The following is a 57,671-nucleotide window of genomic DNA, read 5'->3' as shown; positions in this document are numbered from 1 at the left end:
TAAGTGAAATTCGCAATGAACGTCGCCCAGGCAGCCACTATGCATCGCTGGAAAACTGCAAAAAGGAAGTGAAAGCGGCGGAATTCATGATGCGTCGGGAAGGCATTTCGTGGCTCAGCTCAACCAGCAAGTCCATCGAAGAAATTTCCACCACCATCTTGCAACAACTCAACCTGGGGTCACCCATCTACTGAGGTTTCAGAACAGGGACTGCTGCGCCGTGTCGCTGGCGTTGTTGGCGGTTGAGTCCTCGGGTTGACGAAGTTTGGCTCGCCTGGGACGGCCATTTCGGTCCGGGTTTCTCGAACCATGTTTTTCATACACGCGCCTGGCTTCCTCGACAAAGCCTTGTTGATGGCGAAAGGCGGTGATTTTTCCACGCGCATCCGAAATCGCGGTGTCTGGGTTCACGATGGGTTTCGGATAATGCTGGCCAATGACGCAGCCGCAATCGTGCTGAATAATGAGGGGTGTGTTCCAGGGTTCCGCCAACCATTCGGTGGGCAAGGCAGCCAATTCCGGAATCCACTGCCGAATGAACAAGCCCTCGGGGTCATGGTCACGGGCCTGTTTCACCGGGTTGTAAATTCGAAGGGTGTTGATGCCCGTTACACCACTTTGCATCTGGAATTGCGGGTAATGGATACCGGGCTCATAATCCAAAAACTCACAGGCCAACAAGGGCGCTGTGTGCCGCCAGTCCAACCACAATTGGTAGGATGCAAATGCCACCAGCATGGCACGCATCCGGAAGTTGACCCAGCCAGTGGCAATCAGCATGCGCATGCAGGCATCGACCATGGGGAAACCGGTTTGACCGGTAATCCACGCCTTCAGTCGCACCTGCTCTATCGGCGTCAGTGGGCCTGCGTTTCGCATGGGGTCCAGGCCACGGTGCGCAGCGCGAAACTCAAGCTCGGGCTCGCTCTCTAGTTTTTGAATGAAATGGCAGTGCCAGTGCAGGCGGGATTCAAACGATTTAAGTGACTGTTGCCAAGCCTTTTTTTCAAAAGGTGTTGCGGCCGTACTGCTCAACCAATGGCCACGGGCTTCTTGAAGCCGACTCAACACTTCCCGAATCGACAACACCCCCAACGCCAAATACGGAGAAATGCGGGAGCAAGCGGACTCTGCACTCAAAGGGCTGGACATTTCGGAGCGGTAATGTTGTCCGCGTTGCTTAAAAAACTGTTCCAGCAGGCTCAGGGCATGAGCCCGACCGCCACGTTGACGGATTGGTTTGTCCTGAAGACCAGGGCGACAAAGTGCGCGTGGCTCGCTCCATTGAGGCCAATAAAATGGATTGGATTGATTCGGCTCAACCACTTGCTGCTGCGGGAGAACGCAGCCATCAAGACCTTCGAACACAGTGTCGAGCAACCCCAACAGTTGAGCCTGCGAAATGCTGGACAGGCGTTTGGTGTTGGGCGGCGGTAGCAGGGGTTGACTCATCCGGTCCAGCCATAGTTTGCTCCATGCATCGCGGGATTTCAAACGCCGCACCACGGCGTTGGCCGGATATTCATGCCACAGCGTGGCGTGTGCTTCACACAGTGCTTGAATGGCTTTGTCGCGCTGAAAACTGGCCCAGTTGCCAGTTTCCTCATGGCTGTAGAGCACACACGGCTGGCCTGCGCCAAACAAGCGGTCAAACGCCGTTTCTGCATCGGCTTTCAATACATACAAGGGCAACACACCTGGCAGTTGCTGGGCCAGGTCCAGCAAACACTCTTTGGTGAATTCCAAATGTTGGGGTGCGTAGTCTGGCTGTGTGGTTAAGGTTGGTTCAAACAGGTACAGCACCAACACGGCACCACCACCCTGACTGGCCTGTCGCACCGCCTCCACCAGCGGCGCATGGTCATGCTGACGGATGTCACGTTTTAACCAGACCACATGTAGTTTTTTGGCAGAATCCGCCATGCGCACACCAATCAAACTGCAATTCACACCAGTTTATCGGCGCTGCCGAATTTGTTCAAACAGGCAGATTGCACTGCTGCTGGCCACATTCAGGCTTTCAACGGCGTTGGACTGTGGAATGGTCACGGGTTGCGTTGCGCGGCTCATCCAGGCTGGGCTTACGCCCTGCCCTTCACTGCCAAACACCCAAATGCCTGGTGCTCGAAGGTCGGCTGCAAATACATCGATGGCGCCAGTTTGCAGACTGGTCACGCGCACGGGTGTGTGCGGTGCGTTGGCCAACGCTGCCAGCAAAGCCTCTTCATCATGAATGGTCAACTCAAACTGCGCACCCATGCCCGCGCGCAGCACCTTGTCATTCCAAACCCAGGCAGTGCCTTCGGTGCACACCACTTGACTGATGCCTGCGGCCGCGCAGTTGCGCAGCAAGGTGCCCACATTGCCCGGGTCTTGAACGCCGTCCAGCACCACCACATCACTGTCCATCTTCAACGGTTTTAACAACGACTGCGCAGCGCCCTTACCCGGAGTTTTAAACACCAGCAAAGGGCCGGTGGGTGTATTGAGTTTGCTCAACTTTTTAAACACCACCATCGGCATTTCAAACAGCGTCAAGGGCTTGCCTTTCACGTTGAACGGTTGCTGCGCCTGCAAGGCACCCAGCATGTCCAGCCAAACAGGGTCTTCCATGCGTTCATCGGGCACAAACACAGCGTCCAGCTTGAACTGGGGGCGCCCAACAAAACACGCTGCAAGGTGCAAACCCTCGGCCGCTGCAATGCCCTGCTCTTTCATGTTACCGCTGGTACCCAAAATCTTGATCAATGCTTTAAGGGTGTCGTTGTGCAGCGAGTCGATGCGCTTTCGTTCCCACACGGTCATGGTCTGTGCTCCCCGGCCACGGCATTCAACACTGCCCGAACGGGACCAAAACTTCGCCGGTGAATGGGGCTTGCACCATGAATTTTCAACCGCTCAAGGTGCATGGGTGTGGGGTAGCCCATGTGGACATCCAAACCATAATTCGGATACAACCGGGCCTGGGCTTCACACCACCGGTCACGGCTGACTTTTGCCAAGATGGAGCCTGCCGAAATGGCAGGTACTTTTTCATCGCCTTTGACGACGGCCACGCTTCGGTAAGGCCATTTCGGAAGCCGATTGCCATCGACCAACACCAAAACACGGTCTATGGGCAACTGCAATTGGGCAACCACCTGGTCCACGGCGCGGTGCATGGCCAACAAACTGGCTTGCAGTATATTGAGGCGATCGATTTCCTCAACAGTCCCCTCGGCCAGTGCCCAGGCCGGGGCCTGGGCCGTGATTTGCGAATACAAAGCCTCTCGACGCTTGGGTGACAGGGTTTTTGAACACGCCAGGCCTTCAATCGGATTGGGGTCTGCCAATGCAGCAGCGCCAGCCACCACAGGGCCGCACAATGGGCCTCGACCCGCTTCATCAACGCCGATGATCCAGCGGCTTTCCTCCCGCGCCATGTGCAAAAGCTGCGGCCAATCCCAGACCGGTGAAACGGAACGACGCACCGCTGGCTTCATGATTGCATCACCTGTTCAACCACCCGGGCTGCAATATCGCCAGAGGGCTGGAGCAACCGCTGGTGCTGCTCGAGAAACACACGCTCCAGTTGCTGGCGGTTGTGCTCATCGTCCAACTGAAACAACACGGCCTTGCACAAGTCGGCCGGGTTGGCAGCGTCTTGAATCAGTTCCGGTACCGCAAAACGGTCCAGCAAAATATTGGGCAAACCAACGTAAGGCAGGTAGCCCTTGTTTTTCATCCACTGGTAGCTAAGCCAAGGCATCTTGTAGGCAATCACCATGGGTTTTTTGAACATCATGGCTTCCAGCGTGGCGGTTCCACTGGCCAGCAACACGGCATTGGCAGCCGCCATGCATTCATGGGAGCGCCCCGCCACCACCATCCAGTGGGGTTTCAATGGCGCCGGAATGGATTGCTTGAAGCCCTCCAGCAATGGCCCGGGCGGCAATGGTGTGATGAACTTCAACGCAGGTTTATGGCGCAGCAGTTCGAGTGCGGTTTGAATAAACACCTGGCCCAGGTACTTCACCTCTGAGCCCCGGCTGCCCGGCAGTACAGCCAAATACTCCGCCTGTTGCTCCAGCCCCAAAGCAACTCGATAGGATGGAACATCAATGATTTCAGGCACCAAAGGCGCCATGGGGTGCCCCATGTAGGTGGCCGGTATTCCCGCTTCCTGCAACAGGGCTGGCTCAAACGGAAAAATGCACAACACGTGGCTGCACGCCTGTTTCAAGGTGTGAATGCGTTCCCGGCGCCAGGCCCATATGGACGGGCAAACCACTTGAACGGTGGGTACCCCAGCGGCGCGCACCACCAGCTCCAATTTCAAATTGAAGTCGGGCGCATCCACCCCCACCAACACGCGCGGGCGTTGAGTCATAGACCAACGCTGCATCAAGCCTTTGCGCATGCGCAGCAAGCGGGGCAAATGGCGCAACACCTCCACATAACCGCGAACAGACAGCTCTTCCGACTGGTGCAGCGCTTTCACACCGGCTTCACGCAGCTTTGGGCCTGCAATGCCTTCCACGGTCCAGTCTGGGTGCTGCTTGAGGAGCGTGTCGATCGCCAGCGCGCCGATCCAGTCGCCGGATGCCTCGCCAACCGCAATGGCCACATCTGCCGACGAGCGCACGGCCAGCAGCGCATTCGGAGAAACAGTCATCGAATGATGCCGCGGGTGGCTTGGTCCAGAAAGGTTTTCATGTGGACCAGGTGGGGCTTTGCATCGTCGGGTGCTGCGGCGGTCAGGTCATCAATTGCAGACTTGGCTTCGTCAACGCTCAAGCCTTGGCGGTAAATGGCCTTGTAGGCACGCTTGATGTTAAGAATGGCCTCCGGCGAAAAACCACGGCGCTTCAAGCCTTCCGCATTGATGCCCGCTGGACCAGCCGGGTAGCCAGCGGCCATCACAAACGGCGGCACGTCCTGCGTCAATTTGGTCTGGAAGGCTGTCATGGCGTGGTCACCCACCCGAATAAACTGGTGAATGCCGCTCAAGCCACCCAAAATCACCCAGTCACCAATGATGACGTGACCAGCCAACTGCACGCTGTTGGCGATGATGGTGTTGTTGCCCACCACGCAATCATGCGCCAGGTGAACGTAGGCCATGATCCAGTTGTCGTCACCCAGCTTGGTATAGCCCAAGTCTTGCACAGTGCCCGTGTTGAATGTGCAATATTCCCGAATGGTGTTCCGGTTACCGATCAGCAGTTGGGTGGGCTCACCCTTGTATTTCTTGTCCTGCGGGTCGCCGCCAATGGTGGCATTGCCGTGAAATACATTGTCTTCACCAATGGTGGTGTGCCCGCTGATGACCATGTGCGGTCCCACTTTGGTCCGGGCGCCGATGGTGACATGGGGCCCGATGATTGAAAATGGCCCAACCTCCACGGTTTCATGCAATTGCGCCTTGGGGTCGACAATTGCGGTGGGGTGAATCAGGGTCATGGTTCAGTCTCCAGTTGTTGTGTTGTTTGCATGGACACCCGCTACACCCGGACGGGCCTTCGTCAGACTTCCCGGGATGTACACATCAAGTCGGCTTCAGCCACTACTTTGCCATCCACCAGGGCCTTGGCCTCATACATCCAGATGCCTCGGGAAATTTTGCGAATGGACACATCCAGCATCAGCACGTCGCCTGGCACCACGGGCCGCTTGAAGCGGCAATTGTCGATGCCCACAAAGTAAAACACCGACTTGTCAGAGGGTTTGGCGTCCATGGAATTGAAGGACAACACGCCGGCTGCCTGGGCCAGTGCTTCCATGATCAATACACCCGGCATCACCGGGTGAATGGGAAAATGGCCCGGAAAAAACGGTTCGTTGTAGGTCACATTCTTCTGAGCCAAAATGCGTTTTCCGGGCTCCAGCTCCAGCACCTTGTCCACCAGAACGAAGGGGTAGCGGTGCGGCAATTGGGCGAGAATGTCCTTGATATCCAGTACAGGGGTTGTCATAGCTTCTGAGGTGAAAAAGGTTATTTTTTTTGAAGGTCGCGAAGCTCTCCGCGCAACTTCACCAACTGTTTGAGCGACACAGCGGTGCGCTCCCAGTTTTTGTGTTCTTCCATGGGGAAGATGCCGGTGTAAGCACCGGCTTCTTTGATACTGCTCATCACCGTGGTGGCCGCAGAAATGTGCGTGCCATCGGGAATGTTAAGGTGACCTAGAATCATGGCTGCTCCGCCCACAGTACAACGCGCACCAATTCGCGTGCTGCCCGCAATGCCCACACAACCGGCCATGGCAGTGCGCTCACCCACCTGCACATTGTGGGCAATCATGATCTGGTTATCAAGCTTGACCCCAAAGCCAATGATCGTGTCGTCCAACGCCCCTCGATCAATCGTGGTGTTGGCACCCACTTCCACGTCATCCCCTATCACGACTCGACCCACTTGGGGAATTTTCACCCAGTGGCCTTTGTTGGGCGCAAAACCAAAACCATCCGCACCAATCACACAACCGGCGTGAAGAATACAATTCGCCCCGATGACGCATTCGTCGTAAACGCTGACATTGGGATAAATTCGGGTATTGGCGCCGATGCTTACATCACGACCAATCACAACACCCGCCTCAAGCCGAACGCCTTCTCCAATCGCAGAATGTGCACCAACCACGACATTGGGCCCCACCCAAGCGGTGGGATGCACGGTGGCCAAGGGGTCCACCACGGCACTGGGGTGCACGCCTGGCTGGGGCTTGAATTCGCTTTGAGCAACCCACCACTGTTGAATATTGGCATAAGCCAAATAAGGGTCAGGCAGCAACCAAGCCAGGGGCATTGGCAAATCGGGAGCACGGTTGTCTCGAACGTACGCAGCCAGAGACTCAAACTGATCGGCCCGAACCATCACCACGCCGACACGTGTGGTGATCAATTGATCTTTGTATTTTGGATTGGCCAGAAAGCCAAGGTGATGTTCAGTGCCCTTCTCCAAGGTCTGAATGCCCTGTAGCGTCGGGTCTACTGACGATGGGGTACCGATGAACGATCGAATCTCCCCACCAAACTGGACCCGCAACTGGCTCAACGCTGTTTCAATGAATTTCATGCTTGGTGAATCTCAAAGTCAGGTTGGTGGTGCGAGTCCATTCATTGGGCGGGCACCTTCACGGTGCCCGAAGCCCATTACTTGCCGCCATCCAGGCTGGTCAACACTTGGTCCGTGATGTCAATGCGCTTGTTGGCATACACCGCTTCCTGGAAAATGATGTCGTAGCCATCTTTTTCGGCGATCTGGCGAATGATTCGGTTGGCACGTTCAATCAACTCACCCACCACCTGGTTTTTGCGCTGAGCCAGGTCTTCTTCAAACTCACGGCGTTTGCGCTGAAAATCACGGTCCATCTCAGCCAGATCACGCTGACGCTTCACTTTTTCCGCCTCAGGCAGGGTGATGCTGTCTTTGTCCAGCTTGGTGGCCTCGGCCTTCACTCGGCCAGCCATGTCTTCCAGTTCTTTTTGGCGTTTGGAAAAATCACGCTCAAGTTTCTTTTGAGACTCTACTGCAAACTTCGAATCGCGCAGGATCCGCTCGGTGTTGACGAAGCCAATCTTTGCTGCTTGGGCTTCGGACATGGCGGGCATCAAGGCAGCAAGGCTCAATGTTGCTGCCACCATCAAATGTTTAACGCTTTTCAAACCAGTTTCTCCAAATGTGTAAATTCATTCAATCAGAAGCCCGTACCAATCGTGAACTGGATACGCTGGACTTCATCCAGAGGTTCCTTGTTCAGCGGAATACCGAAACTGAACTTCAACGGGCCAACGGGTGACAACCACGAAATACCCAAGCCAGTGGCATAACGCAAACTGCCCAGATTGATTTTTTCGTCGGACTGGTAAACGTTGCCAGCATCCAGGAAGGTGAAGGCCCTGAAAGTGCGGTCTTTGTTCATGCCCGGTACCGGGAAGAAAAATTCCGCATTGCCGATCAGGCGCTTCGAGCCCCCAGTGGGCACGTTGTCTGTGTCCCGGGGCCCAAGGGTCGACGACCGATACCCACGCACCGTGCCAATACCACCCGCATAAACATTTCGGAAGATTGGATATTTCGAACTGCCCAGTCCGAAACCGGCCGTCACTTCACCGTTCAGGGCGAGCGTGTACTTTTTACCGAAAGGAAGGTAAACCTGCTCTTGGTAGGTGGTTCGGATAAATTCCTGATCTCCCAACGGGGTTGCATACTCAGCGCTCAAACGGGTCACACGGCCACGTGTTGGGGCAATGGCGGAGTCGCGGCTGTCAAAGGAATACCCTGCATTCAACAAGTAGGCATCCGCAGAACTTCCGAAATCACGCACATACTGCTGGAAACGCGCAGGGCTGAGTGGGCCAACATCCAGCTTGGTCGATTCATAACCTCCACCGAATGAAATCCGTTCAAATTCGCTGATCGGGAATCCAAAACGCAGACCTGCACCGGTGGTCTCGATGCGGTAGTCACCCAGGTTCAACGCACTGGGGTCCGTGCGGCGGTTGTAAAGTTCGATGCTGCGTGAAACACCATCCAACGTGTAATAAGGATCGGTCAACGAGAACGAGATGGTGCGGTTCACCTTGGAGGTGTTCAGCTCAAGCCCCACGGTTTTGCCGGTACCAAACAAGTTTTGCTGCTGAATGGCGGCAGACAAAATCAGGCTGTCTGTACTGGAAATACCCGCACCCAACAACAAGTTGCCTGTGGGCTTCTCTTCAACCTGCATATTCACGTCGACTTGGTCAGACGTGCCTGGCACTGGAACAGTTTCGATGTCGACCTTTGAGAAATAACCCAAGCGATCAACGCGCTCTTTGGAGAGCTGGATTTTGCGTGAATCGTACCAAGAGGATTCAAACTGACGGAATTCACGGCGAACAACTTCATCCTTGGTCCGCGTGTTTCCACCCACGTTCATTCTGCGCACATAAACACGTTTACCAGTGTCCACCGCGATGTTCACGTTGACGATGCGGTTTTCACGATCCAACTCTGGAATCACGTTGGCATTGGCAAATGCATACCCATAATTGCCCAGCCGATCCTGAATGGCCTTGGTGCTTTCATTCAGGGCTTCGCCATTGAAGGGATCGCCCTTTTTGACTTGAAGCAGCCCTTTCAACTCATTTTCACGGCCAATTAGTTCACCACTCAGCTCAATGTCCCCGAACTTAAACTTTTGCCCTTCTTTCACGGTCACCGTGATGTAGATGTCCTGCTTGTTCGGGTCGATCTGCACCTGCGTGTTTTCGATATTGAAATCGGCGTAACCGCGGTTCAAGTAAAAAGAACGCAGCTTTTCCAGATCACCACTCAGTTTCTGTCGGGAATACTGGTCGTTTTTGGTGTACCAACTGGTCCATGTGGTGGTACCCAGCTCGAATTCTTCAAGAAGGTCTTTCTCTTTGAACTCCTTGGCACCCAGAATCTTCAACTGCTTGATGGAGGCAGCCTCACCTTCATCGACGTTGAATGTAATCGCCACACGATTGCGGGCCAGTTGGTCGACACGCGTCTGAACCTGGGCACCATAGCGACTGCGAGACAAATACTGGCGCTTCAGTTCCTGTTCCGCCTTGTCCAGCAAAGCACGATCGAATATTTTGGATTCGCCGATTCCGATGCCTTTCAAGGCTTCTTTCAACGTGTCTTTGTCAAACTCTTTGGTTCCGTTGAACTCCACCGATGCAATCGCTGGACGCTCAACAACCGTCACAACCAGCACATCGTCTTTGGACGAAATTTTGACGTCATCAAAAAAACCCGTGGCAAACAACGCACGAATGGCTTGAAGCGCCTTTTCGTCATTGAATGTGTCACCAACGCGGATCGGCAAATAACTGAACACCGTACCCGCCTCGGTTCGGCGCAAACCTTCAACCTGAATATCCTTGACGACAAACTGGTTTCCCGCAGCCAAGGCCGCCGATGTCGACAGGGCACACAATGCAATCACTGGCGCTGCCAGCCGCGAAGGAAACAATAGACTTCGAATTGTCATTCAGATCATTCCTACCGGACCACATTGGCCGGAACTGTTGGGATATTTCTTTATTTACAGGAGTCGATGGATATCGTTGAACAGAGCAACCGACGTGAGCAGCGCGATGACTGTCATGCCGATTTTTTGACCCCACATCTGTACTTGTTCACTCACCGGTTTTCCACGAACAATTTCGGCCAAATAATACATCAAGTGCCCACCATCCAAGAGTGGAATGGGCAAAAGATTCAAAACGCCTAGGCTAACAGAAACCATGGCCAGAAAGGCGATGAAGGGCAAAATTCCAAGGCTGGAAGACTCGCCGGCCGCCGCCGCAATCGACACTGGCCCGCTGAGGTGTTCAACCGACAATTCACCAGTGATCATTTTGACCAACGCAGCCAATGAAAAAACGCTGACCTCGACCATCCGACCAAACCCGGTTTTAAGGGCAGCAGTTAGACTTTTTGGATGCTCAACCCAGTCGGGTTGACCGCCGATGCCCAAGCCCAATTTGCCGGTTATCGTCACTGAGCCGGGCGAAGTCGGATCATTCGCCTTCACAGCCTCTGGAACAGCAACAATCGACACGGTGTCCTGACCGCGAATAACCTCAATCTCCACCTGTTTGTCGGGTCTTGATTGAATCATTTGAGTGAATTGTGCAGCACTTTGGACCGGGAGTTTGTCAACGGTCAACAGTTGGTCTTTGACCTGAAAACCGGCGCGCTCAGCCGGTGAACCCGGCGCTACGGAGCCAACCAACACCTTGCGTTCAAATGGCAACAAGCCCAAGTCCCGGTTCAGTGTTGGTCCAATTTCACCGGGCAGCTTCGATGCGGATGAGGCTTGAAGCGACAATGCCGTACCCTGACGTTCGACGGTCATTGTCAAGTCTTGACCGAACAGCTTGGCCTTGAGCAACGCCCATGAGACATCGCTCCAGGTCAAGGTTGGCTGTCCGTTGACTGTCTGTATGCTGTCTTGCGCGTGCAAACCCATTTGCTCAGCCACGCTGCCTGGGGTGGGCTGGGCCACAACGGTGGCCATGCCACCCGGCTGGCTATAATTCAAAATGGCATACAAAAAACCAGCCAACAGCAAATTCGCCATGGGGCCTGCCAACACAATGGCAAATCGATGCCCCACCGGTTTGCGGTTAAAGGCCCGGTTCAAGTCGATGGGTTGTGCCCCGGACAAACTGTCAGGATCCCGTTCATCGAGCATCCGCACATATCCACCCAATGGAATCCACGAAACAACCCACTCTACGCCGGTTTTTCGACTCACCCAGCGGAACAATGGCCGCCCAAACCCAACCGAGAAGCGGATCACCTGCACACCAAAATGCCTTGCAACCGCGTAGTGGCCCCATTCATGGATGAAGACCAACAAACCCAGCGCTACAACAAATGAGACCAGTGAATTCAGCATGGCGCAGCGTTAAACCACCGAGGAATAAATAAGGGAATGCGCATGCAGTCGAACCTCGGCATCCAGGTTCAACGCATCGTCCAGGTTTTGGATGTTGGCCACGCCAAAACGTTCCAGACAGCGCTCGGTAATCCGGACAATGTCTGGATATTGAATCATTCCTTTCAAAAAGCGCTCCACTGAAACTTCGTTGGCCGCGTTGAACACGGGTGCTGCAGAGTCCGCTTTGTTTAACACATCAAATGCCAAACCCAACATGGGAAAGCGCCTTAGATCAGGCTCTTCAAAGTCCAGTTTTGCGATTTTTGCCAAATTCAAGCGGGCGGACCCGGAGGCAATTCGATCTGGCAGACCCAGAACATGGGCGATCGGCGTGCGCATGTCTGGACAACCCAACTGCGCCAACATGCTGCCATCCTTATACTCCACCAAAGAGTGCACGATGGATTGCGGGTGGATCAGCACAGAAAGCTGGGATGGCGGAAGACCAAACATCCACAAAGCCTCGATTAACTCCAACCCTTTGTTCGCCATGGTGGCGCTGTCCACGGAGATCTTGGGACCCATGACCCAGTTTGGATGTGCCACGGCCTGGGCAGGCGTCACGCGCTGAATGTCTTCAAGGCTTTTGGAACGAAATGGGCCGCCGCTGGCCGTGAGCACCAGGCGCTCAATGCCATAACTGGATGCCTTTCTTACGTCAAAATCGGCTGGCAAACACTGAAAAATCGCATTGTGTTCAGAGTCGACTGGCAACAATATGGCCCCCGAGGCTTGGGCAGCCTGAATCATGAACCGACCCGCCAGCACAAGTGACTCCTTGTTGGCCAACAGCACGCGCTTGCCAGCTTTCAAGGCGGCCAGCGTAGGCCGAAGGCCTGCTGCACCCACAATGGCTGCCACCACGGTGTCCACGTCGGGGCTGGCACACAGTTCCTCCAAAATACCCTGACCACCCACTTGAGGCCTGTATCCCAACTGGGCCGACAATTGATCGGTCAGCCCCTGTTGCTGCCAGTGGTTCAATGCGTTCTCATCACAGATGACCAGCACTTTGGGACGGTGATCCAATGCCTGTTGAAACAGGCGTTGCGTGTTTTTAGCTGCAACAAGACCGTGGACAGAAAAACGATCGGGATGGCGCTGAACAACGTCGAGCGTATTGACGCCGATGGTCCCCGTGGACCCCAACAAAAGAATGGAGCGTGGGCTGGTCATGCCACCTGGCCCAAACTTTGGGCGACCAACAGCAGTGCCAAGGGCATGACCGGCAACTGGGCATCAATGCGATCCAACACACCGCCGTGCCCTGGAAGCAGTTGACTGCTGTCTTTCATGCCAGCAGCACGTTTCAACATGGACTCAAACAAATCGCCGACGACGCTGAAGGCACTCAACACCAGCAGCCAAAACGAGAACAGTACCGGATGCCACTGCTGCAGCGCCTTCACTTGCCAAGTTTCGTTCAGCCATGGCCAAGTGGGTGACAAAGCAACAACCAGCCAACCCAAGGCCAAAACGCTCAAAGCACCACCAATGGCACCCTCCCAGCTTTTGCCGGGCGACACCCTGGGGGCCAGTTTGCGTTTGCCAAAGGCCTTGCCGAAAAAATAGGCAAATATGTCTGCTGCAAAACAGATGGCGATCATGCTCAACAGGAAAACAATGCCCTGGGCCTTCGCCAAAATCAATGCCACACACGCGGCCCCAATCAACACCACACCCAAGGGTAAAAAGACCGCCTGTCGACTCACCGGTCCAAGGGACACATTGCGCAAACACCACGGCGCCACCAGCACCCAAAACATGCCTGCCAGTGCCATGATTGGAAAGGACTGAACCGCCAGATTGAGGGCTTGATATGCAATCACAGACAGGCCGGTGGCCACTGCTGAATAAACCCATGCATTGTTGGCGGGCAATTGCCCCAAACGCCCCCACTCCCACAAGGCCGTTAGCAACACCACTGCGATAAAGGCATTCCAGCCAACACTGCCGCCATACACCAGGATGGCAATCAACAGAATGAGCAAAACCACAGCCGTGATGATGCGGGTTTTTAACATGCGTTTGTCTCGATCATGGAGGTCCGTTATTTGGCCACGGCACGTGCTGGAGTGGGCTGCTGCGTAGCCAACTGCTCAGACGTCCGGCCAAACCGTCGCTCTCGATTGTTATAAGACTGTATAGCCTCGGTCAGCATCTCTTTGCCAAAATCGGGCCAGTACTTGTCCGTGAAATAAAACTCGGTGTAAGCCAATTGCCACAACAGGAAATTGGAAATTCTCTGCTCTCCGCCCGTGCGAATGAACAGATCGGGCTCGGGGCTACAACTCAAGCACAGGTGGGGCGTTAAATCCGTCTCAACAATGTTTTCCGGATTTGCAGCCAAGGCTGGATTGGCGCTCAGCATGGCGCGCGTGGCTTGAAGTATGTCCCAGCGCCCACCGTAGTTGGCGGCCACATTGAGGCAGAAACGCGTGTTTTGAGCCGTCAGCGTTTGTGCATACTGGATGGCGTTTTGTAATTCAGCATCAAAGCGGGAGAGGTCGCCAATGATTTTCAGCCGGATACCTTCTTTGTGCATCTCGTGAAGGTCTTTGCGCAGCACACGAATAAACAGCCGCATCAACAAAGACACCTCGTCCTGTGGTCGACGCCAGTTTTCGGATGAAAACGCAAAAACAGTGAGATGCTCGACGCCCATCTCAACACAGGCCTGCACGGTCCGACGCAAGGCGTCAACGCCGCGCTTGTGCCCAGCCACCCTGGGTAGAAGACGACTCTTCGCCCATCGTCCGTTGCCATCCATCACGATGGCAATGTGCTTCGGGATACAGGTCGTCTCAGGAATTTCCAGGGTTGAACTGGTAAATAAGGCCATGTGCGTTTATACCGTCATGATTTCGGCTTCTTTTGTTTGAAGAATCTGCTCAACCTCGGCAACAGCCTTGTCGGTCAGTTTCTGAATGTCATCCTGAGCGCGGCGCTCATCGTCCTCGGAAATTTCTTTGTCTTTCACGAGTTTTTTGAATGCCTCGTTGGCATCACGACGCAGGTTTCGAATGGCCACCTTGGTTTGCTCGCCCTCGCCTTTGATGAATTTGGTCAACTCACGGCGACGTTCTTCAGTCAGCGCAGGCATGGGCACGCGAATGGTTTCGCCCATGGCAGCGGGGTTCAACCCCAGATCCGACTCACGAATGGCCTTTTCAACGGCGGCGATCATGTTTTTTTCCCACGGCTGAACCGTGATGGTCCGGGCGTCGGCCAACTGAAGGTTGGCCACCTGAGAAATCGGTACGGGCTGGCCGTAATAATCCACTTGAATATGGTCCAGAATGCCTGTGTGGGCGCGGCCGGTGCGAACTTTTTGAAGATCTGTTTTCAGCGACTCAATGGAGCGCTTCATTTTTTCTTCGGTGGATTTGCGGATATTTGCAATACTCATGTTGAACTCAACTCACCAGTAAATCACATGTGAACCAGGGTGCCTTCGTTCTCGCCCATGACGGCCCTGTAGAGCGCACCCGGCTTGTTGATCGAAAACACACGAATGGGAAGCTTTTGATCACGACACAGCGCAAAAGCTGTGGCATCCATGACTTCGAGGTTTTTGGAAATTGCCTCATTGAAGCTGATTTGGTCGTAACGGGTGGCATTGGGATCTTTCTTGGGATCGGCAGAATAAATGCCATCCACCTTGGTTGCCTTCAAGACCACTTGCGCGCCGATTTCAGAGCCACGCAAGGCCGCTGCCGTGTCTGTGGTGAAGAATGGGTTGCCGGTGCCTGCTGCGAATATCACCACTTTGCCCTCTTCCAGATACCGCATGGCCTTGGGACGGATGTAGGGCTCAACCACCTGCTCGATGTTCAAGGCCGACTGCACCCGGGCCGCAACGCCAGCTCTCCGGAATGCGTCCTGCAAGGCCAGGGAATTCATGACGGTGGCCATCATGCCCATGTAATCTGCAGTGGCTCGGTCCATACCCGCGGCACCCGGTGCGATACCCCGAAAGATATTCCCACCCCCAATCACCACGGCCAATTCAACGCCCATGCGAGACACTTCGGCGATTTCCGCCACCATTCGTTCAATCGTCTCGCGATTAATGCCGTACGCATCCTCTCCCATCAAGGCTTCGCCCGACAACTTCAATAACACACGCTTGTATGCCGCCATTCATGCACCTTTTCGGATCATTGTCAGGATTCTATAACGTAAAAGGGGATGACTACGTTTAACGCAAATAAAAAGGGGCTTCTCGCGTCCCGAGAAACCCCTTCTGGACCAGCAACGGATTAGTTGCCGGATGCTGCTGCAGCGGCGGCAGCTTGAGCAGCCACCTCAGCGGCGAAATCATTGACCTTCTTTTCAATGCCTTCACCCACAATGTACAGCTGGAAGCTGTTGATTGCGCTGCCTTTGGACTTCAACATGGCTTCAACAGTGTTGTCCGGGTCTTTCACAAACGGCTGGGACAACAACGCCACTTCCTTCAAGAACTTCTTGATGGAACCATCCACCATTTTCTGAATGATGTCGGCAGGCTTGCCAGACTCAGCCGCTTTGGCTTCAGCCACGGAACGCTCTTTGGCGATGTCTTCAGCAGACACGCCATTTTCGTTCAATGCCTTGGGCTTGGTTGCAGCAATGTGCATGGCCACGTCTTTGCCCACCTGCTCGTCAGCGCCGCTGAAGTCAACCAGCACGCCAATTTTCCCACCGTGAATGTAGGAAGCCAGGCGACCTTGTGCTTCCACACGCTGGAAGCGACGAATGGACATGTTTTCGCCAATTTTTCCAACCAAGGCGGCGCGAACGCTGTCAACAGTGCCCTCACCCAGCGGCAATGCGCTCAGTGCAGCCACGTCTGCAGGGTTTTTGTCGGCAACCAACTTGGCGACATTGGCAACCAAAGACAGAAAGTCTTCGTTTTTGGCCACAAAGTCGGTTTCACAGTTCACTTCAACAATCGAGCCCAGCTTGCCGGATGCTTCGATGTAAATGCCCACCAGGCCTTCGGCTGTAACGCGTGCAGCGGCCTTGCTGGCTTTCGTGCCCAGCTTGACACGCAGCAGTTCTTCCGCTTTTTCCATGTCACCATCGGCTTCGGTCAGGGCTTTTTTGCATTCCATCATCGGCGCGTCGGTTTTTTCGCGCAGTACTTTCACCATTGCTGCTGTAACTTCAGCCATTGTTCTCTCCTGAATTCGGTTCTAGAACCAGACAAAAAAAAGGGGCGAAACAGATCGCCCCTTGGCTTTTTGGTTGAGCGGATTAGCCCTCGGCGCCCTCAGCTGGCACCTCAACAAATTCGTCACCGGCCTTGATGGATTCGACCACATCGTTGACCGCTTGATCGCGACCAGCCAGAACGGCGTCGGCAACAGAGCGGGCATACAAGCGAATTGCGCGGGCGCTGTCGTCGTTGCCAGGCACGACATAGCTAACGCCAGCGGGCGAGTGGTTGGTGTCCACGATGCCGACGACGGGGATGCCCAGCTTTTCGGCTTCAGTGATGGCAATTTTGTGGTAGCCAACATCACACACGAAAATAGCGTCCGGCAATGTAGGCATGTCCTTGATGCCGCCGATGGACTGGTTCAGCTTTTCCAGCTCACGCTCAAACAACAAGGCTTCTTTTTTGGACATGCGCTCAAGACCACCGTCGGCAATCACGGCTTCCATGTCTTTCAGGCGCTTGATGGATGTTTTGACGGTTTTGAAGTTGGTCAGCATGCCGCCAAGCCAGCGCTGGTCAACATAGGGCATGCCACAACGCTGCGCTTCTTCGGCGATGATTTCTTTGGCCTGGCGCTTGGTGCACACAAACAGGATGTTGCCACGGTTGGCAGACAGGCGCTTCACAAACTTCAGCGCGTCATCCAGCATGGTGACTGTTTTTTCCAGGTTGATAATGTGGATTTTGTTGCGATGGCCGTAGATGAACGGGGCCATTTTTGGGTTCCAGAAGCGAGTTTGGTGGCCAAAGTGGCAACCAGCTTCCAGCATTTCGCGCATAGACACTGCCATGATTTCTCCGGTGTAGACAGGGTTAAGTGAACCTGTGCTGGGCCATCAGACACGTATCGAAACACGCTTTGGTCGAAGGCACCCTGTCGCACAGGCCATCAGATTTGCCCAAGCCGAGAAAAAGCTTCTCGACAGAACAGCCCGAGATTATACTCAGGAAGATTGAATAAGCTCAAGCAGGATTTGCAGAATTAGCATGAATATCGTCATCAAGACCGAAGAAGACATTGCCAAAATGCGTGTGGCGGGCCGATTGGCCTCCGAAGTGCTGGATTTTATTACGCCACATGTGCAGGCGGGCATCACCACCGAAGAACTGGATCGTCTTTGCCACGACCACATGGTCAACGTGCAGGGCACCATCCCCGCCCCATTGAACTATTGCCCGCCGGGCTACACCCCCTACCCCAAGTCCATTTGCACATCCGTGAATCACCAGATCTGTCATGGCGTGCCCGGCCCCAAGAAGCTAAAAAACGGTGACATCATCAATATTGACATCACCGTGATCAAGGATGGCTACCACGGCGACACCAGCCGGATGTTCGTCGTTGGAGAAGGTTCCCTGGCCGCCCGCCGCTTGTGTCAGATTACGTACGAAGCGATGTGGATCGGCATTGAGCAGGTGCGCCCAGGCGCCACCCTGGGCGATGTCGGGGCGGCCATTCAGCGTTTTGCCGAGGGTTTCGGTTATTCCGTTGTGCGCGAGTTTTGCGGGCACGGCATCGGACAAAAGTTTCATGAAGAACCGCAGGTTCTGCACTACGGCAAACCTGGCACAGGCGTGAAGCTGGAGAAAGGCATGATTTTCACCATCGAGCCCATGCTGAATGCCGGGCGGCGTGAAATCAAGGAAATGCCGGATGGTTGGACGATTGTGACCAAAGACCACAGTTTGTCTGCGCAGTGGGAGCACACCGTGCTGGTGACGGATGATGGCTATGAAGTATTAACAGTTTCAGCAGGCACGCCGGCCAAACCCGAGCGAGCCGCTCTGGCGGTTTAAATACTTCTTTTCAAAGACTTAGACACTGATATTCATCAAACACGGGAAATGAAACGTGAGCGCCCAGTTAAACGATGTCCGACTTGAGATCAAACAACAACTCAAGGCGGATTCGCACCTGTGGCTCACGCCGTTCAACGCCGACAGCAAAGACTCTGACGTCGAAAAAGCCTTAAGAGAACGCTGTAAGGCCGTTGATCAAGCACTGATTTCCTTGTGGAATTCAATGGGCTTTCCGGAAGAGTATGCGCTGGTGGCTGTGGGCGGATATGGGCGCGGCGAATTGTTTCCCTTCTCCGACGTCGATGTACTGGTTTTGCTGGACCGGGAACCAGAAGGCCAAGACATTGAAAAACTCGAACAATTTTGCGGATCCGGTTGGGACATAGGCCTGGAGATCGGCCACAGCGTTCGAACCTATGAACAATGCATCGAGGAAGCCAACAAAGACATCACCGTGCAGACCGCACTGGTTGAGTCGCGGTTAATTTGTGGAAACACACTACATTTCAAGCTGTTGCAAGAAGGTCTTGATCAGTCACTGGATGTCAAAACCTTTTTCCGCAAGAAAACACTGGAACAACGGCAGCGCCACGCCAAATACCACGAAACCCCTTACAGCCTTGAACCGAATTGCAAGGAAAGCCCAGGCGGTCTGCGCGACCTTCACGTGCTGCTGTGGGTGGCCAAAGCGGCCAAATTGGGCAATTCCTGGGCAGAAATGGCGGTTCACGGACTGATCACACCATTTGAAGCCGCCAAGCTCAGAAACAATGAGCGCATCCTGAAAAAAATTCGCTACCAGTTGCATGTCACCACGGGGCGGCGAGAAGACCGGTTGGTCTACGACGTTCAAACACCACTGGCAGAGTCTTTGGGGTTTGCGCCCAATGGCGCCAAGCGGTCCAGTGAACAGTTGATGCAACGGTACTATCTGGCCGCGAAGGCCGTGATGGTGCTCAACACCATTTTGCTGCAAAACATCGAGATCTCGATTTTTGGCGCGAACTCACAAGAAGAACCGATTGACGATGATTTCCAGGAAGCCGATGGCTTGCTGGACATTCGCCACGACCGCGTTTTCGCTGAAAACCCATCGGCCATGCTTCGGGCCTTCATTGTCAAGGCGCAGCACCCAGAATTGAAAGGGATGAGCGCTCGTTTGCTTCGACAGCTTTGGCACGATCGAGTGCGCATCAACAGCGAATTCCGGGCCAACCCAGCCAACAAGGCACTGTTCATCGAGTTTTTCAAGCAACCGCAGGGCATTGTCCATGAACTGCGGCGCATGAACGAAACCAGCGTGTTGGGCCGATATTTGCCGGCCTTCCGGCGCATCGTTGGGCAAATGCAGCACGACCTGTTCCACGTGTATACCGTGGATCAGCACATCATGCAAGTGGTGCGAAACCTTCGTCGTTTCACCATGGACGAACACGCACACGAGTACCCGTTCTGCAGCCAACTCATGGCGAACTTTGAAGACCACTGGATTTTGTACATCGCCGCCCTTTTCCACGACATTGCCAAAGGACGCGGCGGCGATCACAGCACCTTGGGTGAGGTGGATGCAGCGGATTTCTGCCGGGATCACGGTCTGGGCGAGGAAAACACCGATTTGGTGACCTTCCTGGTTCGGCATCACCTGACCATGTCGAACACCGCCCAGAAAAAGGACCTGTCCGACATTGACGTTCTCAAGGAGTTTGCCGGCATCGTCAAGACACCTCGCCGGTTGACTGCATTGTATTTGCTCACCGTGGCCGACATTCGAGGCACCAGCCCCAAGGTGTGGAACGCCTGGAAAGGCAAATTGCTGGAAGACCTGTACCGCTACACCCTGAAATTGCTGGGTGGCGAGGCACCAACACATCGCCAAATGCTGGCGGAACAGCAAGCCGAAGCCAAGCGTATTTTGAGGCTGTACGCCCTGTCAGACGACGTACAGGACGCGCTTTGGAAACAATTGGACGTCTCTTATTTTTTGCGCCAGGGGCCCAGTGACATTGCCTGGCACACACGGCACTTGTATTGGCGGGTGGATGCAGCGCAACCCATTGTGAAAGCGCGGTGGTCGCCCCTGGGCGAGGGTCTCGATGTGCTGGTGTACACGCGGGATGAAACCGACTTGTTCGCCAGAATCTGTGGCTATTTCGATTCCAAGAACCTCAGCATTCTGGATGCAAAAATTCACACGACCAAACACGGTTATGCATTGGATTCATTCCTGATTCAGCAGGACAGCGGCGCTGGTTTTGATCGAGAGTTTTTGTCGCTGCTGGAGGCAGACCTGCAAGACAGGCTGGGCAAACGCCAACCCCTGGCAGACCCCGTGTTGGGCCGGATGTCGCGTCAATCCAAACACTTCCCGATTCGACCCACCGTGGACCTGGTGCCCGATGAAAAAGGCAATCAGTACTTGTTGAGTGTGTCAGCAACCGACCGCACGGGCCTGCTGTACTCCATCACCAAGCTGCTGGCGAAATACAAAGTCAACGTTCAAACCGCCAAAATCATGACCTTGGGCGGCCGGGCTGAGGACACCTTCCTGATCAATGGCCAGTCGCTCAATTCCCAGAAACTTCAAATCCAACTGGAAACTGACATGCTGGAATTGCTGTCGATTTGATCAGTCCTCGTGCAACTGCACCAAAGACTTCAACACTGACATGACGCGAACCATGCCGTCTTGAACAGTTTTGGAAATTTGTGCATGGGAAATTTCCTGCGCACTGTCGCCAACCCCGGCCGCGTGATTGACCACCAAGGCCAGGTGCGCGTAAGGAATGTCCAGTTCTCGCGCCAGTGCAGCTTCAGGCATGCCTGTCATGCCGACAATGTCTGCGCCATCCCGAGCCAAGCGTTTCACTTCGGCAGCTGTCTCCAGGCGAGGCCCCTGCGTGCACGCGTAGCAACCGCCCTGCACCACAGGCTCACCCACGGCGTCGGCAGCGGCCACCAACGCAGTTCGCAATTCTGAATCATAGGGCCAGGTAAAGTCGATGTGTTGAACGGCCTGGTTGTCACCTTCGAAAAAAGTGGCGGCACGGCCATGGGTGTAGTCAATGATTTGGTCAGGCACCATCAATGTGCCAGGACCATATTGCGCCTGTATGCCGCCCACAGACGCCACTGCCAGAATGCCATCAATGTCCAGTTGGGCCAACGCCCACACATTGGCCCGGTAGTTAATCTCGTGGGGGGCCAGCGTGTGCCCATAGCCATGGCGCGCCAGGAAAACAACTTCCCGGCCCGCCAATGTGCCAATCAGCAAGGCACCGGACGGCTCACCATAAGGGGTTCTCAACACCTGACGCCGAGTGATTTCAAAGTCAGGCAGTTGACTCAAGCCGCTTCCACCGATGACTGCATACATCTGCGCTTACCCCCGTTTGCTCAAATAGGCAGAGAATTCTTTGGACACTTCCGGATGCTTCAAGCCCAGTTCGACCGTGGCCTTGAGGTAACCAATTTTAGAGCCACAGTCAAATCGGGTGCCATCGAATCGGTAAGCCAACACGGGTTGATCATTCAGCAACGACGCAATACCGTCGGTCAACTGGATTTCGCCACCAGCCCCTTTGCCAGTTTTGCGAATATGGTCAAAGATTTGCGAGGTCAGCACATACCGACCAACCACCGCCAGGTTGGTGGGTGCATCTTTTGGGTCCGGCTTCTCAACGATGGCGTTGACACGTTCCGATTTGGCGTTCCACGGGGTGCTGGAAACAATACCGTAGGATTTCGTGTCTTCTTTGGGCACTTCCTGAACGGCCAACACACTGGCATGTTCCCGCTCAAAAATCTTGACCATTTGGTGCGTAACCGATGGGGTGCCCTTGTTGACGTCCATCAGGTCGTCTGCCAACAGCACCGCAAAAGGATCGGCACCAACCACGGACTGCGCACAGAGCACGGCATGCCCCAGGCCCAAGGGTTCCATTTGGCGAATGTAAATGCAGTTCACATGGCTGGGAACAATGTTCTTGACCAGCTCCAGCATGGCCTTTTTGCCCCGGGCTTCCAGCTCGGCTTCCAGTTCGTAAGCCTTGTCAAAATGGTCTTCAATGGAGCGCTTGCTGCGCCCTGTGATGAACACCAGTTCGGTGATGCCGGCCTCCAGTGCCTCTTCCACAGCATATTGAATCAAGGGCTTGTCAACCACAGGCATCATTTCTTTGGGGCTTGCTTTTGTTGCCGGCAAAAACCGGGTTCCCATACCCGCGACCGGAAATACCGCTTTACGAACTTTTGCCATGTGGACACCTCAATATTGGTTCAATGGATAGAAATAAAATTTACAGCAATTTTTTGAAATCGGATTCAGTCAGGATGGTGAGGCCCAAAGCTTGCGCTTTGTCCAACTTGCTGCCAGCAGATTCACCGGCCAGCACAAAGTCGGTTTTTTTGGACACCGAGCCGCTGACTTTTCCACCCCTGGCCAAAATCAGTGCAGCAGCGTCATCACGTCCATATTCCGTGAGTGTGCCAGTCAATACAAATGTCTTGCCGTAAAAGGGATGAGATTCGTCCACGCTGGCGTCGGCCTGGGGGTTTGGCCAGTGAATACCCAAACCCATCAAATCCGACACCACCGCCCGATTGCTGGGTTCTTCAAAAAAGGCATGTATGGATTGAGCGACAACGGGCCCCACATCTTGAACCTCCAGCAAGTCACTCACTTCTGCATTCATCAGTGCGTCAATCGCACCAAAGTGTGCGGCAAGGTCTCGTGCGGTGGCTTCCCCCACGTGGCGAATGCCCAGCGCAAACAAAAAACGTCCGAAGGTGGTGGACCTTGATTTGTCCAAAGACGCCATCAAGTTACTGGCGGACTTCTCGCCCATCCGCTCCAGGTCAGACCACTCTTTCAGGGACAAGCGGTACAAATCGGCTGGTGTTTTAACCAGACCTGCCTCCACCACAGCTTCCACCAGTTTGTTGCCCAAGCCCTCAATGTCCATGGCTTTTCGGTGGGCAAAATGAATCAAGGCACCGACCAGTTGGGCTTTGCAAATCAACCCACCCGTGCAGCGGTGAATGGCCTCATCGTCTTCGCGCGCCACCTTTGAACCACAGACCGGACAGGATTCGGGCATGTTAAAGGGTCGATGAACTGCACGTTGATTGCCAGAAAATGGCAACACCTCGGGAATGACATCGCCGGCCCGGCGGACAAGCACCTGATCCCCAACTTGCAAGTCTTTGCGTCGTATTTCATCAATGTTGTGCAATGTGGCCGATGAGACCACCACGCCACCGACTTTCACGGGTTCCAGTTTGGCAACCGGTGTCAGCGCACCAGTTCGGCCAACCTGAACCTCAATGTCCAACAGGCGGCTCAAGACCTCATCGGGCGGAAATTTGTGCGCGATGGCAAATCGCGGGGCTTTGGCCACATAACCCAATTGCCCCTGGATTCGATAGGAATCCACTTTGTACACCACACCGTCAATTTCAAACGGCAACTCGGGCCGCTGCTTGGCAATGGTGCGGTAATAGTCCAGCAGCCCTTCTACGCCTTTCACAACCGTGCGATGCTGACTAACCGGCAAACCCAACTGGCGCAACCATTCCAAGGTGGCTGAATGTGAACCAACCTGGGTTTGCTGATCACGACTCAGCACAGCCCCGTAGCAGAAAAAACGCAATGGGCGGCTTGCTGCCACCCGCGGATCCAGCTGTCGAATAGTGCCTGCCGCTGCGTTGCGAGGGTTTGCAAACACCTTCAGCCCCTGCTCGGCCTGCCGCTTGTTCATGCGCTCAAAGTCCAGCTTGTACATCAGTATTTCACCGCGGACTTCAAGTTCAGCCGGTATTGCGTTGCCCTGCAAACGCATGGGCAAGTTCCGGATGGTTCGCACGTTGGCGGTCACATCTTCCCCGGTGCTTCCGTCCCCTCGGGTGACTGCCTGCGCAAATTGACCGTTGCGATACAGAATCGAAATGGCCAGACCGTCGAACTTGGGATCAATCGCGTAATCAACACGCTCATCGTCCGGTATCTCTGCCAACTCATGCACTCGCCGGTCAAACGCCTGCACTTCCTCCACTTCAAAAGCATTGGACAGCGACAACATGGGCGCTCGGTGAACCACCTGCTCAAACCCATCCAAAGGTTTGTCGCCAACACGCTGCGTTGGGGATTCGGGGCTGATCAAGTCGGGGTAACGATGCTCAAGGTCCTCCAACTGGCGATAAAGGCGATCATACTCAGCATCGGGTACCGCAGGCGTATCCAACACGTAATAAGCGTGAGACCACACATTGAGTTGTTTGACCAGGGTCTGCATCTGGCTCACAGGCTCATTCGATGAGCCTGGATTGATGTCCTCAGAATCAAACAGATTCAGGTTTTGCATATCCAGTTCAGGAAAACAACATTCTCGAAGAAGGGTCGCCCGGTTTAAACCCACTGTCCGTCAAATGGCGAACCCGCTCAATCAACTGGTTGTAGATGCCCTCAATCGCCTGGGTACTCAGGGTGCGCCCAGAGTCATCCATCATGGGGGCGCCGAATTCCGCATTGAAACTATGACAGATGGAGACCACATCGCCCAGTGAGCGAACCGGGTCCGCGCTATTGGGAACGTCAATGTTGAAACTCAGCAACCGTTTTCCGGGCGCTTGGTGAACCACCATGGTGGCCAAAGTGCCGAATGCATCCGCCAATGACCACTGGTGCCCTTTTTGAACCCAGCCCGCCTTGATCAATGCACTGGACACCACCGCATCATCCACCTGCTCGGGCATCAAACAGTGCAGCCCCAGCAATGTGTCCAAGGCTGCGGCGGCCTGGTCCAAGGTTTCTGCCCGCTTGACAACCTCGCGCATTTCAGGGAACTCAATTTCCGCATTGTGATCATCAGCAAACCGGCGAAAGCGCGTCAGCACCTCGGAGAATTCAATCGAACTCAGCGGACCTTTGCGGTTGGCAATCTGTATGCTGGCTCGCAGTTGCTGCGCCCGCCCCTGAAACGCCGCCGCAGTAAACCACAACACATCACCGCCATCGGGCGATTGAACCCCGGCAGCGTAGACAATCTTTTTGCGATTGATCTGCTCAAGCGCATCCATCAAGGGCTTCCATGCATTTTCATCCTGAGGTTCATCAAAGCGAAAAATGAAATCAGCAAACAAGCGTTGATCAATGGACTCTGCAGGCCGATTGTTGAGCACAGGATCGGACACGACAGCGCCGTCATCGGTGACGACATCCATGGGGCTGTTGTCCCCGTGAAACCCAGGCTCAGTTCGCTCACGGCTGGCCTGTTGCGCGGGTACGGCCAACAGAGGGTCTTCTGTACTCTCACCAAACCGTTCACTGGCTGTTTTGCGGAGGCGAAAGTCCTGCCACCAGTTGTAACCAATCATGGCAGCGATGCCGCCGCCTCCCACGATGAGCAGCGTCAGTTGTAAATCGTTCATACAGTTTCCGTGGCCATTTTTTCGGCAGCCGCCAAGTCGACCGCCACGATGCGGGAAACACCTTTTTCCTGCATCGTGACGCCGATCAATTGCTCGGCCATTTCCATGGCAATCTTGTTGTGAGAAATGAACAGGAATTGGGTCTGTTCGGACATTTGTTTGACCAAGCGGGAAAAACGCTCGGTGTTGGCATCATCCAGCGGTGCATCGACCTCGTCGAGCAAACAGAATGGGGCCGGGTTCAGTTCAAAAATGGCGAACACCAGTGCTGTTGCGGTGAGCGCTTTTTCACCGCCCGACAACAGGTGAATGGTGCCGTTTTTCTTGCCGGGGGGCTGTGCAAACACCTGGACGCCGGCATCCAGAATTTCCTCGCCAGACATGACCAACCGCGCTTCGCCACCACCAAACAACTTGGGGAACAAACGGCTAAAGTGACCATTCACCACATTGAAGGTTTCCTGAAGCAGATCGCGGGTTTCCTTGTCGATTTTGCGAATGGCGTCTTCCAGCGTGGTCATGGCTTCCACCAAGTCGGCTGCTTGCTGGTCTAGGAAGGTTTTTCGCTCGGTGGCCGCAGCCAGTTCTTCTAACGCAGCCAGGTTGACCGCACCCAAGTCCTGCATGGCATTGGTCAAGCGGGTCACCTCAGCCTGCAACACCGAGGCCTTGGGGGGTACGTCCATGGCCAGTATCTCTGCACTCAGCGCTTCCACATTGGCCTGCACTTCATTGAGCAGGTTCAGGAATTGCTCAATCGTCATTTCAGCGGCCTGAATTTTCAGAGCCAAATCTTGAATTTGCGTTCTGAGGGGCTCGGCCTGGCGATCGCTCTCTTTCTCCAATCGCTCAAGCTCAGACACCTTGCTCATGATCTGCTCCATCGCATCGCGGGAGACAGCCACTTTTTCTTCGGCAATCACACGGTCTTCCAATGCCAGTTGGAGCGACTCCTGCGCAGCCACTTCCGACAAGGAATCCAGCTCAGCCAAGGCCGATGACTTGCGCTGCGCAATCTGCTGCATTTGCCCTTGGGCAAATGCGATATCCCGCTCACACTCACGCTTCCGGCTATCCTGGTTGCGAATGTCAAACTCGGCATCCTGCTTTTTGCGCTGGGCAGCCTGCACCGCCTGTTGTTTGTCGCGCAATTGATGCTCGGCCTCCAGCACCTTGTCTTTTAATGCTTCCAAGGCATCACTTTCTACCGCCAATTGCTCGTCCAATGCAGCATAACGGTCTTCTGACTCCAGCAGGATGGCTTTTTGCTCTTCCAGTTCGGACTGCAGCACGGCAATGTCCAAATTGATTTGCTCTCGACGGCTGTCTGCCCTGCTTTGCAATTCCTGAAGGCGAATCAGTTGAACCTGGGCTTCGTGCAAGCGACGGGTGATGGAGTCCACCTGCTGGCGCGCCTGCACGACCAGCGCTTTCTGCTCGTTCACCTTCATCTGAAGTTGATCACGTTTGGCCATGGATTCATTGCGCAGCATGTCCAGAGCGCGAACTTCCGTGCGCAGGGCTTCAATTTGCTGCATGCGTTCCAACCGGCCAGCTTGCGCATCTTCGGCCGCATAAAACTGCACGCTGGACTCGGTCACGCAATGGCCCTGAGGGGTAAATATTTTTTGACCAGGCTTCAGGGTTTTGCGTCTCGATAAGGCGGCGGGCAGGTCTTGCGCCATCAAACAGCCGGACAAAGCGCGAGCCATGGCTTGCACCACACCGGGCTCTGTGGACCGAACGAGGCTTGCCAAATCCTCCGGGGCAATGGAGACCTGCGCTGATTGATCAAGCGCGGTCTCCATGAATGACACCCGAGATGGAGGCGGCTGGTTGGCAAAACCGCCCACCATGTCCACACTGCGAACCTGAAAACTGTCCAGCGACTCACGAAGCGCCGACTCCAGCGCCCTTTCCCAACCACGCTCCACCTGCAGCTTGCGCAGCAAGCGCGGAGTTTCTGCAAGCCCACTGCGTTCAATCCAGGGTTTCAGGGTTTGGCTTTCTGCAACTTGGTCATTCAGTTTTTCCAGGGCGGAAAGCTGAGCCTGTGCGTTGGCATGCTTGTCGCGTTCGGCATTGAATGCGGCCTGAACCAACTCCAGTTGTGCCTGGGCGTCGGCCAAATGTGCCTCATGGTCTTGCAACCGCGCAGTGGATTCGTCCAGATCTGCTGTCAAGTCGCCCACTTTGTTCTGGAGGTCAGCCAGCTCAGCGGTGGATGGCGCTGCAATCTGCCCTTTTTCACCCTGCAAACGCTCCAGTTTGGCTTGTATCACGGACTCGCTGCGGCTGGCAGCTTCCTGTTGAGACGACACCTGGCTTAACTGCCGCTGAACGTCCATGACTTTGGCACGCTGCTGATCAACCGTTTGGCGCGCAGCAGACAGCTGCTCTTCCACGGGCTCGACCGCAAGCTCAGCTTCTTCAACAGCAATGGTCAATTCTTCCAGTATGGACTGCTGATCTTCCGCACTGGCCAAAATGTCTTCAAGGCGGTGTTTCGCTTCGTCTTCTCGGGCTGCCCAGCTGGCCAGCTCAGTTTCCAATTCAGCCACACGGGCCCCAAGCCGGGTGCGGCTTTCCGCCATCACCCGCAAGTCAGCTTCCAGGCGACTCACCTCTCGATTGGCTTCAATCCATCGGCTTTGGTCGTTTTCCAACGTTTGCTGGGCATCAATCTGCTTTTCACGCAGGGCAAACAACTCCGTCTGCGTGTGTATGGACTGCCCCTGAATCTGCTCCAAGTCGGCCTTGGCCCGCTCAAGCTTGGCTTTGCCGGTGTTTTGCTGCTCCCGGGCTTCATTCAAGCGGATGGTCCACAAGTAGCGCTGTTTGGTGTTGCGGCTCTCTTCCAGTTCCTTGAACTGCCGGGCCACTGTGGCCTGTTGCTCCAACCGCTCAATTTGCGAGCCCAGTTCACGGCGAATGTCTTCCACGCGGGTCAAGTTGTCGTGGGTATCCTGCAAACGGTTGCCGGTTTCGCGACGGCGTTCCTTGTATTTGGACACGCCAGCCGCCTCTTCCAGAAAAATCCGCAATTCTTCAGGTCGGGCTTCGATGATGCGCGCGATCATGCCCTGGCCGATAATGGCATAAGCTCGGGGCCCCAAGCCTGTTCCCAGGAAGATGTCTTGAACGTCTCGGCGGCGCACAGCCTGCTGGTTGATGTAATAGGTGGACTGGCCATCGCGGGTCAGTACCCGCTTGACCGATATCTCGGCGTATTGGTTCCAACTGCCGCCAGCCCGGCCTTCTGCATTGTCAAACACCAACTCAACGCTGGCACGAGAGGCTGGCTTTCGGTTCGATGATCCGTTGAAAATCACGTCTTGCATGGATTCGCCACGCAACTCGGATGCTTTGGACTCGCCCAGCACCCAGCGGACCGCATCGATGATGTTGGACTTGCCGCACCCGTTTGGGCCCACAACCCCCACCAAATTGCTGGGCACAGCAAAGGATGTGGGTTCGACAAATGACTTAAAGCCGGCTAAACGAATATGAGTTAAGCGCACGATGAAGCGTTGGGAAGGCCAATAGAAGAACGGTGAAAACGGAACTGCGGCAAAACGGCATACTCAGCCCGCTTTATAATAGCAAAGCCGATGCCCCATAAGTTTCACTCGAGCGAGAATCATGAGCAACAAGCCCAGCCGGGAACTGCAGACCTTCCCAAATCCGAACACGGACCGCCCTTACCACGTGCACATTGAGGTGCCGGAGTTCACCTGCCTGTGTCCTTTGACCGGCCAACCCGACTTTGCCACACTGGTCATCGACTACCTGCCCCACCTGAAAAACGTGGAGCTGAAAAGCCTGAAGATGTACATGTGGTCTTACCGCGATGAAGGTGCGTTCCATGAGGCCGTGACCAACCGCATTTTGGACGACCTGGTGGCCGCAACAGACCCTCGCTACATGAAACTGACCGCCAAATGGTATGTTCGGGGTGGTGTTTACACCACGGTGGTGGCCGAACACCGCCAAGCGGGTTGGACCCCACTGCCCAAAGTTGAACTGGACCAAATTTCGACCATGAACCCCACCCGCGGATAAGACTGCATGCTCACGCCCGTCAAAAACCTCCAGAAACTGCAACCCTACCCCTTTGAGCGCCTTCGGGCGCTGTTCAACGGCGTACAGCACACGGGCGGGCTGAGCCATGTCAACTTGTCCATTGGCGAACCAAAACACCCTACGCCCGAATTGATCAAGCAGGCCTTGATCAACAACATGGAGGGGTTGGCGGTCTACCCGGGCACGCAAGGGCTTCCCGCCATTCGAAACACCATTGCCCAATGGATACTGAAGCGCTTTGATGCCCAAGTGAACCCGGATACCCAGGTGCTGCCCATCCTCGGCTCACGTGAGGCCCTGTTTGCCTTTGCGCAAGTGGTGCTGGATGGTTGTGCCGCAGGCAGCAAGGTTGTGTTTCCCAACCCGTTTTACCAAATTTACGAAGGCGCGACCTTTTTGGGCGGTGCTGAACCGGTCTTTGTGAACATTGACCAGGGCACTGGCCTGCCGGACTTTGCTTCACTGAATGTGGAGACCCTGGCCGCCACGCGCCTGATGTACGTTTGCTCACCCAACAACCCCACCGGTGCGGTGTACACGCTGGACGACTGGCAACGTTTGTTCGACCTCGCGGACGAGCATGATTTCGTGATCGCGTCCGACGAATGCTATTCCGAAATTTACCTGAACGAAAACAACCCACCGATTGGTGCACTGGAAGCAGCAGCCCGGCTGGGCCGATCCGACTTCAACAATCTGGTGGTGTTTTCCAGCTTGTCCAAACGGTCCAACGCCCCTGGCCTGCGTTCAGGCTATGTGGCTGGCGATGCCGACTTGATGGCCGATTTTCTGCGTTACCGCACCTACCACGGCTCGGCCATGTCCACCACCATCCAAGCCGCCAGCGTTGCAGCATGGTCAGACGAAGCCCATGTGGCTGAAAACCGTCGCCTGTATCGCGAAAAGTTTGAGTCCTTCAAAGCGATCGTCGGCGATAAACTGCCGCTGAATATTCCACCAGCCGGTTTTTACTTTTGGGTGAAGGTACCCGGTAGCGACACCGACTTTGCCAAAATGCTGTTTGAACAAGCCCACATCACGGTGCTGCCAGGCAGTTATTTGGGTAGAACACACCAAGGGCACAACCCAGGCGATGGTTACATCCGCATCGCCTTGGTCGCCTCCAAAGCGGAGTGCGACGAAGCCGCACGCCGCATTCACGACATTCTCTGAACAATTTTTTGAGCCAAGGAATACACCATGAGCCATGCATACCAGTCCATCATTGAACAAGCTTGGGAAAACCGTGCGGACATTTCGCCCTCCAAAGCACAGGCAGACGTGCGGGAAGCCGTTCAAGCCACACTGGAAGAACTGAACAAAGGCAGCCTGCGCGTGGCCTCCAAAGAAAACGGAGACTGGGTGACCCACCAATGGATCAAAAAAGCGGTGCTGCTGTCGTTCCGCCTGGAAGACAATAAACCCATGCCGGCTGGTGGTTTTACGCAGTTTTACGACAAAGTGCCCAGCAAGTTCGCCAACTACACGGAAGAGGATTTCAAAGCAGGCGGTTTCCGGGTGGTGCCACCGGCTGTGGCCCGCCGCGGCAGTTTCATCGGCAAAAATGTCGTGCTGATGCCCTCCTACGTCAACATCGGCGCCTATGTAGACGAAGGCACCATGGTGGACACCTGGGCCACCGTGGGCTCTTGCGCGCAAATCGGTAAAAACGTGCACCTGTCGGGTGGCGTGGGCATTGGTGGGGTGCTGGAACCCTTGCAGGCCAACCCCACCATCATTGAGGACAACTGCTTCATCGGTGCACGATCTGAGGTGGTTGAAGGCGTGATCATCGAAGAAAACTCCGTGATTTCCATGGGCGTGTACATCGGCCAAAGCACCAAGATTTACAACCGCGAAACCGGTGAGGTCACCTATGGCCGAGTACCGGCAGGCTCCGTGGTGGTCAGCGGCTCACTGCCGTCCGCCTGCGGAAAATACAATTTGTATTGCGCCGTTATTGTGAAGCAGGTGGACGCCAAAACACGGGCAAAAACCGGCATCAATGAATTGCTTCGCAGCGCTGAATAAGCCCCATGGGAAATGTGACCAGCAATGTTGAAGTTTACGGTATCCCGAATTGCGACAGCGTTAAAAAAGCGCTGAAGAATCTCAGGGATGCCGGTATTGAACCGGTGTTTCACAACTTCAAAACTCACGGTGTTGACGCAGAGTTATTATCCGTCTGGATCGATACACTGGGCATAGACAAAGTGATCAACAAAAAAGGCACCACGTGGCGCGCACTGCCGCCCGAGGATCAGGCTCAAGCCTTGAGCCCGAGCGGTGCCCACGCGCTGGCGCTGAACAACCCATCGGTGATCAAACGCCCAGTGGTCAAGATTGCCAATCAATGGACCATTGGCCTGACCGATTTTTCGGAATTTATTGCATGACTGAGACAGCAACCCACATCGCAGTGGACATACGCGAATTGAAAACAGTTCGTGATTGGGTTCGCTTTGGCGTCTCCGAAATGCGGCGAGCCAAGGTTTTTTTTGGCCACGGTTGTACCAATGCCTTCGATGAAGCGGTTTATCTCACCCAATCGGCACTGTGCTTGCCCATCATGGAGCCGCTTGATGTGTTTTGGGATGCCCGCTTAACCGAGCATGAAAAAACACGATTGTTGAACATGCTGACCGAACGGATTGTTCACCGCAAGCCAGCCAGCTACATCACCGGCGAAAGTTGGTTACAGGGCCACCGCTTTGATGTCGACAAGCGCGTCATTATTCCGCGATCATTCATCGCGGAGTTGCTGGCCGACCAGCTCACCCCGTGGATCAATGACCCTGAGGCACCGATGCAGGTGTTGGACATGTGCACCGGGTCTGGATGCCTGGCTGTTTTGGCGGCCTATGCATTTGAAAATGCCCAAGTGGTGGGTGCAGACCTGTCGGCAGATGCCCTGGAAGTGGCGAAAGGCAATATCAACAATCACCACCTGCAGGATAGGGTCACTTTGGTGGAAACGGACCTGTTCACCGGGCTGGAGGATCAGCAGTTCGACCTCATCATCACCAACCCGCCCTACGTGAACGAGCACACCATGCGCAGACTGCCACCAGAGTATCTGCACGAGCCGCGCATGGCGCTGGCCGGTGGTGACAATGGCATGCAACTGATCGACCGAATTTTGGCGGAAGCGCGCAACCACCTGACCGATGGCGGTTTGTTGGTGGTTGAACTGGGCAATGAAAAAATGCATTTTGAAGAGGCCTACCCCGACCTCAACGTCATCTGGCTAGACACCTCAGCCGGTGATGAACAGGTGTTCCTGATACACAAAGAAGACCTCGAATGATCCAGATTACCGGGCTGTCCATTGCCCGCGGCAGCAAGTCGATTCTCAATCAAGCCAACCTCACGATTTTTCCCAAGGAAAAGGTCGGCTTGATTGGTCACAATGGCGCTGGCAAATCCAGTTTTTTTTCCAGCTTGCTGGGTGAGTTACCGGTGGATGCAGGCAGCATCGACATTCCCCCAGCATGGTCAGTGGCCTGGATTGACCAAGAGGTGACCGCCAACGACACACCCGTGATCGACTTTGCCCTGGAGGGCGACCGGGCACTGCACAGTGTTCGGCAACAACTGCGCCACGCTGAAACCAGTGGCGACTCAAGCCAAATTGCCCACCTGTATGAGCAACTGGACAACCTCGACGGCTACACCGCCGAAAGCCGGGTGGCCACCATTTTGCACGGACTGGGTTTTAAACCCGATGACCTTCAGCGCAAAGTCGGCGAATTTTCAGGTGGCTGGAAAATGCGCCTGAACTTGGCCAAAGTGTTAGGCTCACGGGCTGAGCTTATTCTGCTGGACGAACCGACCAACCACCTGGACATTGAGGCGGTGCTGTGGCTGGCCCAATGGATACGGCAGGTGGACTGTACCGTGCTGGTCATTTCACATGACCGTGAATTTCTGGATGAAATCTGCACGCACACCGTTCACTTGCACGGTCAGCAACTGGTTAAATACACCGGCAACTACTCCACCTTTGAACGTACTTTTGCCGAGCGGGCTGAACAGGTCGACCAGGCCAACCGCAAAGCCAGCGCTGAGATTGAAAGGCTGCAACGCTTTGTAGACCGATTCAAAGCCAAGGCCACCAAAGCCAAACAGGCTCAAAGCCGTGTGAAGCGTATTGAGAAAATCAAGCTGATTGAAACGTTTCAGGTCCAGGCGCATGCAGAAATTCCTTTTCTGGAACCGCACAAAAGCCCTGACCCCCTCGTGGTGCTGACGCGGGCCGCTTGCGGCTATAACGTAGACAAACCCATCATCAGTGGCTTGAATCTTGAAATACGCCCAGGCGACCGCATCGGTTTGTTGGGCTCCAACGGCAACGGCAAAACCACCTTGGTGAAAAGCCTGGTGGGTGATTTGGGTCTGCTGGCTGGTGAACGGGTGGAAGGCAAAGGCTTGGTGGTGGGGTATTTTGCACAGGACCAAATTGAGTCGCTCGACATGGCTGCAACGCCCTTGCAACATCTGGCCCGTGTAGACCGCCAAGCCACTGAACAACAACTGCGCGACTTTCTCGCTCGATTTGACTTCCGGGACGACAAGGTTAGGCAAACCGTCAACAACTTCTCGGGAGGCGAAAAGTCACGCCTGGCCTTGGCCCTGTTGGCCTATTTGCGCCCTAACCTATTGCTGCTTGATGAGCCCACCAACCACCTGGACATGGCCACACGGCAAGCCCTGGCCAATAGCCTGATTGAATTTGAAGGCGCACTGGTCATGGTGTCGCACGATAGGCATTTGCTGGAATCCATCACGGACACTTATTGGCGCGTGCATGCGGGCAAAGTTGCCCCATTTGATGGGGATTTGGAGGATTATGCAGACCTGCTCAGGAAAGAAAGCAACCAAGAGGACAAACCCAAGAGTACAGGTCAATCTGCTCCATCGGCTCAAAGTACGACACAAATCGATCGCCAGGCTCTCCACCAGCGCCTGAAGACGTTGCGCAACCAAATCAAGAAAATCGAGAAACAGCTGGATGAGCGCATCGCTCAATACAAAAGCGCAGAGACTGGGCTGAATGATCTGGATTATTCATCTGCAGAGTCTTCCAGCCTGGCCGCAAAATATTCCCGCGACAGGGACTTGGCGCAACAACAGGTTGATGAGCATGAATCAGCGCTGTTGGAGCTGATGCTGGAAGTGGAAACGCTGGAGGCTTCGCTCGGCCTGTAAATGATGTGCATTTAAACACCCTTCAGATGGCCGCAGAAGGTGCGTGCTGCATCAACAAGTCGTGGAAATCATGGCGACAAAAAATGCTGCCGTCTCCAGCCTCAAGCGCTTCCAATACGCACAGACTGTCCACGAACAGGGATTGTTCACCTGCCGAACCCATTTCAAACAGTTTTCCACTGATTTGACTCACCAAAACGTCCGGAATTTGTTCGGGCATTGCATCGATCGACGGTGAGCCGCCCAAGCGCTCCAGTAACGCCAAAGCCGTGTCCATTGACAATCGCCTGGAGTGCTTGGCCTCATGATGAGCCAATTCGACAAATGCGACATGCCACTGTATCCATTTTGGCCATTCAGAATTGCCCACCAACATGGTGCGGTTACGCTCACTCACCAAGCTATGATAGGCATCGGGTAAATTCCAGGGCATTGGGCTTGCCCATTCAAGAAAACGCAGTACATGCCGCAAGGCCTCTTCTTGTGGATTGGCCGTATTCTGCATTTTCAGACTTGAATGGAGTGGCCCCGAATAGTCTGAAGGGGTTTCCAGAACCGCATCTGCGCTAATTAGCGAGCGCAGCATCAACAAGTCAGACTGGGACTCCTGTTTGCCCCGGGCACCGGGCTCTGGTGACATAGCCGGACCGCTAGTCGAAGGCAAGTCAGGAGAATCCAACTCAGTGAAAGCATTTTCACGGTCACACGACGTCCATGTTGGCTCTGCAACCGACTTGCTTAAAATCTTCTTGGACTGCCCCCGCCACCACACCGCGAAGGTGAGCGCTCCCATCACGGACAGCCCCAGCAACACAAAGCCAAATACTGGCCAATCCTGAACAAATCCGACCTCATTGGTCGGGGTTGCCTCCATCGGATTTCGATCCCGTTTGGGTGGGTAAACGGCAGGGGCTTGTGCCGTCGCCATGTTTGGCGTCGTCTCACCGTTGTGTGCCACGTCCAGCGGTGGTTCAATGCGTTGATTCGTGACTGGCGCCTTGGTGGCTTGCACAGGCGCCCACACCTTCATCGAGGCTGATGTTTCCGCTTTGCGCAGGGATGAGTCATGGTTGGCCTGGCTTGTATGAACAGGCCAGGATGGGCTGTTCGCCAATGACCGTGGCTCGAAATCGCGCACACTCCGTGTGTCATCCAGGGGCGTTTTCAATACCGAGGCCTGATCAGGGGTGTCTGATGGTGCAATGAACACCGGCCACGTCAATTCAAACAGATTCAAAGGGCAAGAGGAACGCAACACCACCTTGCCTTCGGTGGAATCCAATAAAAATTGTCCTGCAAAGCGAAGAGAAATGCGCTGATCGGTTCGCTTGAGAATATCAACAGCCAGCGGTATGGATTCTGCGTCACTGCTTCCACTCTGCCAGAGCGCTTGAAGACAACCTGGTCGAATAACCGAGAAGCCCGAATCACCCGATGACTGAAGATCGACCTGGAAATGGGGTTTGCCACCGAGCTGCCCGTGGCCCGACAAGACACCAGCCTCGACTGCCAACGCAACGCCAGCTGGCCAAACGATCAGCAGGCTCGCCATCATTCGAATCAGCAAAGACCCATAGCGCATGTGCACACCCATGAAAACATCCTGTACGTTGCACACAGATTACTCAAGCCGTACCGAGCTGCGGTATCCTTGAATTGGCCTAATTCCGACGGGTGGGTCGTTGCCCCAATTCAGTAGAAATCTTGGGGGAAAAGTAGAACGTTCGTTCTTCTCATTGAATTTACTCTTGAGTAAACTACGGCCAACCGACAAAAAAGAAAAATCAGGAGACCCTCTATGGCGAACGTCGCCACCTTCCTTCAGCAGCACGAGTCCAGCCCGAATCGCGTGCTTTATCGCCAGTTCATTGACAATGAATGGGTGGATTTCAAAGCCTCGGAAATGATTGACCTGGTTAGAAACTGGCAGAGTTTCTTTCGCTCCATGGGGTTGCAACCAGGTGACCGGGTGGCCATTTGCCTAAAAAACAGCATTCACTGGGTGGCTTTCGACCTGGCTGCGCTGGCGATGGGCATGGTGTCAGTGCCGTTGTACGTCGACGACAATGCCGGAAACATCGGCTATTGCATTCAAAATTCCGGGGCACGGGCTGTGGTGGTTGAGAATGACCGCATCGGCAGGAACCTGCTCAAAGAAGGGCTTCAGGACGTTCGCGTGCTGTCACTGAAATCGGACATAGAAGTGGCTGAAGGTGGAGTTGAAAACGCGCTCCACCTGCTCCGCAGCCTGGAACGAAATCTTGAACCCCTGGAACTGCTCGACCTGCCATCCGGCACATTGGCCACGATCTGTTACACATCCGGCACATCTGGACGTCCGAAAGGCGTGATGCTGTCCCACGACAACATGATCAGCAATGTGGACAGTTGCTTCCAGCTGGACATTGCAAAACCTGAAGACACTTTCCTGTCGTTTTTGCCGATGTCACACATGTTTGAACGCACGGGCGGTTACTACTTGCCCTTGCGTGTGGGTGCGAAGGTGATTTACGCGCGAGGTATTAACCAACTCCCCGAAGACTTGGCCACACAGGCGCCCACCGTGCTGTTTGCCGTGCCCCGCATTTTCGAAAAGTTTTATGGTCGGATCCAGGCCTCGGTCAAGGACTCCGGTTTCAAACGCCGCGCATTCGAAAAGCTGGTGGATGTGGGTTGGCGGATGGAACAAGGCAAAGGCGGCATCATGGACCATTTCCAGCTGCCGCTGCTGCGCGCGAAAGTAGCCCAACCCATTCTGGAGCGCTTGGGTGGTCGCTTGCGCTTGGCTGTTGTGGGTGGTGCAGCGCTGGACAGCACAATTGCAAAAAGCTTCATCGCCATGGGTTTGCCCATTTTGCATGGTTATGGCATGACCGAAGCCTGTCCAGTCATTTCAGTCAACCGCCCGGAAAGCAACGTTCCGGAATCGGTTGGCCCACCTCTGCCCAATGTGAAGGTCAAGCTTGGTGAGAATGACGAACTCTTGGCCAAAGGCCCCAACATCATGTTGGGCTACTGGGAAAATGAAGAAGCTTCCCGGCAAGCGATTGACAAAGACGGTTGGCTGCACACCGGTGATGTCGCAGAGATTAAAGACGGTCGTATTTTCATTCGAGGCCGCATCAAGGACATCATGGTTCTTTCCAACGGCGAGAAATTTTCGCCGCAGGACGCCGAGACGGCCATTATTGGTGACGATGTGTTTGAGCAAATCGTCTTGGTTGGCGAGGGACGGCCGTTCATCTCCATGATCGCAGTCACCGCCAATTCCAATGAAAAGGAACTGATCAAGCGGGCCAATGACCGACTCGGACACCTGCCCCGCTACATCCGTGTTCGGCGGATCATTACGACCAAGGAACCGTGGACGGTTGACAACGGGTTGCTGACGCCAACGCTGAAGGTAAAACGCGTTAAGGTATTGGACGCCTTCAAGGAACGCATTGACGATTTGTATTCTGAAGGCATGGGTGATTGAACCTGCGCTGAACTGAATACCAAAAAAAGCCCATCGACTGATGGGCTTTTTTTGGCGGCACGTCCGGATACTCATCAGGCTTTTAACCCGGCAACTCTTCCTGGTCGAAATTGTCAGAGTTGATGCGGGACAAAAAGTCGGCTGCACGGTCGGGAGGTGGACAAGTCGATCGAAGACCGTCGATGTAGGAAAACAGATCTTCTGATATGTTTTGCCACATGGGATCCAGAACAACATCAATGCCCTCGTGTCGCAGCAGCTCGGCAGCACTGGAAAACGCACCGTCGCCAGTCAACAGCACCACCTGTTGCACCTGTCGCTTGTAGGCCAGGGAAGCCAAGTCAACCCCCATCTTGAGCTCGATACCACGGGCATGAGAGTCGGGCGAAAAGTCCTCATCGGCCAGGTCATCCACGGTGATTTTTTTCCCCAACAAATCAGCCAAGGCATCATCGTTCAGTTTCCAGCTTTCTACATCCATGGGTTCGCCCAGACGAACGGCCAACTTGCGCTTGCGCTGCAGCTGTCGTTGAAAGGCTGCCCGGAACTGCCCCTCTTTGGACTTGGACAAGTCAATCGCTTGTCGGGACACAGGCAATGTAACCCGCTGGGTGAAGACCGGCGAATCGTAAAAAAAGATTCGAAACAAGTGGCGCTTCGGTTGATTGCGCTCAAACAAATGCGCAGCCGACAGACGCCAGACCAAGTCCGCCATGACTTTTGCATCGTAATGAATCGTGCTGGGAAAAATCTGACGAATGCGGCGAACGAAAAAAGGCCCGTCCACGAGAATCGCTGTAAGCATATAAACCCTTGATTTTTAAATGATTTTATTATTTGACATACACAATAGATGAGTAAGTTGCACCGCCGCACCAAATATCCTACCACTAAGTGGTCGTCAAAAGTAGCGCTCGCCTCCCCCCAAAGTGAGGGAGATAAAATCACCCTTTGTCAGTATTACCCGTACAATTGATCCGTACTTTACGCACGCCGGCGCGCCAAATACCGGACCATTCATCTCAGACACCCCACCGCCTACACCGGAGGATGAAGTGAGCACACAAGAACCAACGGGCTTTCATCAACAACTCAATATCAAACCCGAAACGTACTGGCTTTATATTTTATCGAACAGCAAGCCCAGCGGCCCCCTCTACCTCGGTGACACTGAATGCCTTACAAGCCGCATGGAAGAACATCGACTTGGTCTACGTCGGGATTATGCGCACTACCATCGTCTGGACCGTTTGGTGTATTTCGAGGTTTGGCATGACCAGGAGAAATTTATCGCCCGACTGCGGCGCGTTCGAAATTGGCCCAGAGACATGCGTTTATTGTTGATAGAATCACTGAACCCGGATTGGGAGGATCTTCTGCCGCAATTTTTGATGGAACACCGGGCCCAGGCCATGACACCCGTCTCCCCGAACATTGAAGAGAGAGCGGCCTGAATCGGGAGCATTGAACTGTCATCCTAAAGAGTGATCCAATCGTTAAAGATGTTTGAAACCAAGCAGGCGTTGAAAGACACTTAGCCATTGACCTTCGAGTTTGAAGGATTTGCCCAATTTAAATCGGGTGAGATTGAATCTGAAAACATTCACAGCTTGGTAACAAGAGTAAGGTGGGATCGCTCATTGACGGAGTAAATGATGACCTCGATTGCCGAACGTTTGACTCGCTCGTATTGCCTGTTTCATTGGCTACAGGTCAAACCCATTCCCGATTCAGTTCGCACTTCATTGGCCTACAGCACGCTTGAACAGGAACTGCTGTCCCTGAAGGTTCGCCCGGAAGACCTCGCTGCAGTGGGCGCGGACGTGACTGACAACTTTGAAGAGTCGCGCTTGGCCTTCATGGTTCGCTACAGTGGATTGACCTGGTCGACCTGCTCAATTTTCTGCGATGCCATCGACCATGCCGAGTGGCTGTTGGCCGGAACGCCCTTGTTGGTCCAATTCAAAGGCGTCGATTCAAGCGGCCAGCCTGGTTTGCCCAAGGCTGCACTTAGCGACTTCATGTTCTTGAAACCCAGCAACGTGTGGATTGACAACAACCGAGTGGTCTCGTTCACTGTGCGCTGGAACAAGCATGAACAACGGCGCATGGAACGGTTCATCCGCTTGGCCAGTGCCCGGCATGGCATAGAGGCCACGGTGGTGAATGTGGCACAAAGCGAAAAATTCATTGCAGCGATCAAGGCAACGGTTGGCGCTTAAGTACCTAAGTTAAACATCCGCCACAACCCGTTGTTTATCAAAAAAAAAGCACCTCAAAGGTGCTTTTTTTATTGCGCAACAACAAAGCCATCAAGCCTTGAGGACGGTTTTCCCACCCAAATACGGTTGCAGAACCTCGGGCACTTTCAACGAACCATCGGCTTGTTGATAGTTTTCCAGCACTGCGACCAAGGTGCGCCCCACGGCCAAGCCTGAACCGTTCAGGGTGTGCACAAATTCAGTTTTACCGGCCTCATTCTTGAAGCGCGCCTTCATGCGACGGGCCTGAAAACCCTCACAGTTGGAACACGATGAAATTTCACGGTAGGTGTTTTGGGCGGGCAACCAAACCTCAATGTCGTGCGTGCGGGTGGCACCAAACCCCATATCACCTGTGCACAGCACAATGACCCGGTAGGGCAAGCCCAACTTTTGAAGAATTTTCTCGGCATGACCGGTCATTTCGTCCAAGGCTGCATAGGAGTGGTCTGGGTGCTCGATTCGCACCATTTCAACCTTGTCAAACTGGTGCTGGCGAATCAATCCTCGGGTGTCACGGCCGTAACTGCCAGCCTCACTGCGAAAACACGGGGAATGGGCCGTCATTTTGATGGGCAGCTCATCCGCTTTCAGGATTTGGTCTGCAACCAGATTGGTCAGGGTCACTTCCGCGGTGGGAATCAAGTACAGCGGCTCGGCATCACCTGTTTCACCACCCTTCTTCACCGAAAACAAATCATCCGCGAACTTGGGCAACTGCCCAGTGCCTTGCAAGGTTTGGGCTCGGACAATATAGGGCGTGTAGTGCTCGGTGTAGCCATGCTCCTCGGTGTGGGTATCCAGCATAAACTGCGCTAACGCCCGGTGTAGCTTGGCAATCTGCCCTTTCAACACGGCAAATCGGGCACCCGACAAATTGGCGGCTGTTTCAAAGTCCAAGCCCAAGGCCTGCCCCACATCCACGTGGTCTTTCACCTCAAAGTCGAATTGTCGCGGGCTACCCCAACGGCGCAACTCAACGTTGTCAGTCTCGGAGGCGCCTGTGGGCACGCTGTGATGGGGAATATTGGGGATATTCAATAAAAAGGCTTGAAGCGTATCTTGCAGCTGCGCCAAGGCCTGTTCGTTGGCCTTCAGGGCATCGCCCAGGCCACCCACCTCAGCCATCACGGCGGCTGTGTCCTCACCCTTGGCTTTGAGCTGGCCGATTTGCTTGGAGAGTGCATTGCGTTTGGCCTGCAATTCCTCGGTGCTGGTTTGAAGTTGTTTGCGCTGGCTTTCCAGTGCGTTGAACTGATCCACATCCAGGGTAAAGCCACGGTCGGCCAGTCGTTGGGCCACGGCGGGCAAGTCTTTGCGAAGCAATTGAATGTCGAGCATGGGGGTCGCTTTGAGTCAATGGGTGTTTTGATTGGGGCAGCCACGCATGAATGCGGCTGAAGGCCCGGTGTTGTGCATTTTATGCTGGAAGCCTGGGCAGTTGGGGCGGCTCACTCGCCTTTGCGCTGGTTTCGCGCCGCCAGCCAGGCCAGTTTCTCACTGATTTTGATTTCCAGACCTCGGTCTGTGGGCTGATAGAACTGTGGCGCGTCCATGCCGTCTGGCCAGTAGGTTTCGCCAGCGGCGTGGCCACCCTCTTCGTCGTGTGCATAGCGATAGTTGGCGCCATGGCCCAAATTTTTCATCAGTTGAGTGGGGGCATTTCGCAAATGCATGGGCACGGGGAGGCTGGCGGTCTGCTTCACGGTGGCCATGGCCTGTTTATAGGCCATGTATCCGGCATTGCTCTTGGCAGCAACGGCCAAATAAATCACGGCCTGCGCCAACGCCAACTCACCTTCGGGGCTGCCCAAGCGCTCGTAGGTGCTGGCAGCTTCGTTGCACAGCGTAATTGCCCGTGGGTCGGCCAAGCCAATGTCTTCCCACGCCATGCGAACAATGCGCCGTGCCAGGTAGCGGGGGTCAGCACCCCCGTCCAGCATGCGGCAAAACCAGTACAACGCCGCGTCGGGGTCAGAGCCTCGCACGCTTTTGTGCAGCGCCGATATTTGGTCATAAAACGCGTCACCGCCTTTGTCGAAGCGTCGGATCTGCGACGGCGCCAGGGCCTTGAGCAAATCTGCAGACAAGGCTGCATGCCCCTGGAAGGCCGCTTGCTGCACCACAATCTCCAGCAAATTAAGGAAGCGCCGCGCGTCTCCATCGGCATATTGGCAAAGCAATTCAAAGGCTTCCGGCTCAATGTGCAGTGTTAACTTTAAATGCGCCAATGCACGCGCCAATAAGCTTTCAAAATCACTGGCCTGCAAGGATTGCAGAACATACACCTGAGAACGCGACAATAAAGCGGAGTTCACCTCAAAAGACGGGTTTTCGGTGGTTGCCCCGAGAAAAGTCACCAAACCAGACTCCACATGCGGCAACAGGGCATCTTGTTGTGACTTGTTGAAGCGGTGAATCTCGTCAATGAACAGGGTGGTGACTTTGCCTTGTTTTGCGTAAACCCTCGCCAAATCAATGGCTTCGCGAATTTCCTTCACACCTGACAACACAGCCGACAACGCAATGAATTGTGCATCTGCAGCGTTGGCCAACAGGCGGGCCAGCGTGGTTTTACCCACACCCGGAGGCCCCCACAAAATCAAGGAATGAAGCTTGCGCTGCTCAAACAAGGTGGACAGGGCTTTGCCCGGGCCTATGAGGTGGGTTTGCCCCACCACATCGGCCAATGTCTGGGGGCGAAGTTGCTCAGCCAATGGTGCAGCGCTCAACGTCTGTGCCGCTGTTGAAGGGGACTCCGCTGATGGAACACCATCGCCAAACAAATCAGCAGTCATGCAGGCTCACCCATCATTGGGTTTGAATCAGGTCCACACCTGGCGGGGTTTTGAATTCAAAGTAAGCGGCGGGCCGGCGAGACTCAAACTTCCACTGAGTCAGGTCAAGCTTGGTGGTTTGCCCCAGTGCATCCACAATGTCCAGGTGCGCTGGCAGGCCATTTTCAAAACCAATGCGGACGGTGTCAAACAGGTTTTCCTTGTCGCGGGGCTTGGCGCTCAACCACTGCATGCCGTCTTTGCTGCCTTCGTCTTTGATCACAAACAATTTGTTCAAATCGGCATTGCCGAACAGCAAGGCTGCCGGCGTGGAGTCCATGGCGTTGCCCATCGGTTTCTGGGTGGCATGCTGCATGTCTGGGTCGTAATTGGTGACCAACTTTCCGTCCGCCACAATCAGCTGTGGGTAGGGCTTTTTGATTTCCCAACGAAACTTGCCCGGACGAGAAAAAGCAAACTCGCCGCTGCCTTTTTGCTTGATTTGGCCAGAGGGCGCGACCACCACTTGCGTGAATTGCCCTTCAGCAAATTGCCGGTTTTTGGCGAAATTGTGCAAGAGATCTTCAGCAGAGCCGGCGTTGGCCAGGCCAGCAGCAAAGGTAGATGCCAACAGCGCCAGCGCAGCACCTAATTTTTTGACGGAAACGCTCATGTTGATCCAGCGGATAATTTGAAGATTAACGGGCTAACAGCCATTAAGAGCCGCAGTCAACACAATGGTTCACTGCGGGGGCGCTTAAAAGGGCGGATCGTCATCTTGGGGTGCCGCATCGGCGCGTACCAAAATATCCCGGTTGCCGTTGGATTGCATGGCCGACACCAACCCCGCTTGCTCCATGCTTTCCAGAAGACGGGCCGCCCGGTTGTAGCCAATCCGCAGGTGGCGCTGCACAAACGAGATGGACGCCCTGCGGTGCTTCAGTACAATCGACACCGCTTGGTCATACAGGGCATCCTTTTCGCCATCAAAACTGCCGGCGGTGGCATCCATGCTGGCGTTTCCGCCTTCTTCGGCTGTTCCGCCTTCCAGAATGCCCTCAATGTAGTTGGGCTCACCACCCTTCTCCTTCAGGTGTTCAACCACGCGGTGCACTTCTTCGTCTGACACAAAAGCCCCGTGTACCCGCTGGGGCACGCCAGAACCCGGCGGGAGGAACAACATGTCACCCTGCCCCAAGAGCGCCTCGGCCCCCATTTGGTCGAGAATGGTTCGTGAATCAATTTTGGAAGACACCTGGAAGGCAATCCGGGTGGGAATGTTGGCCTTGATCAAGCCTGTGATCACGTCCACGGAGGGGCGCTGGGTGGCCAAAATGAGGTGAATGCCTGCTGCACGGGCTTTTTGGGCCAAACGCGCGATCAACTCTTCAATTTTCTTGCCCACCACCATCATCAGGTCGGCCAATTCGTCGATCACAATGACCACGGTTGGCAAGGCTTCCAAGGGTTCAGGTGCATCGGGCGTCAGGCTGAACGGGTTGGGAATGGACTGCCCCGCTTTCCGGGCATCGGCCATTTTGGCGTTGTAACCGGCCAAATTGCGCACACCCATTTTACTCATCAGGCGGTAGCGCTTTTCCATTTCGCCCACCGCCCAATTCAAGGCGTTGGCGGCCTGCCGCATGTCGGTAACCACGGGGCACAACAAATGCGGAATGCCCTCATACACGCTCATTTCCAGCATCTTGGGGTCAATCAGGATGAGGCGAACCTCTTCTGGATTGCTTTTGTACAGCAGGGACAAAATCATCGCGTTGATCCCCACAGACTTGCCCGAGCCTGTGGTACCCGCCACCAACAGGTGGGGCATTTTGGCCAGGTCAGCCACCACCGGTTTACCGGCAATATCCTTGCCCAAAGCCATGGTGAGCGCCGATTTGGATGCGCTCCACACCTGCGAGCTTAAAATTTCTGTGAGCTTGACCATTTGCCGGCGTGGGTTGGGCAGTTCAAGACCCATCAGGTTTTTGCCATAAATGGTTTCCACCACGCGGATGGACACCAGGCTAAGCGCACGGGCCAGGTCTTTGGCCAGGTTGACCACTTGCGAGCCCTTCACGCCTGCAGCAGGCTCAACCTCAAACCGGGTGATGACTGGGCCCGGTTGTGCGGCCATGACCTGCACCTGCACACCAAAATCACTGAGTTTTTTCTCAATCAGGCGTGAGGTGTATTCCAGGGTGTCTGCCGACACGGTTTCTTGGGCTGGGGGCGCATCGTCCAGCAGAGACAGCGGTGGCAACTCGGTCTCGGTCAAATCAGCAAACAGGGGCTGTTGCTTTTCTTTAATGGCCTGCACCGATGGCTCAACAGGCACTGCCACCGGTTCAATCCGAATGGGCTTGTGTTCCTGAAATTCTTCGCGTTTTTTCTCAACCGTTTCCACACGCGCTTGGGCCACTTTTTTGCCCTCTTTGCGGTCTTCATAGGCATTGAAGGCATTGCGCAATTTGAAGAAGGCCAATTCAAGCAAACCGCCCACACGTTCAGCCATCACGGCCCAGCTCATGCCCAAAAAGCCACTGAGCCCCGCTGCAAACATGAGCAGCAGCAACATGACCGCGCCAGACAGGCCAGTGAGCTTGACCAACACATGGCTCACCGACTGCCCGATGACACCACCAGCGCCCGCCGGCAAATCGGCACCTTTGAACACTGACAAGGCCTCGATGCCCATGAAACCCACCCAAAGCAGTACGAAACCGACCGGTCGAACCCATGGCAACCATTTGGGCAAAGGCTCGTCAAACCCGGGCAGGTCGAGCGCGTCCACCATTTTTCGCACGCGCCACAACTGGTAAAACGACAGGCCCAACAAAACATAGGCCGAGTAGCCCGACAGGAAAAACAGCACATCGGACAGGTGAGCGCCGATGGCACCACCAAAATTACTGACGGTATCGCTGCCGGAGGAATGTGACCAACTGTCATCGTGCGGATTGTGCGACACCAAAATCAGCAACAAATAGATGGAGAGCACGAGCATGGCCAGCCAACGCACTTCCAGCAACAGTTTGCTGGCGCGAAGGGTTCCACTGTTTTGTGAGGTCCTGGAATTCACTGGGTTCAGACGAGGCCGCAGGCGGCATATAATTGAAGACTGTATTCTGACAAAGTTCGAGGGCCAGTGCCCCCGAGCCACGAACATTTGAAGCACAAATGAGGCCCCAATGAGCAGCTCCAACCCAACCCGCCACGCCAAAGTCCTGATTTTGGGTTCCGGCCCCGCAGGCTACACAGCCGCCGTGTATGCCGCCCGCGCAAACCTGAACCCGGTGCTCATCACCGGTTTGGCCCAGGGTGGTCAGTTAATGACCACCACCGAGGTGGACAACTGGCCTGCCGACGTTCATGGTGTTCAGGGGCCTGAGCTGATGCAACGCTTTCTGGAACACGCAGAGCGCTTCAAGACCGAGATCATTTTTGACCACATTCACACCGTGGATTTCAAACAACGGCCATTCACGCTGAAGGGCGACTCGGGCGTTTACACCTGCGATGCGCTCATTATTGCGACCGGTGCCAGCGCCATGTACCTGGGCCTGCCCTCCGAAGAAGCCTTCATGGGCAAAGGCGTTTCGGCATGTGCAACCTGTGACGGGTTTTTCTATCGCAATCAGGAGGTGTGCGTGGTGGGTGGTGGCAACACGGCGGTTGAAGAGGCCTTGTATTTGTCCAACATTGCCAAGAAGGTCACGCTGATTCACCGCCGCGACAAGTTCAAGGCCGAGGCCATTCTCATCGACAAACTGATGGAAAAGGTGTCCGAAGGCAAGATTGAACTGCAAGTCAACAGCACCCTCGACGAAGTGCTGGGTGACCAGACCGGCGTGACCGGTGTACGGGTAAAATCAACCGGCGATGGCAGCACCAAAGACATCGCCTTGCAAGGTGTGTTTATTGCGATTGGTCACCGGCCCAATACCGAGATTTTTGAAGGGCAAATCGAGATGAAAGGCGGCTACATCGTGACCCGCAGCGGTTTGAATGGTTTGGCCACCATGACCAGTGTTGAAGGTGTGTTTGCTGCCGGTGACGTGCAAGACCACATTTACCGCCAGGCCATCACCAGCGCAGGCACAGGCTGCATGGCGGCTCTGGACGCCCAGCGCTGGCTGGAAGCCCAAGAAGGCTGACATTCACCGTTGAGCAGCACCCGGCAGGCCTCACCATGAAAAAGCTGAATTCCATGGCTGATTTGGAAGGGGTCCGCCGCTTGCTCAAAGACCAACGCCTGGAGGCTGAGCGACAGGAAAAACTTCGATTAGAGGCCGAGCGCAAACAACGCGAAGAGGCCCAGTTGTTTCAACGGCAAGTGCAGGACGTTACCCCACTGCCCAACAGCAACCGCAAGGTTCACGACACCACCAAACCCCCGCCGATTGCCCGCCAGCGTGAACTGGACGACGCCCATGTTCTGCAGGAAAGCATTTCCGATGAAATGGATGTGGAACGCTTTCTGGAAACCGATGACAAGCTGAGTTACCGCCGAAACGGCATCGGCTTGGAGGCTTTAAAACGCCTGCGCAGTGGCAAATGGGTGATTCAGGCCCAAATTGATTTGCATGGTTACCGCACGGAAGAAGCACGCGAGGCGGTGGGTGAATTTTTACGGACCTGTGTCAAACACGATGTACGGTGTGTAAGAATCATCCATGGCAAAGGGCTGGGCTCTGTAGGCAAAGAGCCTGTACTGAAAGACAAGGTGAAGCGCTGGCTGGTGCAAAAAGATGAAGTGCTGGCTTTTTGTCAGGCACCACCCCGCGACGGCGGCGCTGGCGCCTTGTTGGTTATTCTCAAAGCCAAACAGATGTAATGGCAGCCCCAACAACTAAAAACATGGAGACACCACACTTGAGCACCATTCAATGGACCGAAGGTTTTTGCCGATCATCCACCACAGGACTGAACATGTGCTGGCAGTCGGCTGGCCCAGACCATGCAGACACCATTTTGTTGGTGGCGGGCTTGGGTTGCCAATTGACCATGTGGGGTGACGACTTTTGCCGCCCTCTTCTCGCCTTGGGCTATCGCTTGGTGCGGTTTGACAACCGGGACATCGGTTTAACGGACCAACACCCCAGCCACATTCGGGTCAACATTCCCGCCACCTTCGTTCGCAACAAATTGGGCTTGAACACGCCCAGCAATTACAAGCTGGACTTGATGGCCGATGATGCGATTGGCTTGATTGAAGCGTTGAAACTGAAGCGCCCCCACTTGGTGGGCGTTTCCATGGGCGGCATGATTTCCCAAATTGTGGCGGCCAAGCGGCCCGACCTGATCGGGAAGCTGGTGACCTTGATGTCATCGACCAACCACCCCAAGCTGCCCATGCCCAGCCCCAACGTGATGTTGAACATGTTTTTGCGCAAACCACGCAGCACCCACATCGATGATGTGGCCGAGCATGTGGAACGGGTGTTTACAGCAATTGGCAGCCCCGGTTACCCACCCAACCCGGTGGACATTCGGGAACGGGCCCGCGCTTCATACCAGCGCGCGTACAAACCGGCGGGCGTTTTGAGGCAAACACATTGTGTGGTATCCACAGGCTCGATTGAAGATTACACACGGCAAATCACCGTACCGACCTGTGTGATTCACGGGCTGGATGACCCGCTGCTGAAAAAAGAATGTTCAGAGCGAATTGCGAAGCTGGTGCCGGGCGCAAGGCTGCACCTCATCAAAGGCTTAGGCCATGACTTGCCGGCACCGCTGGCTGGAACATTCTCAGAAATTATTCACAGCCATCTGCGTTAAACGGAATTAAATCGCCGCTTCGCCCTGCTCGCCGGTGCGAATGCGGATCACCCGCTCAACCTCTGTCACGAAAATTTTGCCGTCGCCAATTTTGTTGGTGCGTGCTGCACCCAGAATGGCGTCGATGGCTTGGTCCACGAGTTTGTCCTCAATCACCAACTCGATTTTGACTTTGGGCAGAAAATCGACCACATACTCTGCGCCCCGGTACAACTCGGTGTGACCACGCTGACGGCCAAACCCTTTCACCTCAGTCACGGTCAAGCCAGACACACCGATCTCGGACAGGGCTTCACGAACTTCATCGAGTTTGAATGGTTTGATGATGGCAGTGAGCAATTTCATGGTCAGAGGTCCTCAAGGTCGTTGAATTTTGAAGTAATGGGATAACGCCAGTCTCGGCCAAATGCGCGGTGGGTCACACGAATACCCACCGGTGCCTGCCTGCGCTTGTATTCATTGATGCGTAAAAGTTTAACAGCCTTGACCACATCTTCTTTCGCAAAACCGCTGGAAATGATGTTCTCAACGGTTTCATCCTGCTCCATGTAGCGGGCCAGAATGGCATCCAGCACATCATACGGTGGCAAGCTGTCCTGATCGACTTGGTCGGGACGCAATTCAGCCGATGGGGGGCGTGTGATGATCCGTTCCGGAATAATCTGAGAAATACCATTGCGATACTCGCACAGCTTGTACACCCAGGTTTTGAAAATGTCTTTGATGACGGCGAAGCCACCCGCCATGTCACCATACAGTGTGCAATAGCCTGTGGCCATTTCACTTTTGTTGCCAGTGGTGAGCACAATTCGACCTGTCTTGTTGGACAGGGCCATCAACAATGTGCCGCGTATGCGGGCCTGTAGGTTCTCTTCTGTGGTGTCCACAGGCAAACCGGTGAACAGTGGCGCCAGACTTTGCTCAAACGACTGCATGCAATCCGCAATCGATATTTCGTCGTATTGCACACCCAGGCGTTGAACCATGTCGCGTGAATCGGTGAGAGAAATGTCGGCTGTGTAGGGCGATGGCATCATCACACAACGCACCTGGTCAGCACCCAGCGCATCCACGGCAATGGCCAACGTCAATGCAGAATCCACCCCACCCGACAAACCAATGATGGCCCCCGGAAAACGGTTCTTGGTCACATAGTCGCGAACACCCAACTTCAGGGCTTCATACACCTGCGCTGTCAGCGACAATTCGTCGGCAGAGGCTTCAACAGGCTGCAATGCAATAGGCTCGCCCGGCGTGGATACCGCATCCAGCAGTGCAACACCTTCTTCAAACTGTGCCATTCGAAGGGCCACCCTTTGGTGACCGTCCATGGCAAATGACGCGCCGTCGAAGACCAGTTCATCTTGCCCACCCACCAGGTTGGCGTACACAATCGCCATGCCGGTTTCTTGAACGCGGCGGGCCACAACACCTTCACGAATGGTGTGCTTGCCCATGTGGTAAGGCGAGGCATTGGGCACCAACAAGACTTCGGCGCCTGCGGAAGCAGCTGCCTCGGGGGCGTATCGGTTCCAGGTGTCTTCGCAAATGTTCAAACCAAACCGAATGCCATCCACCTCAAACACCAGGGGCCGGTTGTCGGGGGTGAAGTAGCGCTGTTCGTCGAACACCTCCCGGTTGGGCAAATCGTGTTTGTGGTAGCGGCCAACCACCTTGCCTTGGTGAACAACCGAGGCTGCGTTGAACAACTCACCTTCGCAACGCACGGGGTGCCCCAACACCACGTACACATCCAGCGCGGCAAACTCGCGCATCAGGGTTTCGAGTGCTGCATCGGATTGACGCTGAAACGATGGACGCATCAGCAAATCTTCCGGCGGATACCCGGTGATGGACAACTCGGGGGTGAGTACAATGCGAGCGCCCTGCGCAGCAGCTTGGTGCACTGAGGCAATGATTTTTGAGCTATTGCCTTTCAAATCACCCACGGTGAGATTCAACTGGGCGATGGCCACGCGGACTCGGGATAAACTCATGATGCTGAAGTGTTTGCTGTAGTCGCCAAATGTCCTCAAATTATCGCATGCAGATTTGCCAGAGCATTGGTGAAATCGCACAAGAGACCTGGAATTCACTCCTGCGTAGCCGCACAGGTGGTTTGCTTCACCCGGCCTTGCGGCACGAATATTTGTTTGCATTGGAACGCAGCGGCTCGGCCACAGCCGAAACTGGTTGGGCACCCTTGCACCTGCGGATCGACAACGAGCAAGGGCAAACTGTTGCGGCCATGCCGCTGTACTTAAAGAGCCATTCTTACGGTGAATATGTGTTCGATTGGGCTTGGGCACAGGCTTACCAGCGACATGGCCTGGTGTATTACCCCAAGCTGCTCAGTGCCATTCCGTTCACGCCCATACTCGGGCCCAAGCTGTTGTTTGCCGACCCAAACCATGCGGATGTGCTGCGAGACGGCTTACGCCAGGTGGCCCAACAAGCCTGCTCAACAGAGCAACTGCTGGGGGTGCAATGCTCGGGGGTTCATGCCTTATTTTTAAACGAGCAAGACCAGGCCTTGATTCTGGGTTCGAAGGACTGGAAAAACCTGCAATCACGCCATGTGGTGCAGTTTCACTGGCAAAACAGGCACCCGAACACTGGCAAACCATTTGAAGATTTCGAGCATTTTCTGGAAAGCCTGCAGCAGAAAAAACGCAAAAACATTCGGGCGGAGCGGCGCAAGGCGAAGGTGGATGGCCTCCGTATTCGGCGAATTCATGGTGCTGAGGCCACGGCTGACGATCTTGATTTTTTTTACAGTTGCTACGAGCAGACTTATCTGGAGCATCAATCCAGCCCCTACCTCACCCCCGCCTTTTTTAGAGAAATCTGCGCCAACATGGGCGACCAAGTGTTGATGATCGAAGCAAGCCTGCATGGCCAGCCAGTGGCCAGTACCCTGTTTTTGTTCAACCAGCAACGGCTGTATGGCCGCTATTGGGGCAGTGTTCAGACCATTCCTTGCCTGCACTTTGAACTGTGCTATTACCAAGCCATTGAATTTGCCATCGAACATGGCATTGAATGGTTTGAGGGCGGCGCCCAAGGCGAACACAAAATGGCCCGGGGCCTAAACCCACAAACACTGGTGTCGGCCCATTGGCTGGCTAGCCCAGCCTTTCAGGCACCGATTGCCCAATTCATTGAGCGGGAAAAGCAGCACTTGGCCATGTACGCCCAAGAACTGGATGAACACCAGGCCTATCGGCAGGTGCAAGCAACGGCTACCACCGGCGATCAGTCTTTTTTGTAGTTGGCGATACCGTCCAGAATTTCCTTGGTGACGTCGTCCATGTTACCCCAACCGTCCACCTTCACCCATTTGCCTTTTTCCAGGTCTTTGTAGTGCTCAAAGAAATGCTGTATGCGCGCCAGAAATTCTTGGGGTACATCGGCGATGGTTTTGTAATGTTTGTAGGAAGGCAGGAGTTTTTCGACTGGTACACCCAGCAGTTTGGCATCACCACCAGACTCGTCCGTCATTTTGAGAATGCCAATGGGGCGCACCCGCACCACACAACCGGGCACCAAGGGGTATGGTGTCATCACCAACACGTCCACAGGGTCGCCATCGGCAGCCAGGGTTTGCGGAATGTACCCGTAGTTGCAGGGGTACTGCATGGAGGTGCCCACAAAACGATCCACAAACAGCGCACCACTGTCTTTGTCGATTTCGTACTTGACAGGGTCTGAGTTGGCCGCAATTTCAATGATTACGTTCACATCGTTTGGAACGTCCTTGCCCGGAGCAATTACTTCATATCCCATCACACAATCCTTTTCATTCAATGTTTCAAATTTGATTCAGGGGTTTCCCCACTGCCTGGATGCCACGAATTGTAGCCAAGTTTTCTTCATGCAGGCTGACGTTCTGCCTGCAGGTGTGCATTCAATTTGTCACGCCACAGCCTCGCCTTGTCGGCTTGGTTGGCAGTTTCATACAGCCTTTCCAGCTTGCGCGCCAAGTGGGCTGAAGGTTGTCGGGCGTACACGGTTTCAAAACGGGAAATGGCCTTGCCCCACAGTTGCTCCTGCTCACAAACATCGCCAGCCAGCTCAATCAAGCGAAGGTCAGTCGGGTGAGCACCCAGCAATTTCTCAACAAAAGGCAAAGCGTCACGGGACTCATGAACAGCCACTTGGTGATAAGCGGGCAATACATCAAGGCTTTTGCGATTGCTGAGTGCAGACTCCAGCAAAACCCGCGCCGCCTTGCTTTCACCACAGGTCATGAGGCCTTCGGACAGAGCATTGAGCGCCAGCACGTTGTCCAATTCTTTGGGCTTGGCATTGGAGAGCACCGCCTTCAACCGGGTCGAATCACCCTCGGCCGCTTCAACAAGCCCAGTGTAGATGGCACCAATGGCCTGCTCCTGGTCCATTTGTTTCAAAGCGTTGGAGGCCACACAGTTTCGATACTGAACCAACGCCTCATCCCATCGGTTCAGGCCAATCAGGGCAAACAGCTTTACATACTGAGCCTGAGGCAAACGGGCCGAAGCGCTATCCAGCGCTGCGAGCAACTCGATCGCCCGCTCCGGCAATGCACGGGCCAAAGCAATTTTGGCCTTGAGAATGGTCAGTGCGACTGCATGCTGCCCCTCTTGGGCTTTGTCGTGGCTCAAAATCTCTTCCGCCTCATCCAGACGGTCGGCCTGAATGGAGGACAAAGCACGCACCAGGTAACTGAGGTCTGTTTCAATGCCTGTTTTTGAGGCGGCCTTCAAGGCCTTTGCGGCTGAGGGCTCATCGCCGGTAATAAAGGCAATCAAACCAGCCGTGTTGGCATCAAGCAATGCCGTTTGCTTGCGGTTTTGAAGGTAGGCCTTAAAACGCGCTGGCAACTGACCCGACGCGCGAATAGCCAGCAGAGAAAAATGAACAAGCACGAAGCTCAACACCAAGGCGATGATGGCGAAATTCAAGGAAAGGTCAATCCGGTACTGACCAAAAAACACCACCACCTTGGCAGCATTGCCGTCTGCAAACAAGGTCACTGCAACAGCCACCACAATAATCAGCAGCAGGCCGATCAATTGCTTCATGGCTTAACCCCCTTCTGTTGCTGACCGGCGACGGCCAAACGGTAGGCTGAGGTGGTTGCTTTCAATTCGGGCAACACCAAATCCACCTGAATCTTGTTGATCTCATTGAGCACCGAAACCGCACGTTCCACCTGTGGGTTTTTGGTGTCAAAGTATGTATTGATGAGGTTCAGGGAACGATTCAAGTCAGACTTCAGCAACTCACCCTGGCGCGACAGCATGGTCACCCGCGCATTCAGCAATGAAAGGCGCAAAGCATTGCGAATGTCTGCCTCCTGACGGGACGACAGCAGCAACACCTCCGGTGAATCCACTTTGGTGATTTCAACCAGCGATTGAATGTCGTACCACGCAGTGGATACCACCATTTTGACAAACGACCATGCACCAGCCCAGGTCAAGGGGACGGCGGAGACTTCAGGTGCCCCAGGCTCAGGGGCTGGCTTTACGGTCTCACCAGTCTGTTCGGTTTCGGTCGGCTGGGCATTGTTCAGTTTCGCCAAATTGGTCTGGGTGGTTGCATCGGCCCCAGCCAAGCTGGGCATCGTTTCCACCGAATTGATCACTGAATCCAATGCGATGGCCAGTTTCAACAGGTCATCAGCCGGCAGTGCCTTGATGGCAGCCAAGTCCGTCTGCAACGCAGTCCTCAAATTGATCAGCGAGGGCTTCTCAGCTTTTTCAAGCAGATCAATTGCCTGCCCCAGGGCCACGGCTGCACCATTCACATTGCCCAACAAATACAGCTGTCGCTTGGCGATCGAGATCAATTGATCCACCTCACTCAAGGACACTTCCGTTTTGCTGGCCAACAAATTGTTGTAAACCTCCTCCAGGCTCACGCGTTGGCTGGCCTCTTCCTTTTGGGCCTCTTCCAGCAGTTCAAAGCGAGTTTTCAAGTCGCGCGTCAGGTCGTCGTATTGCGTCATCTGCTCGCGTACCAGGTCCAGTGTGGTGGACTCTTTTTGAATGCGTTCACCAAATGCCAACCGTGTTTTCTCAATCTGGTTTTTGCCGGCAAATGAAATCAACAGCACCAACGCCATGCTGCCCAACGAGAACAGAAACGCAAGCTTCACCAGCCATGGATTGACCGTTGGAGTGGCGCCCTGAGTGGGCTGTGACGCTGCATAAGCTGGCGCGCTGGGCTGGGGTGTGGGGGCTGGGTTAGGCATGCTGGGACTTGTCATCGCTGTTGTATTTGTTTTCAGCCATAGATTCACTGATTGTATCCCTGTTGGAATCTCCACGACCCGCGCATAGCCCAATTCTTTGCAACGACGGGTAATTCTGGGGTGGGTGGTCAGTACAGTGGCCGCATTCTTGAAACCCAACAACTGGTGATCGGGCAACTGGCTCATTTGGCGATCCAGGGCCTCTGCAGTCTCGCTGCTGGTGATCCACAACGCGCATTGTGGGCCTTGCTTCAGCAACTCATTCAATCGCAGGCTGTTTTGCTGAATTTCCAGTCGATCATAAATTTCGAGTATGTCCACCTCGTGGCCCAGGCTTTGCAGCTTCTGGGGAAACTCCACGCGCCCCCGAGGGCCCTTGCAAACCATCACTTCCAGTGTTTTATCCCCAAAATGCCGGCAGATAAGCGACAGTAAGCCTGCAGAATCCTCTGTATCGTCCCCACCTTCACCACTGGGTGCCAAAATGCGGTCGCGGGGAATGCCCATGCGCTGGGCCAGGCGTGCACTTTGCCTTCCCATCACGCCACACATCAAATCAGCTGGCCACTCGGCCACGCCAGTCATGGCCATTTCCAGGGCAGAGGGACTCACAAACACCACCAGTTTTTGGAATCGCCGGCGAGGCGCGGCCATCCAATCTCGCAAGGTTGCCAATCGGGCCGTGTGCGGCACGAGCTCAAACACGGGCAGGTTTACGACAGCCGCTTGAGTCCCAAGGGTCAGTTGCTCATCCAACTCGGCTTTTTGAATGCTGTAACCTTCCGGCAACTGAGGCTTGCAAACCACCAGTGTCCAACCCATGTTTAAACCCCCGTATTTATCAGGCCACTTTCATCAGGTCAATCGTGCCTGTTTAACCATGTCCTCTGCACCCTGCTTTCGCAGGCCTTCAACGGCAGTGTTTGCAACATCCAGCCAATCGGACAATGCACCCGTGGATTGCGCTGTCACCAATCTCTGTCCGTCCACACTGGCCACCATCGCACGCAAACGCATGGACCCGGGTGAGGTCTCTTCAGCAAAGCCACCCAGGGGTGTTTGGCAGCTTCCGCCCAAGGCCCGCGAAACCTGACGCTCGGCGCTGACCAAACAGGTGCACACCGGATCAATCAAGGGTTTCACCAGTTCGTACAGAACGGAATCACCCCGGCGAATTTCCAAACCCAAAGCACCTTGACCCACGGCGGGCAACATGTGCTCTGTGGGAATGTAGGAGCGGATGCGATCAACCAGCCCCAAACGCTTGAGACCTGCGGCGGCCAGCACAATGGCTTGATATTCGCCTCGATCCAGCTTGCCCAAACGGGTGTCCAGGTTGCCGCGCAAGGGTTGCACGACCAAATGGGGAAAACGGGCCAATACCTGGGCCTGACGGCGAAGGCTACTGCTGCCCACCACACTGCCGGGCGGCAAATCATCCAGGCTGCTGAAGTCATTGGACACGAAGGCGTCTCTGGGGTCTTCACGCGTCATGAAACCCACCAGCTGAAATTCAGGGTCCAAGTCCATCGGGATGTCTTTGCCGGAATGCACAGCCAAATCCGCCCGGCCTTCCATCAAAGCCACCTCAAGTTCCTTGATGAACAGCCCTTTACCACCAATCTTCGCCAGCGAGCGGTCCAGAATTTGATCCCCTTGTGTGGTCATACCGACAATTTCGACCTCGGTGACGCCGGACAGTGCCACAAGGCGGTCACGCACATGCTCGGCTTGCCACATGGCCAATCGACTTTCACGGGATGCAATTCTGATTTTCATGAGAAATAAAGGTCAGCAATGACCAAAACAGGTTAAAAAGTGCGCAAGGACCAACAAGAACGCCAGTACTGGGAAAGTCTAGCATGTTGGCCCCTTATAATTAGGCCCATCTCAAGGCACACAAGGATTTCCCATGTCCAACCAATGGTCCAAAAAACAGGAAGCGTGGTCGGCCCGTTTCAACGAACCCA

General features: G+C 54.7%; 51 protein-coding genes (2 of these 51 running past the window's edge). 17 read left to right on the top strand and 34 right to left on the bottom strand.

The window, feature by feature from the left end; genetic code table 11:
* Nucleotides 1-194: the 3' portion of a posphoenolpyruvate synthetase regulatory kinase/phosphorylase PpsR gene (gene ppsR / locus VGE55_RS08150; RefSeq protein WP_331131209.1), read on the top strand. Its footprint begins 643 nt before the window's first position; 194 of the gene's 837 nt are visible here — the last part of the coding sequence; its start codon lies beyond the left edge, outside the window; the stop codon is at nucleotides 192-194.
* Between the two features lie 4 nt (nucleotides 195-198).
* Here ppsR and VGE55_RS08145 read toward each other — a convergent pair whose 3' ends face one another.
* From VGE55_RS08145 to rpsB, 17 genes are all read right to left on the bottom strand, one after another.
* A complete protein-coding gene (locus VGE55_RS08145) occupies nucleotides 199-1,923 on the bottom strand; it encodes a cryptochrome/deoxyribodipyrimidine photo-lyase family protein (RefSeq protein ID WP_331131208.1) in 1,725 nt (574 codons plus the stop codon).
* Between the two features lie 33 nt (nucleotides 1,924-1,956).
* Complete coding sequence (locus tag VGE55_RS08140) at nucleotides 1,957-2,805, bottom strand: RNA methyltransferase (RefSeq protein ID WP_331131207.1); 849 nt, start codon at nucleotides 2,803-2,805, stop codon at nucleotides 1,957-1,959.
* On the bottom strand, nucleotides 2,802-3,422 hold the full coding sequence (locus tag VGE55_RS08135) for a ribonuclease HII (RefSeq protein WP_331131641.1): 621 nt from the start codon (nucleotides 3,420-3,422) through the stop codon (nucleotides 2,802-2,804). Before VGE55_RS08135 ends, VGE55_RS08140 begins: the two co-directional genes overlap by 4 nt.
* Nucleotides 3,423-3,478: 56 nt before the next feature.
* Nucleotides 3,479-4,654 carry a lipid-A-disaccharide synthase gene (gene lpxB, locus VGE55_RS08130; protein WP_331131206.1) on the bottom strand — a complete coding sequence of 392 codons (1,176 nt, stop codon included), beginning with the start codon at nucleotides 4,652-4,654 and terminating at the stop codon, nucleotides 3,479-3,481.
* The gene (lpxA, locus tag VGE55_RS08125) at nucleotides 4,651-5,442 is read right to left on the bottom strand and encodes an acyl-ACP--UDP-N-acetylglucosamine O-acyltransferase (protein ID WP_331131205.1); all 792 of its coding nucleotides are present in this window, start codon (nucleotides 5,440-5,442) and stop codon (nucleotides 4,651-4,653) included. The genes lpxB and lpxA overlap by 4 nt, the downstream gene beginning before the upstream one ends.
* A 62-nt stretch (nucleotides 5,443-5,504) precedes the next feature.
* Nucleotides 5,505-5,954, bottom strand: coding sequence for a 3-hydroxyacyl-ACP dehydratase FabZ (fabZ, locus tag VGE55_RS08120; protein ID WP_331131204.1), 450 nt, complete (start codon nucleotides 5,952-5,954; stop codon nucleotides 5,505-5,507).
* A 20-nt stretch (nucleotides 5,955-5,974) separates the two neighbouring features.
* Complete coding sequence (lpxD, locus tag VGE55_RS08115) at nucleotides 5,975-7,054, bottom strand: UDP-3-O-(3-hydroxymyristoyl)glucosamine N-acyltransferase (protein ID WP_331131203.1); 1,080 nt, start codon at nucleotides 7,052-7,054, stop codon at nucleotides 5,975-5,977.
* 77 nt (nucleotides 7,055-7,131) lie between these two features.
* Complete coding sequence (locus VGE55_RS08110) at nucleotides 7,132-7,623, bottom strand: OmpH family outer membrane protein (protein ID WP_414675000.1); 492 nt, start codon at nucleotides 7,621-7,623, stop codon at nucleotides 7,132-7,134.
* Nucleotides 7,624-7,676: 53 nt separating this feature from the next.
* Nucleotides 7,677-9,983, bottom strand: coding sequence for an outer membrane protein assembly factor BamA (bamA, locus tag VGE55_RS08105; protein WP_331131201.1), 2,307 nt, complete (start codon nucleotides 9,981-9,983; stop codon nucleotides 7,677-7,679).
* A 54-nt stretch (nucleotides 9,984-10,037) separates the two neighbouring features.
* Complete coding sequence (gene rseP, locus VGE55_RS08100) at nucleotides 10,038-11,399, bottom strand: RIP metalloprotease RseP (RefSeq protein WP_331131200.1); 1,362 nt, start codon at nucleotides 11,397-11,399, stop codon at nucleotides 10,038-10,040.
* Nucleotides 11,400-11,408: 9 nt separating this feature from the next.
* Nucleotides 11,409-12,617 (bottom strand): 1-deoxy-D-xylulose-5-phosphate reductoisomerase, encoded by a 1,209-nt coding sequence (gene dxr, locus VGE55_RS08095; protein WP_331131199.1) that lies wholly within the window; start codon nucleotides 12,615-12,617, stop codon nucleotides 11,409-11,411.
* Complete coding sequence (locus VGE55_RS08090) at nucleotides 12,614-13,465, bottom strand: phosphatidate cytidylyltransferase (RefSeq protein ID WP_331131198.1); 852 nt, start codon at nucleotides 13,463-13,465, stop codon at nucleotides 12,614-12,616. Before VGE55_RS08090 ends, dxr begins: the two co-directional genes overlap by 4 nt.
* 26 nt (nucleotides 13,466-13,491) lie before the next feature.
* Entirely contained in the window at nucleotides 13,492-14,283 is a 792-nt protein-coding gene (gene uppS, locus VGE55_RS08085) for a polyprenyl diphosphate synthase (protein ID WP_331131197.1), read from the bottom strand.
* 6 nt (nucleotides 14,284-14,289) lie between these two features.
* Nucleotides 14,290-14,850, bottom strand: coding sequence for a ribosome recycling factor (frr, locus tag VGE55_RS08080; RefSeq protein WP_331131196.1), 561 nt, complete (start codon nucleotides 14,848-14,850; stop codon nucleotides 14,290-14,292).
* 23 nt (nucleotides 14,851-14,873) lie between these two features.
* Entirely contained in the window at nucleotides 14,874-15,584 is a 711-nt protein-coding gene (gene pyrH / locus VGE55_RS08075; protein WP_331131195.1) for a UMP kinase, read from the bottom strand.
* A 119-nt stretch (nucleotides 15,585-15,703) separates the two neighbouring features.
* Nucleotides 15,704-16,600 (bottom strand): translation elongation factor Ts, encoded by an 897-nt coding sequence (gene tsf / locus VGE55_RS08070; protein WP_331131194.1) that lies wholly within the window; start codon nucleotides 16,598-16,600, stop codon nucleotides 15,704-15,706.
* 82 nt (nucleotides 16,601-16,682) lie between these two features.
* Nucleotides 16,683-17,438, bottom strand: coding sequence for a 30S ribosomal protein S2 (gene rpsB / locus VGE55_RS08065; protein WP_256763782.1), 756 nt, complete (start codon nucleotides 17,436-17,438; stop codon nucleotides 16,683-16,685).
* A 196-nt stretch (nucleotides 17,439-17,634) separates the two neighbouring features.
* On the opposite strand from rpsB, the gene map reads away from it, so the two are divergent.
* Both map and VGE55_RS08055 read left to right on the top strand, forming a co-directional pair.
* Complete coding sequence (gene map / locus VGE55_RS08060) at nucleotides 17,635-18,444, top strand: type I methionyl aminopeptidase (protein WP_331131193.1); 810 nt, start codon at nucleotides 17,635-17,637, stop codon at nucleotides 18,442-18,444.
* A 55-nt stretch (nucleotides 18,445-18,499) separates the two neighbouring features.
* Nucleotides 18,500-21,073, top strand: coding sequence for a [protein-PII] uridylyltransferase (locus tag VGE55_RS08055; RefSeq protein WP_331131192.1), 2,574 nt, complete (start codon nucleotides 18,500-18,502; stop codon nucleotides 21,071-21,073).
* On the opposite strand, the gene VGE55_RS08050 is transcribed toward VGE55_RS08055, so the two are convergent.
* Genes VGE55_RS08050 through smc form a run of 5 tightly spaced genes read right to left on the bottom strand, consistent with a single transcriptional unit; the run spans nucleotide 21,074 to nucleotide 29,393 of the window.
* Nucleotides 21,074-21,820 carry an S-methyl-5'-thioinosine phosphorylase gene (locus VGE55_RS08050; RefSeq protein ID WP_331131191.1) on the bottom strand — a complete coding sequence of 249 codons (747 nt, stop codon included), beginning with the start codon at nucleotides 21,818-21,820 and terminating at the stop codon, nucleotides 21,074-21,076.
* A 6-nt stretch (nucleotides 21,821-21,826) separates the two neighbouring features.
* Nucleotides 21,827-22,702 carry a UTP--glucose-1-phosphate uridylyltransferase GalU gene (gene galU / locus VGE55_RS08045; protein ID WP_331131190.1) on the bottom strand — a complete coding sequence of 292 codons (876 nt, stop codon included), beginning with the start codon at nucleotides 22,700-22,702 and terminating at the stop codon, nucleotides 21,827-21,829.
* Between the two features lie 40 nt (nucleotides 22,703-22,742).
* Nucleotides 22,743-24,806, bottom strand: a complete 2,064-nt coding sequence (gene ligA / locus VGE55_RS08040) for an NAD-dependent DNA ligase LigA (protein ID WP_331131189.1) — start codon at nucleotides 24,804-24,806, stop codon at nucleotides 22,743-22,745.
* A 7-nt stretch (nucleotides 24,807-24,813) separates the two neighbouring features.
* The gene (locus VGE55_RS08035) at nucleotides 24,814-25,872 is read right to left on the bottom strand and encodes a hypothetical protein (RefSeq protein WP_331131188.1); all 1,059 of its coding nucleotides are present in this window, start codon (nucleotides 25,870-25,872) and stop codon (nucleotides 24,814-24,816) included.
* Nucleotides 25,869-29,393, bottom strand: a complete 3,525-nt coding sequence (smc, locus tag VGE55_RS08030) for a chromosome segregation protein SMC (RefSeq protein ID WP_331131187.1) — start codon at nucleotides 29,391-29,393, stop codon at nucleotides 25,869-25,871. Before smc ends, VGE55_RS08035 begins: the two co-directional genes overlap by 4 nt.
* Nucleotides 29,394-29,514: 121 nt before the next feature.
* Here smc and queF point away from each other — a divergent pair, with 121 nt between their 5' ends.
* Genes queF through VGE55_RS08000 form a run of 6 tightly spaced genes read left to right on the top strand, consistent with a single transcriptional unit; the run spans nucleotide 29,515 to nucleotide 35,163 of the window.
* Nucleotides 29,515-29,934 carry a preQ(1) synthase gene (gene queF, locus VGE55_RS08025; protein ID WP_331131186.1) on the top strand — a complete coding sequence of 140 codons (420 nt, stop codon included), beginning with the start codon at nucleotides 29,515-29,517 and terminating at the stop codon, nucleotides 29,932-29,934.
* Between the two features lie 6 nt (nucleotides 29,935-29,940).
* Nucleotides 29,941-31,128, top strand: coding sequence for a succinyldiaminopimelate transaminase (dapC, locus tag VGE55_RS08020; protein WP_331131185.1), 1,188 nt, complete (start codon nucleotides 29,941-29,943; stop codon nucleotides 31,126-31,128).
* Nucleotides 31,129-31,155: 27 nt separating this feature from the next.
* Nucleotides 31,156-31,986 (top strand): 2,3,4,5-tetrahydropyridine-2,6-dicarboxylate N-succinyltransferase, encoded by an 831-nt coding sequence (gene dapD, locus VGE55_RS08015; RefSeq protein ID WP_331131184.1) that lies wholly within the window; start codon nucleotides 31,156-31,158, stop codon nucleotides 31,984-31,986.
* A gap of 5 nt (nucleotides 31,987-31,991) precedes the next feature.
* Nucleotides 31,992-32,351: an ArsC/Spx/MgsR family protein gene (locus tag VGE55_RS08010; RefSeq protein WP_331131183.1), complete on the top strand. Its 360-nt coding sequence runs from the start codon at nucleotides 31,992-31,994 to the stop codon at nucleotides 32,349-32,351.
* On the top strand, nucleotides 32,348-33,262 hold the full coding sequence (gene prmB, locus VGE55_RS08005) for a 50S ribosomal protein L3 N(5)-glutamine methyltransferase (RefSeq protein WP_331131182.1): 915 nt from the start codon (nucleotides 32,348-32,350) through the stop codon (nucleotides 33,260-33,262). The genes VGE55_RS08010 and prmB overlap by 4 nt, the downstream gene beginning before the upstream one ends.
* Nucleotides 33,259-35,163, top strand: coding sequence for an ATP-binding cassette domain-containing protein (locus tag VGE55_RS08000; protein ID WP_331131181.1), 1,905 nt, complete (start codon nucleotides 33,259-33,261; stop codon nucleotides 35,161-35,163). Before prmB ends, VGE55_RS08000 begins: the two co-directional genes overlap by 4 nt.
* A gap of 22 nt (nucleotides 35,164-35,185) precedes the next feature.
* On the opposite strand, the gene VGE55_RS07995 is transcribed toward VGE55_RS08000, so the two are convergent.
* On the bottom strand, nucleotides 35,186-36,757 hold the full coding sequence (locus VGE55_RS07995) for a hypothetical protein (protein ID WP_331131180.1): 1,572 nt from the start codon (nucleotides 36,755-36,757) through the stop codon (nucleotides 35,186-35,188).
* 204 nt (nucleotides 36,758-36,961) lie between these two features.
* On the opposite strand from VGE55_RS07995, the gene VGE55_RS07990 reads away from it, so the two are divergent.
* Entirely contained in the window at nucleotides 36,962-38,641 is a 1,680-nt protein-coding gene (locus VGE55_RS07990; protein ID WP_331131179.1) for an AMP-dependent synthetase/ligase, read from the top strand.
* A gap of 82 nt (nucleotides 38,642-38,723) precedes the next feature.
* On the opposite strand, the gene VGE55_RS07985 is transcribed toward VGE55_RS07990, so the two are convergent.
* Complete coding sequence (locus VGE55_RS07985; protein WP_331131178.1) at nucleotides 38,724-39,446, bottom strand: NYN domain-containing protein; 723 nt, start codon at nucleotides 39,444-39,446, stop codon at nucleotides 38,724-38,726.
* A 250-nt stretch (nucleotides 39,447-39,696) separates the two neighbouring features.
* Between VGE55_RS07985 and VGE55_RS07980 the strand changes: the two genes are divergently transcribed.
* Nucleotides 39,697-40,095, top strand: a complete 399-nt coding sequence (locus VGE55_RS07980; protein ID WP_331131177.1) for a GIY-YIG nuclease family protein — start codon at nucleotides 39,697-39,699, stop codon at nucleotides 40,093-40,095.
* A 198-nt stretch (nucleotides 40,096-40,293) separates the two neighbouring features.
* Complete coding sequence (locus tag VGE55_RS07975) at nucleotides 40,294-40,863, top strand: hypothetical protein (protein WP_331131176.1); 570 nt, start codon at nucleotides 40,294-40,296, stop codon at nucleotides 40,861-40,863.
* 90 nt (nucleotides 40,864-40,953) lie between these two features.
* Here VGE55_RS07975 and serS read toward each other — a convergent pair whose 3' ends face one another.
* The 4 genes from serS to VGE55_RS07955 form a co-directional block, all read right to left on the bottom strand.
* On the bottom strand, nucleotides 40,954-42,243 hold the full coding sequence (gene serS, locus VGE55_RS07970; protein ID WP_331131175.1) for a serine--tRNA ligase: 1,290 nt from the start codon (nucleotides 42,241-42,243) through the stop codon (nucleotides 40,954-40,956).
* 110 nt (nucleotides 42,244-42,353) lie between these two features.
* Nucleotides 42,354-43,700 carry a replication-associated recombination protein A gene (locus VGE55_RS07965; protein WP_331131174.1) on the bottom strand — a complete coding sequence of 449 codons (1,347 nt, stop codon included), beginning with the start codon at nucleotides 43,698-43,700 and terminating at the stop codon, nucleotides 42,354-42,356.
* A gap of 13 nt (nucleotides 43,701-43,713) precedes the next feature.
* Entirely contained in the window at nucleotides 43,714-44,352 is a 639-nt protein-coding gene (gene lolA, locus VGE55_RS07960; RefSeq protein ID WP_331131173.1) for an outer membrane lipoprotein chaperone LolA, read from the bottom strand.
* Between the two features lie 84 nt (nucleotides 44,353-44,436).
* Nucleotides 44,437-46,761, bottom strand: coding sequence for a DNA translocase FtsK (locus tag VGE55_RS07955; RefSeq protein WP_331131172.1), 2,325 nt, complete (start codon nucleotides 46,759-46,761; stop codon nucleotides 44,437-44,439).
* A 109-nt stretch (nucleotides 46,762-46,870) separates the two neighbouring features.
* Between VGE55_RS07955 and trxB the strand changes: the two genes are divergently transcribed.
* The 3 genes from trxB to VGE55_RS07940 are packed head-to-tail and all read left to right on the top strand — an operon-like array spanning nucleotide 46,871 to nucleotide 49,463.
* The gene (trxB, locus tag VGE55_RS07950; RefSeq protein ID WP_331131171.1) at nucleotides 46,871-47,836 is read left to right on the top strand and encodes a thioredoxin-disulfide reductase; all 966 of its coding nucleotides are present in this window, start codon (nucleotides 46,871-46,873) and stop codon (nucleotides 47,834-47,836) included.
* Nucleotides 47,837-47,871: 35 nt separating this feature from the next.
* On the top strand, nucleotides 47,872-48,516 hold the full coding sequence (locus VGE55_RS07945) for a Smr/MutS family protein (RefSeq protein WP_331131170.1): 645 nt from the start codon (nucleotides 47,872-47,874) through the stop codon (nucleotides 48,514-48,516).
* A gap of 38 nt (nucleotides 48,517-48,554) precedes the next feature.
* Complete coding sequence (locus VGE55_RS07940; RefSeq protein WP_331131169.1) at nucleotides 48,555-49,463, top strand: alpha/beta hydrolase; 909 nt, start codon at nucleotides 48,555-48,557, stop codon at nucleotides 49,461-49,463.
* A 6-nt stretch (nucleotides 49,464-49,469) separates the two neighbouring features.
* Here VGE55_RS07940 and VGE55_RS07935 read toward each other — a convergent pair whose 3' ends face one another.
* A complete protein-coding gene (locus tag VGE55_RS07935) occupies nucleotides 49,470-49,808 on the bottom strand; it encodes a P-II family nitrogen regulator (protein ID WP_256763811.1) in 339 nt (112 codons plus the stop codon).
* Nucleotides 49,809-49,810: 2 nt separating this feature from the next.
* On the bottom strand, nucleotides 49,811-51,460 hold the full coding sequence (locus VGE55_RS07930) for an NAD+ synthase (RefSeq protein ID WP_331131168.1): 1,650 nt from the start codon (nucleotides 51,458-51,460) through the stop codon (nucleotides 49,811-49,813).
* Nucleotides 51,461-51,507: 47 nt separating this feature from the next.
* Here VGE55_RS07930 and VGE55_RS07925 point away from each other — a divergent pair, with 47 nt between their 5' ends.
* The gene (locus tag VGE55_RS07925; RefSeq protein ID WP_331131167.1) at nucleotides 51,508-52,734 is read left to right on the top strand and encodes a GNAT family N-acetyltransferase; all 1,227 of its coding nucleotides are present in this window, start codon (nucleotides 51,508-51,510) and stop codon (nucleotides 52,732-52,734) included.
* Here the strand turns inward: VGE55_RS07925 and ppa are convergent.
* From ppa to hemC, 4 genes are all read right to left on the bottom strand, one after another.
* Entirely contained in the window at nucleotides 52,719-53,249 is a 531-nt protein-coding gene (gene ppa / locus VGE55_RS07920; protein WP_331131166.1) for an inorganic diphosphatase, read from the bottom strand. The genes VGE55_RS07925 and ppa overlap by 16 nt on opposite strands.
* A gap of 86 nt (nucleotides 53,250-53,335) precedes the next feature.
* Nucleotides 53,336-54,526 (bottom strand): heme biosynthesis HemY N-terminal domain-containing protein, encoded by a 1,191-nt coding sequence (locus VGE55_RS07915; RefSeq protein WP_331131165.1) that lies wholly within the window; start codon nucleotides 54,524-54,526, stop codon nucleotides 53,336-53,338.
* Nucleotides 54,523-56,523 carry a uroporphyrinogen-III C-methyltransferase gene (locus VGE55_RS07910; RefSeq protein WP_331131164.1) on the bottom strand — a complete coding sequence of 667 codons (2,001 nt, stop codon included), beginning with the start codon at nucleotides 56,521-56,523 and terminating at the stop codon, nucleotides 54,523-54,525. Before VGE55_RS07910 ends, VGE55_RS07915 begins: the two co-directional genes overlap by 4 nt.
* A 33-nt stretch (nucleotides 56,524-56,556) precedes the next feature.
* Nucleotides 56,557-57,480 (bottom strand): hydroxymethylbilane synthase, encoded by a 924-nt coding sequence (gene hemC, locus VGE55_RS07905; protein ID WP_331131163.1) that lies wholly within the window; start codon nucleotides 57,478-57,480, stop codon nucleotides 56,557-56,559.
* A 133-nt stretch (nucleotides 57,481-57,613) separates the two neighbouring features.
* Between hemC and argH the strand changes: the two genes are divergently transcribed.
* A protein-coding gene (gene argH, locus VGE55_RS07900; RefSeq protein ID WP_331131162.1) for an argininosuccinate lyase crosses the window boundary here: on the top strand, nucleotides 57,614-57,671 show its start. It continues 1,367 nt past the right edge of the window; only the first 58 of its 1,425 coding nucleotides appear in the window; its start codon is at nucleotides 57,614-57,616; its stop codon lies off the right edge, out of view.

Source organism: Limnobacter sp. (genome assembly GCF_036405155.1).
Lineage (GTDB): Bacteria > Pseudomonadota > Gammaproteobacteria > Burkholderiales > Burkholderiaceae_B > Limnobacter.
This window is presented reverse-complemented; position numbering and strand designations above follow the sequence as displayed.

Coding starts and splice junctions, on each gene's coding strand:
- VGE55_RS07985 (WP_331131178.1), bottom strand. CDS start 39,446: ATGCTTACAGCGATTCTCGTGGACGGGCCTTTTTTCGTTCGCCGCATT.
- ppa (WP_331131166.1), bottom strand. CDS start 53,249: ATGGGATATGAAGTAATTGCTCCGGGCAAGGACGTTCCAAACGATGTG.
- queF (WP_331131186.1), top strand. CDS start 29,515: ATGAGCAACAAGCCCAGCCGGGAACTGCAGACCTTCCCAAATCCGAAC.
- pyrH (WP_331131195.1), bottom strand. CDS start 15,584: ATGGCGGCATACAAGCGTGTGTTATTGAAGTTGTCGGGCGAAGCCTTG.
- dapC (WP_331131185.1), top strand. CDS start 29,941: ATGCTCACGCCCGTCAAAAACCTCCAGAAACTGCAACCCTACCCCTTT.
- trxB (WP_331131171.1), top strand. CDS start 46,871: ATGAGCAGCTCCAACCCAACCCGCCACGCCAAAGTCCTGATTTTGGGT.
- lpxA (WP_331131205.1), bottom strand. CDS start 5,442: ATGACCCTGATTCACCCCACCGCAATTGTCGACCCCAAGGCGCAATTG.
- ligA (WP_331131189.1), bottom strand. CDS start 24,806: ATGCAAAACCTGAATCTGTTTGATTCTGAGGACATCAATCCAGGCTCA.
- prmB (WP_331131182.1), top strand. CDS start 32,348: ATGACTGAGACAGCAACCCACATCGCAGTGGACATACGCGAATTGAAA.
- frr (WP_331131196.1), bottom strand. CDS start 14,850: ATGAGTATTGCAAATATCCGCAAATCCACCGAAGAAAAAATGAAGCGC.
- dxr (WP_331131199.1), bottom strand. CDS start 12,617: ATGACCAGCCCACGCTCCATTCTTTTGTTGGGGTCCACGGGGACCATC.
- VGE55_RS08140 (WP_331131207.1), bottom strand. CDS start 2,805: ATGACCGTGTGGGAACGAAAGCGCATCGACTCGCTGCACAACGACACC.
- VGE55_RS07930 (WP_331131168.1), bottom strand. CDS start 51,460: ATGAGTTTATCCCGAGTCCGCGTGGCCATCGCCCAGTTGAATCTCACC.
- dapD (WP_331131184.1), top strand. CDS start 31,156: ATGAGCCATGCATACCAGTCCATCATTGAACAAGCTTGGGAAAACCGT.
- VGE55_RS07945 (WP_331131170.1), top strand. CDS start 47,872: ATGAAAAAGCTGAATTCCATGGCTGATTTGGAAGGGGTCCGCCGCTTG.
- serS (WP_331131175.1), bottom strand. CDS start 42,243: ATGCTCGACATTCAATTGCTTCGCAAAGACTTGCCCGCCGTGGCCCAA.
- VGE55_RS08035 (WP_331131188.1), bottom strand. CDS start 25,872: ATGAACGATTTACAACTGACGCTGCTCATCGTGGGAGGCGGCGGCATC.
- VGE55_RS07910 (WP_331131164.1), bottom strand. CDS start 56,523: ATGGGTTGGACACTGGTGGTTTGCAAGCCTCAGTTGCCGGAAGGTTAC.
- VGE55_RS08050 (WP_331131191.1), bottom strand. CDS start 21,820: ATGTATGCAGTCATCGGTGGAAGCGGCTTGAGTCAACTGCCTGACTTT.
- VGE55_RS08010 (WP_331131183.1), top strand. CDS start 31,992: ATGGGAAATGTGACCAGCAATGTTGAAGTTTACGGTATCCCGAATTGC.
- VGE55_RS08145 (WP_331131208.1), bottom strand. CDS start 1,923: ATGGCGGATTCTGCCAAAAAACTACATGTGGTCTGGTTAAAACGTGAC.
- rpsB (WP_256763782.1), bottom strand. CDS start 17,438: ATGGCAGTGTCTATGCGCGAAATGCTGGAAGCTGGTTGCCACTTTGGC.
- hemC (WP_331131163.1), bottom strand. CDS start 57,480: ATGAAAATCAGAATTGCATCCCGTGAAAGTCGATTGGCCATGTGGCAA.
- tsf (WP_331131194.1), bottom strand. CDS start 16,600: ATGGCTGAAGTTACAGCAGCAATGGTGAAAGTACTGCGCGAAAAAACC.
- VGE55_RS07935 (WP_256763811.1), bottom strand. CDS start 49,808: ATGAAATTGCTCACTGCCATCATCAAACCATTCAAACTCGATGAAGTT.
- VGE55_RS07965 (WP_331131174.1), bottom strand. CDS start 43,700: ATGACTGCTGATTTGTTTGGCGATGGTGTTCCATCAGCGGAGTCCCCT.
- fabZ (WP_331131204.1), bottom strand. CDS start 5,954: ATGACAACCCCTGTACTGGATATCAAGGACATTCTCGCCCAATTGCCG.
- lpxB (WP_331131206.1), bottom strand. CDS start 4,654: ATGACTGTTTCTCCGAATGCGCTGCTGGCCGTGCGCTCGTCGGCAGAT.
- galU (WP_331131190.1), bottom strand. CDS start 22,702: ATGGCAAAAGTTCGTAAAGCGGTATTTCCGGTCGCGGGTATGGGAACC.
- VGE55_RS07975 (WP_331131176.1), top strand. CDS start 40,294: ATGATGACCTCGATTGCCGAACGTTTGACTCGCTCGTATTGCCTGTTT.
- map (WP_331131193.1), top strand. CDS start 17,635: ATGAATATCGTCATCAAGACCGAAGAAGACATTGCCAAAATGCGTGTG.
- uppS (WP_331131197.1), bottom strand. CDS start 14,283: ATGGCCTTATTTACCAGTTCAACCCTGGAAATTCCTGAGACGACCTGT.
- rseP (WP_331131200.1), bottom strand. CDS start 11,399: ATGCTGAATTCACTGGTCTCATTTGTTGTAGCGCTGGGTTTGTTGGTC.
- VGE55_RS07990 (WP_331131179.1), top strand. CDS start 36,962: ATGGCGAACGTCGCCACCTTCCTTCAGCAGCACGAGTCCAGCCCGAAT.
- VGE55_RS08135 (WP_331131641.1), bottom strand. CDS start 3,422: ATGGCGCGGGAGGAAAGCCGCTGGATCATCGGCGTTGATGAAGCGGGT.
- VGE55_RS07995 (WP_331131180.1), bottom strand. CDS start 36,757: ATGGGTGTGCACATGCGCTATGGGTCTTTGCTGATTCGAATGATGGCG.
- bamA (WP_331131201.1), bottom strand. CDS start 9,983: ATGACAATTCGAAGTCTATTGTTTCCTTCGCGGCTGGCAGCGCCAGTG.
- VGE55_RS08090 (WP_331131198.1), bottom strand. CDS start 13,465: ATGTTAAAAACCCGCATCATCACGGCTGTGGTTTTGCTCATTCTGTTG.
- VGE55_RS07915 (WP_331131165.1), bottom strand. CDS start 54,526: ATGAAGCAATTGATCGGCCTGCTGCTGATTATTGTGGTGGCTGTTGCA.
- VGE55_RS08110 (WP_414675000.1), bottom strand. CDS start 7,623: ATGGTGGCAGCAACATTGAGCCTTGCTGCCTTGATGCCCGCCATGTCC.
- VGE55_RS07925 (WP_331131167.1), top strand. CDS start 51,508: ATGCAGATTTGCCAGAGCATTGGTGAAATCGCACAAGAGACCTGGAAT.
- lolA (WP_331131173.1), bottom strand. CDS start 44,352: ATGAGCGTTTCCGTCAAAAAATTAGGTGCTGCGCTGGCGCTGTTGGCA.
- VGE55_RS08000 (WP_331131181.1), top strand. CDS start 33,259: ATGATCCAGATTACCGGGCTGTCCATTGCCCGCGGCAGCAAGTCGATT.
- lpxD (WP_331131203.1), bottom strand. CDS start 7,054: ATGAAATTCATTGAAACAGCGTTGAGCCAGTTGCGGGTCCAGTTTGGT.